This is a genomic window from Mesorhizobium sp. WSM2561, assembly GCF_000513915.1.
GTDB classification, from domain to species: domain Bacteria; phylum Pseudomonadota; class Alphaproteobacteria; order Rhizobiales; family Rhizobiaceae; genus Mesorhizobium; species Mesorhizobium muleiense.
Genome location: NZ_AZUX01000037.1, coordinates 1 through 56,120, shown reverse-complemented (window position 1 = coordinate 56,120; position 56,120 = coordinate 1). Strand labels below are relative to the sequence as shown.

At 63.6% G+C, this 56,120-nt stretch carries 55 protein-coding genes, 1 tRNA gene and 2 pseudogenes (1 of these 58 running past the window's edge); 23 read left to right on the top strand and 35 right to left on the bottom strand.

Annotated elements, in window-relative coordinates:
- Positions 1-298 carry the 3' portion of a precorrin-3B C(17)-methyltransferase gene (locus M727_RS0125475; protein WP_027155007.1) on the top strand. 467 nt of this gene lie to the left of the window's left edge, so the window shows 298 of its 765 coding nt (coding positions 468-765); the start codon falls outside the window, past its left edge; its stop codon occupies positions 296-298.
- On the opposite strand, the gene M727_RS0125470 is transcribed toward M727_RS0125475, so the two are convergent.
- Entirely contained in the window at positions 262-1,044 is a 783-nt protein-coding gene (locus tag M727_RS0125470; RefSeq protein ID WP_027155006.1) for a cobalt-precorrin-6A reductase, read from the bottom strand. The genes M727_RS0125475 and M727_RS0125470 overlap by 37 nt on opposite strands.
- 1 nt (position 1,045) lies before the next feature.
- Here M727_RS0125470 and M727_RS0125465 point away from each other — a divergent pair, with 1 nt between their 5' ends.
- From M727_RS0125465 to M727_RS0125430, 8 genes are all read left to right on the top strand, one after another.
- Positions 1,046-2,287, top strand: a complete 1,242-nt coding sequence (locus M727_RS0125465; protein ID WP_027155005.1) for a bifunctional cobalt-precorrin-7 (C(5))-methyltransferase/cobalt-precorrin-6B (C(15))-methyltransferase — start codon at positions 1,046-1,048, stop codon at positions 2,285-2,287.
- Complete coding sequence (locus M727_RS0125460) at positions 2,284-2,670, top strand: cobalamin biosynthesis protein (RefSeq protein ID WP_027155004.1); 387 nt, start codon at positions 2,284-2,286, stop codon at positions 2,668-2,670. The genes M727_RS0125465 and M727_RS0125460 overlap by 4 nt, the downstream gene beginning before the upstream one ends.
- Complete coding sequence (gene cobM / locus M727_RS0125455; protein ID WP_027155003.1) at positions 2,667-3,431, top strand: precorrin-4 C(11)-methyltransferase; 765 nt, start codon at positions 2,667-2,669, stop codon at positions 3,429-3,431. Before M727_RS0125460 ends, cobM begins: the two co-directional genes overlap by 4 nt.
- Complete coding sequence (cobA, locus tag M727_RS0125450) at positions 3,428-4,246, top strand: uroporphyrinogen-III C-methyltransferase (protein WP_027155002.1); 819 nt, start codon at positions 3,428-3,430, stop codon at positions 4,244-4,246. Before cobM ends, cobA begins: the two co-directional genes overlap by 4 nt.
- Entirely contained in the window at positions 4,243-5,553 is a 1,311-nt protein-coding gene (locus M727_RS0125445; RefSeq protein WP_027155001.1) for a cobyrinate a,c-diamide synthase, read from the top strand. Before cobA ends, M727_RS0125445 begins: the two co-directional genes overlap by 4 nt.
- Before the next feature lie 63 nt (positions 5,554-5,616).
- Complete coding sequence (gene cobS / locus M727_RS0125440) at positions 5,617-6,396, top strand: adenosylcobinamide-GDP ribazoletransferase (RefSeq protein ID WP_036263355.1); 780 nt, start codon at positions 5,617-5,619, stop codon at positions 6,394-6,396.
- A gap of 23 nt (positions 6,397-6,419) precedes the next feature.
- Positions 6,420-7,430 carry a nicotinate-nucleotide--dimethylbenzimidazole phosphoribosyltransferase gene (gene cobT / locus M727_RS0125435; protein ID WP_027154999.1) on the top strand — a complete coding sequence of 337 codons (1,011 nt, stop codon included), beginning with the start codon at positions 6,420-6,422 and terminating at the stop codon, positions 7,428-7,430.
- Positions 7,431-7,520: 90 nt separating this feature from the next.
- Entirely contained in the window at positions 7,521-8,057 is a 537-nt protein-coding gene (locus tag M727_RS0125430; RefSeq protein ID WP_027154998.1) for an MgtC/SapB family protein, read from the top strand.
- Positions 8,058-8,171: 114 nt separating this feature from the next.
- Here M727_RS0125430 and M727_RS0125425 read toward each other — a convergent pair.
- Together M727_RS0125425 and M727_RS0125420 are read right to left on the bottom strand one after the other, a co-directional pair.
- A tRNA-Lys gene (locus M727_RS0125425) sits at positions 8,172-8,247 on the bottom strand.
- 105 nt (positions 8,248-8,352) lie between these two features.
- Positions 8,353-9,264 carry a PhzF family phenazine biosynthesis protein gene (locus tag M727_RS0125420; protein ID WP_027154997.1) on the bottom strand — a complete coding sequence of 304 codons (912 nt, stop codon included), beginning with the start codon at positions 9,262-9,264 and terminating at the stop codon, positions 8,353-8,355.
- A 126-nt stretch (positions 9,265-9,390) separates the two neighbouring features.
- On the opposite strand from M727_RS0125420, the gene M727_RS0125415 reads away from it, so the two are divergent.
- From M727_RS0125415 to M727_RS0125400, 4 genes are all read left to right on the top strand, one after another.
- Positions 9,391-10,683: an efflux RND transporter periplasmic adaptor subunit gene (locus tag M727_RS0125415; RefSeq protein WP_027154996.1), complete on the top strand. Its 1,293-nt coding sequence runs from the start codon at positions 9,391-9,393 to the stop codon at positions 10,681-10,683.
- Positions 10,684-10,687: 4 nt separating this feature from the next.
- Positions 10,688-11,392, top strand: coding sequence for an ABC transporter ATP-binding protein (locus tag M727_RS0125410; protein WP_245269001.1), 705 nt, complete (start codon positions 10,688-10,690; stop codon positions 11,390-11,392).
- A gap of 2 nt (positions 11,393-11,394) precedes the next feature.
- A complete protein-coding gene (locus M727_RS0125405; RefSeq protein WP_027154994.1) occupies positions 11,395-12,612 on the top strand; it encodes an ABC transporter permease in 1,218 nt (405 codons plus the stop codon).
- Between the two features lie 121 nt (positions 12,613-12,733).
- Complete coding sequence (locus M727_RS0125400) at positions 12,734-12,976, top strand: hypothetical protein (protein WP_027154993.1); 243 nt, start codon at positions 12,734-12,736, stop codon at positions 12,974-12,976.
- 99 nt (positions 12,977-13,075) lie between these two features.
- Here M727_RS0125400 and M727_RS0125395 read toward each other — a convergent pair whose 3' ends face one another.
- Positions 13,076-13,792 (bottom strand): hypothetical protein, encoded by a 717-nt coding sequence (locus tag M727_RS0125395; RefSeq protein ID WP_027154992.1) that lies wholly within the window; start codon positions 13,790-13,792, stop codon positions 13,076-13,078.
- Positions 13,793-13,804: 12 nt separating this feature from the next.
- Positions 13,805-14,917: an endonuclease/exonuclease/phosphatase family protein gene (locus M727_RS0125390; protein ID WP_027154991.1), complete on the bottom strand. Its 1,113-nt coding sequence runs from the start codon at positions 14,915-14,917 to the stop codon at positions 13,805-13,807.
- 158 nt (positions 14,918-15,075) lie between these two features.
- On the opposite strand from M727_RS0125390, the gene M727_RS39285 reads away from it, so the two are divergent.
- Both M727_RS39285 and M727_RS0125375 read left to right on the top strand, forming a co-directional pair.
- Entirely contained in the window at positions 15,076-15,642 is a 567-nt protein-coding gene (locus tag M727_RS39285) for a BA14K family protein (RefSeq protein ID WP_027154990.1), read from the top strand.
- 162 nt (positions 15,643-15,804) lie between these two features.
- Positions 15,805-16,089, top strand: a complete 285-nt coding sequence (locus tag M727_RS0125375; RefSeq protein ID WP_023798825.1) for a PilZ domain-containing protein — start codon at positions 15,805-15,807, stop codon at positions 16,087-16,089.
- A gap of 207 nt (positions 16,090-16,296) precedes the next feature.
- Here M727_RS0125375 and ilvC read toward each other — a convergent pair whose 3' ends face one another.
- Both ilvC and M727_RS0125365 read right to left on the bottom strand, forming a co-directional pair.
- Positions 16,297-17,316 (bottom strand): ketol-acid reductoisomerase, encoded by a 1,020-nt coding sequence (gene ilvC, locus M727_RS0125370; protein WP_023798824.1) that lies wholly within the window; start codon positions 17,314-17,316, stop codon positions 16,297-16,299.
- A 138-nt stretch (positions 17,317-17,454) separates the two neighbouring features.
- Positions 17,455-18,123, bottom strand: a complete 669-nt coding sequence (locus M727_RS0125365) for a TetR/AcrR family transcriptional regulator (protein ID WP_027154989.1) — start codon at positions 18,121-18,123, stop codon at positions 17,455-17,457.
- A gap of 178 nt (positions 18,124-18,301) precedes the next feature.
- On the opposite strand from M727_RS0125365, the gene M727_RS0125360 reads away from it, so the two are divergent.
- Positions 18,302-18,730: a DUF1772 domain-containing protein gene (locus tag M727_RS0125360; protein ID WP_027154988.1), complete on the top strand. Its 429-nt coding sequence runs from the start codon at positions 18,302-18,304 to the stop codon at positions 18,728-18,730.
- A gap of 36 nt (positions 18,731-18,766) precedes the next feature.
- On the opposite strand, the gene M727_RS0125355 is transcribed toward M727_RS0125360, so the two are convergent.
- A complete protein-coding gene (locus M727_RS0125355; RefSeq protein ID WP_027154987.1) occupies positions 18,767-19,219 on the bottom strand; it encodes a MarR family winged helix-turn-helix transcriptional regulator in 453 nt (150 codons plus the stop codon).
- Between the two features lie 98 nt (positions 19,220-19,317).
- Between M727_RS0125355 and M727_RS0125350 the strand changes: the two genes are divergently transcribed.
- A complete protein-coding gene (locus M727_RS0125350; protein ID WP_084646885.1) occupies positions 19,318-20,079 on the top strand; it encodes a glutathione S-transferase family protein in 762 nt (253 codons plus the stop codon).
- Here the strand turns inward: M727_RS0125350 and M727_RS0125345 are convergent.
- Entirely contained in the window at positions 20,042-21,280 is a 1,239-nt protein-coding gene (locus M727_RS0125345) for an NAD(P)/FAD-dependent oxidoreductase (protein WP_027154985.1), read from the bottom strand. The two genes, M727_RS0125350 and M727_RS0125345, sit on opposite strands and share 38 nt — an antisense overlap.
- 78 nt (positions 21,281-21,358) lie before the next feature.
- A complete protein-coding gene (locus M727_RS0125340) occupies positions 21,359-21,769 on the bottom strand; it encodes a helix-turn-helix domain-containing protein (RefSeq protein ID WP_027154984.1) in 411 nt (136 codons plus the stop codon).
- 136 nt (positions 21,770-21,905) lie between these two features.
- Here M727_RS0125340 and M727_RS0125335 point away from each other — a divergent pair, with 136 nt between their 5' ends.
- Positions 21,906-22,796: an SDR family oxidoreductase gene (locus M727_RS0125335; RefSeq protein WP_027154983.1), complete on the top strand. Its 891-nt coding sequence runs from the start codon at positions 21,906-21,908 to the stop codon at positions 22,794-22,796.
- 157 nt (positions 22,797-22,953) lie between these two features.
- Here M727_RS0125335 and M727_RS0125330 read toward each other — a convergent pair whose 3' ends face one another.
- Positions 22,954-24,867, bottom strand: a complete 1,914-nt coding sequence (locus tag M727_RS0125330; protein WP_027154982.1) for a potassium transporter Kup — start codon at positions 24,865-24,867, stop codon at positions 22,954-22,956.
- A 103-nt stretch (positions 24,868-24,970) separates the two neighbouring features.
- Positions 24,971-25,711: a pyridoxine 5'-phosphate synthase gene (locus M727_RS0125325; RefSeq protein WP_027154981.1), complete on the bottom strand. Its 741-nt coding sequence runs from the start codon at positions 25,709-25,711 to the stop codon at positions 24,971-24,973.
- 112 nt (positions 25,712-25,823) lie between these two features.
- Between M727_RS0125325 and M727_RS0125320 the strand changes: the two genes are divergently transcribed.
- Positions 25,824-26,228: an STAS/SEC14 domain-containing protein gene (locus M727_RS0125320; protein WP_027154980.1), complete on the top strand. Its 405-nt coding sequence runs from the start codon at positions 25,824-25,826 to the stop codon at positions 26,226-26,228.
- 57 nt (positions 26,229-26,285) lie between these two features.
- Here the strand turns inward: M727_RS0125320 and M727_RS0125315 are convergent, their stop codons facing one another.
- From M727_RS0125315 to M727_RS0125270, 10 genes are all read right to left on the bottom strand, one after another.
- On the bottom strand, positions 26,286-27,413 hold the full coding sequence (locus M727_RS0125315) for an ATP-dependent RecD-like DNA helicase (RefSeq protein ID WP_027154979.1): 1,128 nt from the start codon (positions 27,411-27,413) through the stop codon (positions 26,286-26,288).
- Between the two features lie 134 nt (positions 27,414-27,547).
- The gene (locus tag M727_RS0125310) at positions 27,548-27,928 is read right to left on the bottom strand and encodes a nitrile hydratase accessory protein (protein ID WP_027154978.1); all 381 of its coding nucleotides are present in this window, start codon (positions 27,926-27,928) and stop codon (positions 27,548-27,550) included.
- Positions 27,915-28,574, bottom strand: a complete 660-nt coding sequence (nthB, locus tag M727_RS0125305; protein WP_027154977.1) for a nitrile hydratase subunit beta — start codon at positions 28,572-28,574, stop codon at positions 27,915-27,917. Before nthB ends, M727_RS0125310 begins: the two co-directional genes overlap by 14 nt.
- Entirely contained in the window at positions 28,571-29,176 is a 606-nt protein-coding gene (nthA, locus tag M727_RS0125300) for a nitrile hydratase subunit alpha (RefSeq protein ID WP_027154976.1), read from the bottom strand. Before nthA ends, nthB begins: the two co-directional genes overlap by 4 nt.
- Before the next feature lie 65 nt (positions 29,177-29,241).
- Complete coding sequence (locus tag M727_RS0125295) at positions 29,242-32,403, bottom strand: efflux RND transporter permease subunit (protein WP_027154975.1); 3,162 nt, start codon at positions 32,401-32,403, stop codon at positions 29,242-29,244.
- A complete protein-coding gene (locus M727_RS0125290) occupies positions 32,400-33,629 on the bottom strand; it encodes an efflux RND transporter periplasmic adaptor subunit (RefSeq protein ID WP_027154974.1) in 1,230 nt (409 codons plus the stop codon). The genes M727_RS0125295 and M727_RS0125290 overlap by 4 nt, the downstream gene beginning before the upstream one ends.
- 165 nt (positions 33,630-33,794) lie before the next feature.
- Positions 33,795-34,391: a LysE family translocator gene (locus M727_RS0125285; RefSeq protein ID WP_027154973.1), complete on the bottom strand. Its 597-nt coding sequence runs from the start codon at positions 34,389-34,391 to the stop codon at positions 33,795-33,797.
- A gap of 65 nt (positions 34,392-34,456) precedes the next feature.
- Positions 34,457-35,029, bottom strand: a complete 573-nt coding sequence (gene ilvN, locus M727_RS0125280; RefSeq protein WP_023798804.1) for an acetolactate synthase small subunit — start codon at positions 35,027-35,029, stop codon at positions 34,457-34,459.
- Positions 35,030-35,069: 40 nt separating this feature from the next.
- Positions 35,070-38,147 (bottom strand): CHAT domain-containing tetratricopeptide repeat protein, encoded by a 3,078-nt coding sequence (locus tag M727_RS0125275; protein WP_084646884.1) that lies wholly within the window; start codon positions 38,145-38,147, stop codon positions 35,070-35,072.
- 25 nt (positions 38,148-38,172) lie between these two features.
- Positions 38,173-39,954, bottom strand: a complete 1,782-nt coding sequence (locus M727_RS0125270) for an acetolactate synthase 3 large subunit (protein WP_084646883.1) — start codon at positions 39,952-39,954, stop codon at positions 38,173-38,175.
- Positions 39,955-40,427: 473 nt separating this feature from the next.
- Here M727_RS0125270 and M727_RS0125265 point away from each other — a divergent pair, with 473 nt between their 5' ends.
- Positions 40,428-42,230 carry an NAD(P)/FAD-dependent oxidoreductase gene (locus tag M727_RS0125265; RefSeq protein ID WP_027154970.1) on the top strand — a complete coding sequence of 601 codons (1,803 nt, stop codon included), beginning with the start codon at positions 40,428-40,430 and terminating at the stop codon, positions 42,228-42,230.
- A 19-nt stretch (positions 42,231-42,249) separates the two neighbouring features.
- On the opposite strand, the pseudogene M727_RS37435 reads toward M727_RS0125265, so the two are convergent.
- From M727_RS37435 to M727_RS0125245, 4 genes and pseudogenes are all read right to left on the bottom strand, one after another.
- A pseudogene (locus M727_RS37435) lies at positions 42,250-42,771 on the bottom strand (GNAT family N-acetyltransferase); the annotation flags it as partial.
- Between the two features lie 49 nt (positions 42,772-42,820).
- A pseudogene (locus M727_RS44035) lies at positions 42,821-43,056 on the bottom strand (hypothetical protein); the annotation flags it as partial.
- Between the two features lie 73 nt (positions 43,057-43,129).
- Complete coding sequence (locus M727_RS0125255; RefSeq protein WP_027154969.1) at positions 43,130-43,774, bottom strand: hypothetical protein; 645 nt, start codon at positions 43,772-43,774, stop codon at positions 43,130-43,132.
- Between the two features lie 352 nt (positions 43,775-44,126).
- Positions 44,127-44,693 (bottom strand): XRE family transcriptional regulator, encoded by a 567-nt coding sequence (locus M727_RS0125245; protein WP_027154968.1) that lies wholly within the window; start codon positions 44,691-44,693, stop codon positions 44,127-44,129.
- Positions 44,694-44,862: 169 nt separating this feature from the next.
- Between M727_RS0125245 and M727_RS0125240 the strand changes: the two genes are divergently transcribed.
- Positions 44,863-46,701 carry an ATP-binding protein gene (locus M727_RS0125240; RefSeq protein WP_027154967.1) on the top strand — a complete coding sequence of 613 codons (1,839 nt, stop codon included), beginning with the start codon at positions 44,863-44,865 and terminating at the stop codon, positions 46,699-46,701.
- A gap of 175 nt (positions 46,702-46,876) precedes the next feature.
- On the opposite strand, the gene M727_RS0125235 is transcribed toward M727_RS0125240, so the two are convergent.
- Both M727_RS0125235 and miaA read right to left on the bottom strand, forming a co-directional pair.
- Positions 46,877-47,668 (bottom strand): GGDEF domain-containing protein, encoded by a 792-nt coding sequence (locus M727_RS0125235; RefSeq protein WP_027154966.1) that lies wholly within the window; start codon positions 47,666-47,668, stop codon positions 46,877-46,879.
- A gap of 103 nt (positions 47,669-47,771) precedes the next feature.
- Positions 47,772-48,764, bottom strand: a complete 993-nt coding sequence (miaA, locus tag M727_RS0125230; RefSeq protein WP_027154965.1) for a tRNA (adenosine(37)-N6)-dimethylallyltransferase MiaA — start codon at positions 48,762-48,764, stop codon at positions 47,772-47,774.
- Between miaA and serB the strand changes: the two genes are divergently transcribed.
- Complete coding sequence (gene serB, locus M727_RS0125225) at positions 48,754-49,641, top strand: phosphoserine phosphatase SerB (protein ID WP_027155015.1); 888 nt, start codon at positions 48,754-48,756, stop codon at positions 49,639-49,641. The genes miaA and serB overlap by 11 nt on opposite strands.
- A complete protein-coding gene (locus M727_RS0125220; RefSeq protein WP_027154964.1) occupies positions 49,638-50,201 on the top strand; it encodes a GNAT family N-acetyltransferase in 564 nt (187 codons plus the stop codon). Before serB ends, M727_RS0125220 begins: the two co-directional genes overlap by 4 nt.
- Before the next feature lie 17 nt (positions 50,202-50,218).
- Here M727_RS0125220 and M727_RS43840 read toward each other — a convergent pair whose 3' ends face one another.
- The 7 genes from M727_RS43840 to M727_RS0125185 all read right to left on the bottom strand — a co-directional run bounded on the left by M727_RS43840 (position 50,219) and on the right by M727_RS0125185 (position 56,037).
- Positions 50,219-50,350, bottom strand: a complete 132-nt coding sequence (locus tag M727_RS43840; RefSeq protein WP_280944177.1) for a hypothetical protein — start codon at positions 50,348-50,350, stop codon at positions 50,219-50,221.
- A gap of 77 nt (positions 50,351-50,427) precedes the next feature.
- A complete protein-coding gene (locus M727_RS0125210; protein WP_027154963.1) occupies positions 50,428-51,942 on the bottom strand; it encodes a DegQ family serine endoprotease in 1,515 nt (504 codons plus the stop codon).
- Positions 51,943-52,081: 139 nt separating this feature from the next.
- Positions 52,082-52,270, bottom strand: a complete 189-nt coding sequence (locus M727_RS0125205) for a DUF2065 domain-containing protein (protein WP_027154962.1) — start codon at positions 52,268-52,270, stop codon at positions 52,082-52,084.
- A gap of 6 nt (positions 52,271-52,276) precedes the next feature.
- Complete coding sequence (locus tag M727_RS0125200) at positions 52,277-53,254, bottom strand: protease modulator HflC (RefSeq protein WP_027154961.1); 978 nt, start codon at positions 53,252-53,254, stop codon at positions 52,277-52,279.
- Complete coding sequence (gene hflK / locus M727_RS0125195) at positions 53,254-54,363, bottom strand: FtsH protease activity modulator HflK (protein WP_027154960.1); 1,110 nt, start codon at positions 54,361-54,363, stop codon at positions 53,254-53,256. The genes M727_RS0125200 and hflK overlap by 1 nt, the downstream gene beginning before the upstream one ends.
- Positions 54,364-54,505: 142 nt before the next feature.
- A complete protein-coding gene (locus M727_RS0125190; RefSeq protein ID WP_027154959.1) occupies positions 54,506-55,024 on the bottom strand; it encodes a dihydrofolate reductase in 519 nt (172 codons plus the stop codon).
- Positions 55,024-56,037: a DUF4424 domain-containing protein gene (locus M727_RS0125185; RefSeq protein ID WP_027154958.1), complete on the bottom strand. Its 1,014-nt coding sequence runs from the start codon at positions 56,035-56,037 to the stop codon at positions 55,024-55,026. Before M727_RS0125185 ends, M727_RS0125190 begins: the two co-directional genes overlap by 1 nt.
- Between the last annotated feature and the right edge of the window lie 83 nt (positions 56,038-56,120).

Here is a 56,120-nt window from a genome sequence, read left to right as displayed (position 1 = left end):
CGCCGGCTTCGTCATAGCGCTCTACAATCCGATCAGCAAGGCGCGCCCCTGGCAGCTTGGCCGCGCTTTCGAATGCCTCACGGCGATCCTGCCGGGCACGACGCCGGTGGTCTTCGGCCGCGCTGCCGGCCGTCCCGACGAGCGCATCGAGGTCTTTCTGCTGGCGGACGCCGATGCGGAAAAGGCCGACATGGCAACCTGCATCATCATCGGCTCGCCGGAAACCAGGATCATCAAGCGCGGCGAAAAACCGGCGCTGGTCTACACGCCGCGTTCGGCGGCGGGCACAAGAAAATGACCGACCAGAAAATGATCGACCATCGCGGCAAGGGCTTCGACGGTTTCAGCCGACGCGACATCCGGCAGCGTCGGCCTGCGGATCATCACCACCTCGATGCCGAGCGCCCGCGCTGCGGCGATCTTGCCGTAGGTCGCCTCGCCGCCGCTGTTTTTGGACACGACGACATCGATGGAGTGTTCCCGAAGCAGTGCCTGTTCATCGGCTTCCCGGAACGGCCCGCGCGCCAGGAGATAGCTCGCGTCGGGCACAGCGAGCCTTGGCTCGACCGGGTCGACGCTGCGGATCAGATAGTGATGCTGGGGCGCCGCCTCGAAGGCGGCGACCTCCTGCCGGCCAAGCGCCAGGAAAACGCGGCGCGGCGCCGATCCCAGCGCCGTCACGGCGCCGGCAATGCTGTCGACCAGCGTCCAGCGGTCACCTTCGGCAGGCTCCCAGCCCGGGCGCCTGAGCGCAACGATCGGCACGCCGGACTCATGCGCCGCTGCCGCGGCATTGGCGGAGATTTGCGCCGCATAGGGATGCGTGGCGTCGACCAGCAGCTCGATGCTGGTCTCGCGAAGAAAAGCAGCCAACCCGTCGGCGCCGCCGAAACCGCCTACCCTCGTCGGCACACCTTGCGCGACGGGATTTTCGGTGCGGCCGGCCAGCGACAGCGTGAGCGAGACATCGGCGCGCGCGGCCAGCTTTCCCGCCAGTTGCCGGGCTTCGGTGGTTCCGCCGAGGATCAGAATGCGGTGGGTCATCATGCCTGCTGAGGGTCCGCGCGCCGCCAAGCTCAACTCAAGATGGCTCACAATCGTCGGCATCGGCGAGGACGGTGTAGCGGGTCTCGGCGACGAGGCCAAGCGGCTGATCGCCGAGGCCCAATTCGTCTTCGGCGGCACGCGCCACCTTGCGCTCGTCGCACCGCTCGCCAAAGGCGAAGCCCGTGCCTGGCCGACCCCTTTCGATGCCGAGATGCGCGACGTGCTGGCGTTTTCCGGCAGGCGAGTCTGCGTGCTGGCGTCGGGCGATCCGTTCTTCCATGGCGTCGGCGTCACCCTTGCTCGCAAAATTCCTGCCCAGGAGATGCAGGTGATCCCCGCCGCTTCTGCCCTCTCGTTGGCCGCCGCCCGCCTCGGCTGGGCGCTGCAGGATATCGAGACCATTTCACTGCACGGCCGCCCGCTCGACCTGATCCGGCCGTTGCTGCATCCGGGCACCCGCATCCTTGCGCTGACCTCGGATGGCGATGCACCAGCAACGATTGCGCGCCTGCTGACCGAACTCGGCTTCGGCGTCTCGCAGCTGACGGCACTTGAGGCGCTGGGCGGCCCGAACGAAAGGTTTCGGTCGGCGCGGGCGGACGCGTTCGACCTCGAAAAGATCAATCCGCTCAATGTTCTGGCGGTCGAAGTTGACTCAACTTTGGAAGCACGCATCCTGCCGCTGAGATCGGGCCTTGCCGATCATTTGTTCGAGCACGACGGCCAGATCACCAAACGCGAGGTGCGCGCCATCACCCTGTCGGCCCTCGCCCCCAGGCGCGGCGAATTGCTGTGGGACATCGGCGCCGGCTCCGGCTCGATCGGCATCGAATGGATGCTCGCCCATCCGACGATGCGCGCCATTGCCATCGAGGCCGATCCAACCCGCGCCGCCCGCATCCGCCGCAACGGTTCCGCCTGCGGCGTGCCCGGTCTTGCCGTCGTCGAAGGCTCGGCACCGCAGACGCTCGCCGGATTGGAGACGCCGGACGCGATCTTCATCGGCGGCGGCGGCAGCGATACCGGCGTGCTGGAAACGGCCATCGAGGCTCTGCGTGCTGGCGGCCGGCTAGTCGCCAATGCGGTGACGCTGGAGATGGAGGCGCTGCTTCTCGCCCGTCACGCGTCGCTCGGCGGCGATCTCACCCGCATCGCACTTTCCCGCGGGTCGCCGGTTGGTTCGATGCAGGCCTGGCGGCCGGCCATGCCGGTCACCCAATGGAGCTGGGTCAAGCCATGATGGTCGCGGGCATCGGCAGTCGCAAGGGCGTCAGCGCAAGGGATGTGCTTGCCGCCATAGAAACCGCTCTGGAAGCGCATGGACTGGCGATGACAGCGCTTTCGGCGCTCGCCACCGCTTCTCTGAAGCAGGACGAGCAGGCGATCTTCTCTGCGGGCCGCGAACTCGCTCTTCCCGTGATCGTCGTCGAGGACGCTGCGCTCAGGGCCGCGTCGCCGCGCGCAATCAGCCGTTCCGATCTGTCGCAGGCGCATGCCGGCACGCCGTCGGTTTCCGAAGCCTCGGCGCTTGCTGCCGCCGGCAAAGGCGCAAAACTGCTCGGGCCGCGCACCGTGCTTGGCCCGGTCACCTGCGCCATCGCCATCAGCGGAGATGCGGCGTGACCGTCCACTTCATCGGCGCCGGACCCGGCGCGGCCGACCTCATCACCTTGCGCGGCAGCCGATTGTTGGCAAGCTGCCCGGTCTGCCTCTATGCCGGCTCGATCGTCGCCCCGGAACTGTTGCAGCACTGCGCGCCCGGCACGAAGCTGATCGACACCGCGCCGATGTCGCTCGACGAGATCGAAGCGGAATATGTGGCGGCCCACCAGGCCGGCCACGATGTCTCCCGCCTGCATTCCGGCGACCTGTCGGTGTGGAGCGCCGTCGCCGAGCAGATCCGCCGGCTGGAGAAGCACGGCATCGCCTATACGCTGACGCCGGGCGTGCCCTCCTTCGCGGCTGCCGCGGCAGCGCTTCGCCGCGAGCTGACCATTCCCGAAGTCGCGCAAAGCCTGGTGCTGACCCGCATCTCCGGCCGCGCGTCCAAAATGCCGCCTGGCGAGACGCTGGCCGGCTTCGGCCGCACCGGCGCGACGCTCGCCATCCACCTTGCCATCCACGCCATCGACCGGGTCGTCGCCGAGCTGACGCCGTTCTATGGCGCCGATTGCCCGGTAGCAGTCGTCTTCCGTGCTTCCTGGCCGGACGAGCGCGTGCTGACCGGCACGCTGGCGACGATCGAGGCGCAACTGGCCGCCAACCCGATGGAGCGCACGGCGATCATCTTTGTCGGCCGCTCGCTGGCAGCGGAAGGCTTTGGCGAGAGCTCACTTTACGACGCCCACTACCAGCGGCGTTTTCGCGGACGGGACGGACTGTGAACCACGGCACCGGAAACAGAAGTGGAAACGCCACGATCGAACAGGCTTTGGCCCGGCTCAACTTCAAGCCGCGCCAGCTTGAGCCGGGCCATGTCTGGCTGGCCGGCGCCGGCCCCGGCGATCCCGGCTGCCTGACGCTGGAGGTGCTGGCATCACTTGGGCAGTGCGATGCCCTCGTCTATGACGCGCTGGTCTCTCCCGATATCGTGGCAGTGGCGTCGGGCGCCGAGCTTTTTTACGCCGGCAAGCGCGGCGGCCAGCCGTCGATGAAGCAGGACGACATCACCGCTTTGCTGGTGCGGCTGGCGCGAGAAGGCCGCCGCGTCGTCAGGTTGAAAGGCGGCGATCCCTATATTTTCGGCCGCGGCGGCGAAGAGGCGCTGGCGCTGGCGCGCGAAAACATCCCGTTCCGGGTCCTGTCCGGCCTGACTTCGGGCCTCAGCGCGCTTGCCGGGGCCGGCATCCCGGCCACCATGCGCGGCATCAACAAGGCAGTGATCCTGGCCACCGGCCACGCCGCCGGCACCGATGACGACCTCGACTGGGCGGCAATCGCCCGCACCGGCCAGCCGGTCGTCGTCTATATGGGCATGGCCAATCTGCCGCTGATATCAGCCTCGCTGCTTGACGGCGGCCTGCCGCCTTCCACGCCTGCTGCAGTGATCGTCGCCGCGACGACGCCGCAGGAGCGCATCGTCGTCGCCACCCTCGCCACCATCGCCGAGGAGGCGGCCGCCGCCGGGTTGAGCGCGCCGGCGCTGATCGTCGTCGGCGGCATCGTCGCCATGCGCGCGGCATTGGCGGGCGAGCCATGACCCGCGCGATCATCATCGGCGCGCCGCGCTCAGGCTCGGGCAAGACCAGCGTCACCATCGGTATATTGCGCGCGCTCGCCCGGCGCGGCCTCAAGGTGCGCGGCGCCAAATCCGGCCCCGATTATATCGACCCAGGTTTCCACACCGCCGCGACAGGCCTTTCCGGCCTCAATCTCGACAGCTGGGCGATGCCGCCTGCTTTGCTCAACGCGCTGGCAGGCGACGCAACTGAAGATGCCGATTTCATCTTCCTCGAAAGCGCCATGGGCCTGTTCGACGGGATTCCGGCTGCTCCGGGCCGCACCGGCTCGGCGGCCGATCTCGCACGGCTCTACGGCCTGCCGGTGCTGCTGGTGCTCGACGTTTCCGGACAGTCGACCACGGCGGCAGCCGTCGCCAAGGGGTTTGCCAGCTATGACCCTGATGTACGCATGGCCGGCGTCGTGCTCAACCGGCTGGGAAGCGAACGTCACCGCCGTCTCTGCAGCGACGCGATCGAGGCGATCGGCCTGCCGGTGGTCGGCGCGATCCTGCGCGATCCCTCGCTCAACCTGCCGGAGCGCCATCTCGGTCTCGTCCAGGCCGGCGAATACGAGAATTTGATGGCGCATCTCGACCGGCTGGCCGACATGGTCGAACGCTCGCTCGACCTCGACGCCATCATGGCGCTGGCGGCACCATTCGCGCCCACTCCCGGCAGTTTCGACGACGCGCTGCCACCGCCCGGACAACGCATCGCACTGGCAGAGGATGCCGCCTTCACCTTCCTCTATCCGCATGTCGCCGCGCATTGGCGCAAGGCCGGCGCGGAAATCGTCGCCTTCTCGCCGCTTGCCGACGAAGCGCCCGGCGAAAATTGCGATGTCTGCTGGCTGCCCGGCGGCTATCCCGAGCTTCACGCCGGCCGCCTTGCGGCGGCTGCGAATTTCAGGGCCGGCATCGAGGCGTTTTCGGCAACACGGCCGGTGCATGGCGAGTGCGGCGGCTTCATGGTGCTCGGCGAGGCGCTGGAGGACGCATCGGGCGAGACGCACGCGATGCTCGGCCTGCTCGGCCACTCGACCAGTTTTGCCAAGCGAAAGATGAATCTCGGTTATCGCGAGGCGCGGTTGCGCGCCAATTGTCCGCTGGGATCCCAAGGCGCGCTGATCCGCGGCCACGAATTCCACTACGCGCAGATGATTGCCACCGGCAGTGACCAACCGTTGGCCGACCTGGCTGACGGCCAAGGCAATCCGCTCGGCGCCTCGGGTTACCGGCGCGGCCATGTCAGCGGCACGTTCTTCCATGCCATTGCGAGAGGTTAGAGCATGATCCCGAACCGGAGGTCCGCGTCAGCTAAAAGTGGGAACCGGTTTTCGGAATAGATCATGCTCAAACTCGAGAACATGCCCCCTTCGCTTCGCCAGGCCCTCGACGACATCGCGCTCTGTGTCGTCTTCTTCACACGACTGCCGCTGCCGGTCGTCGATTTCCGGGACCGCAGCCTTGCTGCCGCGATCTGGGCGGCGCCGGCCGCCGGCCTTGCCGTCGCGCTGATCGGCGCTCTGGTTTACGCAGTCGGGACCTGGCTGGGCCTGGCCGCCGGACCGGCAGCGGCACTTGCCCTTGCCGCGACCTTGCTCGCCACCGGCTGCATGCATGAAGACGGGCTTTCGGATGTCGCCGACGGCTTTGGCGGCGGCAAAACGCGCGAGAAAAAACTGGAGATCATGCGCGACAGCCGCATCGGCGCCTACGGCGCCTGCGCGCTCGCCCTGTCGCTGCTTATCCGCTGGAGCGTGCTTTCGGAATTCGCCGGCCCGGCCCAGATGTTCTGGGCTCTGATTGCCGCGCATGCCGCCTCGCGCGGCTTGTTCGGCGCTTTCATGCATCTTTTGCCGGCGGCGCGCAGCGACGGCCTCTCGGTCGATGCAGGCCCCGTGTCGGCCGAAACCGCCATTGCCGGCGCCGCGCTCGGCACCGTCGCGCTGCTGGCGCTAGGGTTCGGTGGCGCGGTCGCCGCGCTTATCCTGCTCGGCCTGTTGTTTGCCGCCTTCCGCGAGCTGTGCCGCAGCCAGATCGGCGGCCAGACCGGCGACACGGTCGGCGCGCTGCAGCAGCTTGGCGAAATCGCAATCCTGCTCGTCGCTTCCGCTTCCCTTTCCTGACTCTGTTTCGGAGATTTTTTCCCATGCCTTTCAAATCGCTTGATGAATTGCGAGCGGCCTGCCTCGATCTGCCTGCCGGCAGCGAAGCCGCGGCAAATGCTGTCGCCCGCCGCCAGGACACGCTGACCAAACCGCAAGGCAGCCTCGGCCGGTTGGAAACCATAGCGGCTTGGCTTGCCCGCTGGCAGGGCCGCGACATGCCGCAGCTCGACCGCGTAAAAGTCCTGGTTTTTGCCGGCAACCACGGTGTCACCGCACAGGGCGTATCGGCCTTCCCGTCGGAGGTCACCGTGCAGATGGTGGCGAATTTCGCCGGCGGCGGCGCCGCCATCAACCAGCTCGCCCGCATCGCCGGCGCCGAACTCGACGTTATTCCGCTCGACCTCGACCGTCCGACCGGCGATTTCACGCAAGTGCCGGCAATGGATGACGAGGCCTTCCTCGCTGCCGTCTCGGCCGGCTATGCCGCAGTGACCAAAGATCTCGACCTCGTCTGTTTCGGCGAGATGGGTATCGGCAACACCACGCCGGCGGCAGCCATTTCGGCCGCCCTTTTCGGCGGCGGCGCAGAAAAATGGACCGGGCGCGGCACCGGCGTCGACGATGCCGGCCTGGTGCGCAAGATCACCGCCATCGAGGCCGGCCTCAAGCGCCACGCCGAGGCCCTTGCCGACCCGCTGATGGTCGCGGCAGCCCTTGGCGGGCGCGAACTCGCCGCCATCCTTGGCGCGACGCTGGCGGCGCGCCATTCAGGCGTGCCGGTGCTGCTCGACGGCTTCGTCTGCACCGCCGCCGCCGCACCGCTGGCGAGATTGCACCCCGCCGGCCTCGCCCACACGCTTGCCGCCCATGTCTCGGCCGAATCCGGCCATCGCCGGCTGCTCGAAGCGCTCGGCCTGCCGCCGCTGCTCGACCTCGGCATGCGGCTCGGCGAAGGCTCCGGCGCCTGCCTCGCCGTCAACATCGTCCGCTCGGCGCTCGAATGCCATGCCCGCATGGCAAGCTTTGCCGAGGCTGGTGTTTCAAAGAAGTAAAACAAGTCTCGACCGATGCTCGATGGATCACGGCAGCATCGGGAACCTGGCCGGCCCGAGCACGTTGTGGCCGGTCAGCCCGGGTTACGCATGCAACAGCTTTTCCAGGAATTCGGCCATCCGACATACGTCCCGTTTCCCGTTATTGCGGCGAGGCTTCTCTTGGCGACGATCTTCGGTGCGGCGATCGGGTTCGAACGCGAATGGCGAAATCGGCCTGCCGGGCTTCGCACCCATACCCTGGTCTGCGTGGCAGCGGCTACCTTCGGTATTCTGACGATTGAAATCATTCACGCGCCGATGTTTCAGCAGGATTCCGTAAGGGTCGATCCGATTCGTGTTGTCGAAGCGGTTACCGCTGGCGTCGCGTTCCTTGCTGCCGGATCGATTTTGTTTTCGAAAGGCGAGATCCACGGCCTGACGACCGGTGCAGGCATGTGGCTGTCTGGGGCAATTGGCGTCGCCTGCGGGCTCGGTCTGTGGCAAGTGGCGGCACTCGGCACGCTATTGGTGCTTGTCGTGGCAGGCCTTCTCTACAGTTTTGCCGCCAAGTCCGGTATTGGCGAGAACACCGGACCAGGAAAGCCCAAGTCGGAGGAAGACGTGTCCAAGCCGCCCAAAGGCTGAGGCTGCAACTGGAACCGAACGCGAATTGGAAACCAACCGTCAGGATTGGGAATCCGCCATGTTCGCGGCACTCTTTCCAGGCAGCGAAAAAGCGAGTAATATCAACGGATTAAATGGTGGGTGCGACAGGGATCGAACCTGTGACCCGCTGATTAAGAGTCAGCTGCTCTACCAACTGAGCTACGCACCCACTCGCCGGTAAAACCAGCGTCGGCGGGCATATAGCCGCCGCCATCCGCCATGTCCAGCCCCTGCCGGATTCATTTCCCGACAAATCGGCTCGAGCCGATCGCGATCAGACGAACAGCTTGCCTTCCGCCACCTTGACGGCATGGCCGCCGATGCGGGCGGCGGCCAGTTTGCCGCCTTCGACATTCAGTTCGAGGCGGATGCGCGAAGGCCGCCCCATCTCCAGCCCTTGTTCGATCCAACGCTGGGAAACACCCTCTCTCGGACCGTCGAAATGCATGATCGCGCCGGCGAAGGCGGCGGCCGCCGAACCGGTCGCCGGATCTTCATAGGATGGATTGCCCGGCACGATCATGCGGACATGAAAGGCGCTGTCGTGGTTCACCGTCTCGCGGCAATAGACATACGGGCTGGCGAGGGCCCAATCGCTCTTGCGGGGCGCCAGTTCCGACCACGCCTGGTTGTCCAGCCTTATCCGGGCCGCCGCCTCCAGATCGGCGACCGGAATGGTCACGTAGGGCACGCCGGCCGACCAGAACGAGACGCGGTGGTTTTCGAAGCCGATTTCGTGCGGCCCCAGGCCAAGTGCCGCCCCGATCGCCTCCGGGTCGGCGGACAATTCCAGCTGCTCCGGCAGTTTGGCCAGGTCGAACTCGGCAAAGCTGGCGCCAGCGTGCTTGCTGACGGCGCAGCGCACCGGGCCGATGTTTTCTTCCAGGACGAAGATGCCGGCGGTGTCGCCATCGCCAGCCATTTCGGCAAGTGCAATCGCAGCGCCCACCGTCGGATGGCCGGCGAACGGCATCTCATGGTCGGGCGTGAAGATGCGGATGCGGGCGCGGTGCTTGGGATTGTCGGGCGGTAGCACGAAAACGGTTTCCGACAGGTTGAACTCGCCCGCGATAGCCTGCATCGCGGCTGTGTCCAGTCCCTTGCTGTCAAGCACGACGGCCAGCGGATTGCCGCCCAGCCGCTCGGTGGTGAACACGTCGTAAAGTAAGTAATTCCGGGTCAGCATTGTAGAAAGCCTTCTGCCTCAATCCCAACAGGGGCCCAAACATGGGCGAAATTTAATTTGATATTTGAACCATTCGGCCTGATCAGTGCACCGGTTGGGACATCACTGGTATTATAGGGGTCCGGCGTGGACCAGATTGTCAATCTGCCAAAGACGGAATCGACTTCCGACATAAAGACGGCACTCGGGCTCGACCGCCTGGGTCTGAAGAAGAAACGGCGTCGCGGCTGGCTTTATGGCCTGCTTGTGCTGGTCGTCGTCGCCGCAAGCCTGGCGGGGTACCAATGGTATGCCGCGTCTCCCGCCAAGATCGACTATACCACTGTGCCGGCCGCTGTCGCCGACCTCACGGTCGAAGTATCGGCGACCGGCACGCTGCAGCCGCTCACCCAGGTCGACATTTCGAGCGAACTGTCCGGCGTCGTCCGCTCGGTCGCGGTCAACGAGAACCAGCAGGTGAAGAAGGGCGATGTGCTGGCGGCGCTCGATACGGCCAAGCTGGAGGTGCAGATCGAGCGCGCCGAGGCTTCCGCCAAGGCGGCGGCTGCCAATGTTGAGACCGCCACCGTAACCCTCACCGAAAACGAAAGGGCGGTTGCGCGCGCGGCGGCGCTCACCAAGCGCGGCATGGCGACTGACCAGTCGCTTGAAGCGGCGACAGCGACGCGCGACCGCTCAAAGGCAGCGCTCGACAGCGCCAAAGCCAATCTGGCCATCGCCAATGCCGATCTCAAGGCGCAGCAGACGGACTTCGCCAAAAGCACCATCTATGCGCCCATCGACGGCATCGTTCTGACGCGCTCGGTCGATCCCGGCCAGACGGTTGCCTCCTCGCTGCAAGCGCCGGTGCTGTTCGTCATCGCCGCCGACCTGAGGAACATGGCGTTGAAGGCAGCGGTCGACGAGGCCGACATCGGCGCGGTGAAGCCCGGCCAGCATGCCCGCTTCACCGTCGACGCCTTTCCCGAGCGGCCGTTCGATGCCGAGATCCGCGACATCTCCTATGCTTCGGTCACCACCGACGGCGTCGTCACCTACGACGCGCGGTTCGAGGTCGACAACAACGAGCTTCTGTTGCGGCCCGGCATGACTGCCACCGTTTCGGTCGTCACCAGAGAGGCCAAGGGCGTGCTCACCGTGCCGTCGACAGCTTTCCGTTACCGGCCGGCGGCATCTGCTGCCCGAGCGTGGAGCCTGAGCGACCTGTTCACGGGCCGTATGGGCCGTCCACGCGGCAACCGCCAGCGCCAGGCGACGGCGCAGCCCACCGACGGGTCGCGCACGCTCTACGTGCTGGAGAATGGCCGGCCTCGGCCGGTCAACGTCAAGGTCGGCTCCACCGATGGCGAGCTGACCGAGATCACCTCCGGTCTCGCAGAAGGTGCGCAAGTCATCACCGCAGCGCAGCAGCGGAGCTGAAATCATGTCAGGCTCGCTGCTCATCACCTTCGACACGGTCTGGAAGAGCTATGGCCAGGGCGAGGCCACGGTGCATGCGCTGGCTGGCGTCGATCTTGCCATCCGCAGCGGTGAATTCGTCGCCATCATGGGTCCGTCCGGCTCGGGCAAATCGACGGCGATGAACATCATCGGCTGCCTCGACACACCGACGGCCGGAACCTACAGCTTCATGGGCATCGATGCTGGCCGCCTCGACCGCAACCGCCGCGCCATGCTGCGCAATCTCTATGTCGGCTTCGTCTTCCAGGGCTACAATCTCCTGCCGCGCACCACCGCGGTGGAGAATGTCGAACTGCCGCTGATCTATCGCGGCGTCGCCGCCCGCGAGCGTCATGACCTCGCAATGAAAGCGCTGGCCGAGGTCGGCCTTGTCGGCCGCGAGCACCACACGCCGGCCGAGCTCTCCGGCGGCCAGCAGCAGCGCGTGGCGATCGCGCGCGCCATCGTCACCAGGCCGACGCTGCTCGTCGCCGACGAGCCGACCGGCAATCTCGACACCGCACGCACGCACGAGATCATGGAGATCCTGACGCGGCTGAACACCGAGCTTGGCCTGACCATCGCCATGGTCACCCACGAGGCCGATGTCGCTGCTTATGCCGAGCGCACGATCCGCTTCCTCGACGGCCACGTCGCCTCCGATGCCATGAACCTTGAGGTGGTGTAACCATGATCTGGGAAACCGTCCGCCTCTCGCTGCTTTCGGTGCGCCGGAACGTGCTGCGCTCGTTTCTGACGCTGCTCGGCATCGTCATCGGCGTTGCCGCCGTCATCGCCATGCTCACCATCGGCTCGGGCACCACCGAAAAGGTAAAGGCCGACATTTCCAAGCTCGGCAGCAATTTGCTGGTTGTCCGCCCCGGCCGCCCGGCCGGGCCCGGCGGACCGGGAGGGCTCGACCAGGCCACACGTCCGCTCGGCAGCAAGGAACTTGCCGCGCTCGTCGCACATTTGAGCGGCGCCCGCGCCATCTCGCCCGCCTCGCAAAAGCAGGTCCGCGTCATCTTCGGCACCGAAAGCCTGACGTCAGGTGTCACCGGCACCGACAGCGCCTATCTCGATGCGCGCGACTGGAAGCTGGTCTCGGGCCGCCCGTTCAGCGATTCGGAAATCCGCTCGGGCACCGGCGTCTGCCTGATCGGCGAAACCGTGCGCCAGCAGTTCTTCGGCGCCGGCGATCCCGAAGGCGAGTTCATTCGCGTCAACCGCACCTCGTGCAAGATCATCGGCCTGCTCGAGCCGAAGGGCTATACCGGCTTCGGCCAGGACCAGGACAATGTCGTGCTGATGCCGCTCGCCGCCTACCAGCGCCGCATCGCCGGCAACCGCGACATCGACTCGATCTACGTCGCCGCCGACGACCGGACGCCGACCACCGAGCTGCTGCCGCGCGTCGAGGACATCTTGCGCGATGCACGCCGCATCCCGCCGGACCGCGACGACGACTTCTCGATACGCGACATGACCCAGATCGCCGACGCCATGGCGAGCGCCACCACGACGATGACCGGCATGCTGGGCGCGGTCGCCGGCGTCAGTCTGTTGGTCGGCGGCATCGGCATCATGAACATCATGCTGGTGTCGGTCACCGAACGCACCCGCGAGATCGGCATAAGGCTGGCCATCGGCGCGCATGAAAAGCACATCCTCATCCAGTTCCTGGTCGAGGCGACCGTGCTGTCGCTGCTCGGCGGCATCATCGGCATCCTGATCGGCCTGGCGCTGGCCGGCCTCGCCTCGCTGACGCTGGCCATCCCGTTTGCGCCAAGCCCGGCGGTGATCCTGCTCGCCGTCGGCTTCTCGGCGCTGATCGGCATGGTGTTCGGTTTCTTCCCGGCGCTGCGCGGCGCACGGCTCGATCCGATCGACGCGCTGAGGCATGAATAGCACGACGCAGCGTGCGCCGCCTTCAGATGTCCCCAAAATTTTGACGCGGCCGTCGCCCTGCCCCTGTCGCGGAACAGCCCGCGGTGCTAGCAATCGCCTTGGGGATATGGGGGATAGTGGGATGAGCAAGAAAGAGCGAGTGGCTTTGGTGACGGTGATAATCGAGGCCGCATTGGCGGGCTTTTGGTGGTATTTGGCCAGCTATGGCATGGCCAACCCCGATCATGTCACCGCCGATTTCCAGCAGGTTGTCGGTCAGACGATGGGAGCGACGATGAGTGCGCTGCTGGGTATCGGCGTCATGCTGTTTTTCGTCGCCGCCCGCAACGACCGCAAAACCATCGAAAACAAGATGCGTCATTAGAGCGACGTGCGTCCACTTGGACGCACAAAGTACGCTCTAACACTTTGAATCTGCGCATCGTGCTTTCCGAAAATCGATTCCGATTTTCGGCCCGATGCGTTAGTCCTTGCCGGCAAAATGCCACTCGATCAGTGGCTTCATGTGCGGTATCAGCCCGTCCGGCAGGTCATCGGCACTGCGGATGATGACAGGCCCGTCGATCTCCGGCTCTGCCTCGGTGGCGACAAAGGCGCTGATGCGCTGCGCGATCTCGTCGGCGGATGCCGCTTCGCGATAGCGGCGAAAGATCACCGTGCCGGTTGCCGTCGACAGGGCGTAGTAACGCTTGCCGCGCATCGCGCCGGCAAGGTCGAGGCCGGTTTCTTCCCGCACCTCGCGAATCATGTTGAAGTCGACATCGACAAGGCCGTCGCGGAAATCGGTTGGCTCGAACGAGCCGGCGGCGAAATAGACGCGCCCGGCATTGACGGTGTGCGACGCCATGCGGATCGCCACCAGCGCATTGTCGCCGGCGACCAGCATGGCATGGGCATAGGCGTGCTCGGCCCCCGCCACCTGGCGATTGCCGCGCCAAAGCATGAAGGTCGAGTAGCGCACCGCATGGCAGCGGCCGACGAGGCTGCTGTCGCGATAGCGGAGCGCCGAAAGCAGCACCACGGTGCCGTCGAACAGCGCCGGGTTGGCTGCGGTCTCGCGCCGCCAATTCTCGGCGATCGCTTGCGCATTATCGCGTTCGAACGGATGCGGGCCGGGGTCGAGCCTGACGTCGACGGCGTCGACCGGAAGGATGATGTTGCGCGGCAGGTCGAAGCTCAACGAAAACGATCCTCAGGTCATTTCAAGGGTGATCGCCACAGGACAGTGGTCCGACGCCTTCGGCCGGTCCCAGCCGCAACGCGGAAACCGGTCCACCTCCTGGCCTGCCGGAAAGATCGTGCGCCAGGGCTGGCCGTTGCGGATGATGTCGGGAACGGCGGTCGCGTTCCTGGCTGCCAGTGCCTTCGACAACAGGATGTAGTCGAGCTGGCACAGATGCCGCTCTTGCGGCCCGCGCGTATGGTACAAGGTCCAACGGTCCATCTCCGGGCGCCGCTCGACCGCATTCTCGCAAAAGCCGTCGGCGGTGAGCACGTTGAGGCAGGACTGGCTCTCGTCGATCACCTCGAAGCGGTAACCGTCAAAGGCGTCGCCGGAGATCTTCACGCGCTGCCGATAGTCGTTCATGTCGCCGCAGATCGCCCAGTATTTGTCGGCGGCGTGATCCCCACCGAAACGCTCCTCGATGATCCGGCGCACCGCTTGCGCCTCGGCGATGCGCAGCGGCATCGTCGCCTGGCGCCCGTCGAGACCGTTGCGGGGCGCGCCCATCGACTTGAAATGCACCAGATAGAGCGTCAGCGGCGCGCCACCGACGGTCAGGTCGATTTCCAGGCAGTCGCGCCGGAAGATGCGCTGGTTGGCCTGATGCCCGAACGCTGCCAGTTCCGGCGTATGCAGGCCGAACTGCTCGAACGTGACATAGGCGTGGCTTGTCATGCGAACGAATTCGATCGGCTGGCCCTGCGCGGTCTCGTTGCGCATCATCACGGCGACGTCGATGCCGCGCGAACCATTGCCGGCGGTGGTGTATTTCTGGCGGTAGCCATGCCCGACCATCCTGAACAGATAGCCGTGTTCGAAAGCCTTCAGCGCCTCGATATTGTCGACCTCCTGCATGCAGATGATGTCGGCGCGGGTGGCCGCGATGGCCAATGCCGTCAGCTGCCGCGTATCGTCGGATTGCGCGATCGCCCGCGCCTGCTCCAGCATCTTGTATTCGGCCTCGCTCTGGATGTCGAAGAGCGCCAGCGTGCGATCTTCGTTGAGCTGGTTGCGATATCCGGAAAAATCGAACCTGTTCATCAGGTTTTCGACATTGAAGGTGGCGAGGCGCAGCGACATGGCGGTGACCTTTGCCCACAAGCGCGGCCGAAAACAAGGGCCCGCCCTGCCCGCCATGGTTGACGAAACCTTTCCGTTCATCCTCCGTTCAGGCGCGAAGCTGCATGAATGATATTCTTCATCGCCGGGCGTGGGGCCTGAATCTCTTGGAGAGTGCAATGAACCCGCTCTTTTCTTTTTCTGTCAGATCCGGGCTGCTGGCTCTGGGTCTGATAGCCGGCCTGTCGGCCCCCGCGTTCGCCGGACCGATTGCCAAACCCGTGCTGCCGATGCCGGCCACCGCCGTCGCCCCCGAGATTGTGCCGGTCCGCGAAAGCTGGGCCGGCGGCAACGACAGGCGGAGCGAATGGCGCTGGCGCAATCGGCATGGCGCCCGGGAGTGGCGCGGTGGCAATGATCGGAGATGGCGCGGTCGCGACGAAGCCTGGAGATGGCGTGACCACGACGACCGGCGCTGGCGCCACCGTCGTCATCACCGCCGTCACTTCAATGATTCCGCGATCTATTTCGGCTTGGGTCTCGGGCTGCCCGCCTACAACTATTATAGCGGGCCGAGCTATTATGAGCCGCGCTACTACCCGCCTCGGCGTCAGTATCGCACGGAGCGACTTTCCAGCGCCCATGTCCGCTGGTGCTACGACCGCTATCGGTCCTATCGCGCCTGGGACAACACGTTCCAGCCCTATGGCGGTCCGCGCCAGCAGTGCTGGTCGCCCTACAGCTGAGTGGACCCCAGATGAACTCCAACGGCGCCGCGCCGCGCGGCGCCGTTTTCATCTGACCCACCCTTCTTCTGAAGTCCTTTGCGTCCTTTTCTGCGCGACGATAACGCTATGTTTATCAGGCGGGCCTAATTATCCTGCCGATCGCACCAGGGATTATGCGCGATGGCTGAAGACGAAAACAGGGACAAACGCAGGCAGCGCGTCTTCAAGGGCGCGACGATCCTGACCGGCATCACCAGGTCCGAGGTCACGTGCACGGTGCGCAACATGCATGACGGCGGCGCCGAATTGATGGTCTCGATCGACGCTCGCGTGCCCGACGAGTTCCTGCTCTATGTGCCGACCGACGGCATCGCCTACAAGGCAGTGGTCCGCTGGCGCCGCGAGGACCGCATCGGCGTGATGTTCACCGGCACCGAGCCAAAGCCCCCCTGGCACTACGGCTAAATCCCCTGAACCGCATTCTCCAACCAGCCAACCACACGGCCTTCATGTAAAAAGCCGGCGGAGCGCTCCGCCGGCTTTTCCTGTGCAACGATAAAATTGCGGATTTCGGTCGGTTCTTGGCCTTGTCGACCAGCTTGTTCTTCGAAATCTCCCGCGCGCCCGCAGGGCGAAGCCCGAGGACGCGCAAGCAAACGACGTGGATTTCGATCAGTTCTTGGCCTTGTCGACCAATTTGTTCTTCGAAATCCACGGCATCATCGCGCGCAGCTTGGCGCCGACTTCTTCGATCTGGTGGCTGTCGTTGTTGCGGCGGATGCCCTTGAAGCGCGACATGCCGGCGCGGTACTCCTGCATCCATTCCGAGGTGAACTTGCCGGTCTGAATATCCTTCAGCACGCGCTTCATCTCGGCCTTGGTCTCGGCGGTGATGATGCGCGGGCCCGAAACATATTCGCCCCATTCGGCGGTGTTCGAGATCGAGTAGTTCATGTTGGCGATGCCGCCTTCATAGATCAGGTCGACGATCAGCTTGACCTCGTGCAGGCACTCGAAATAGGCCATTTCCGGTGCGTAGCCGGCTTCCACCAGCGTCTCGAAGCCAGCGCGGATAAGCTCGACCAGACCGCCGCACAGCACCACCTGCTCGCCAAACAGGTCGGTCTCGCATTCCTCGCGGAAATTGGTCTCGATGATGCCCGAACGGCCGCCGCCGACGCCGCAGGCATAGGACAGAGCGAGATCAAGTGCATTGCCCGAAGCGTCCTGGTTGACCGCGACCAGGCACGGCACGCCGCCGCCCTTCTGGTATTCGCCGCGCACCGTGTGGCCGGGCCCCTTCGGCGCGATCATGACGACGTCGACCGAGGCCTTCGGCTCGATCAGGCCAAAGTGCACGTTGAGGCCGTGGGCAAAGGCGATCGCCGCGCCATCGCGGATGTTCGGCGCGATTTCGGACTTGTAGATGTCGGCCTGCAGCTCGTCCGGCGTCGCCATCATCATCAGGTCGGCCCATTTGGCGGCGTCCGCCACGCTCATCACCTTGAGCCCGTCGGCCTCGACTTTTTGGGCGGTCGCCGAGCCGGCCTTGAGGCCGATGGCGATTTCCCCAACGCCGGAATCCTTGAGATTGAGCGCATGCGCCCGGCCCTGGCTGCCATAGCCGATGATGGCGACCTTCTTGCCCTTGATCAGGTTGAGATCGGCGTCGCGATCGTAATAGACACGCATTTTTCTTCCTTCCCGTTTTTTGAATTCAGAGCATGATGCCGAAAAATGTGAAGCGGTTTTCGGTCGACATCATGCTCTATCTCTTTGATTAGAGCCGGATTCAGATTTCGGGTCGACTTGACCTGAAATCATCCGGCTCTAGAGGCCTTGCGGCCCGGTTTTTGCTCCGTGAAGAGCGAGAAACTGCTGCGTCGCCCGGACGGCATCGCCGCCAATCGCCGCATCAGTCAATTTTAGCCGGTCGCCGAGCAGCAGGCGGATCTGCACGTCGCGGGCGACCAGCCCGAAAAAGGTGCGGAATGCCGCTTCGGCATCCGAGAACTCGAGAAGCCCGGCCTGCCGACCGGCCTCCAGCACCGGCTTCAGGCGCCGGGCCAGCGCGAAACGCCCGTTCTCCAGCACGATGGCGCCAAGATCGTCGTTCCCGTCATTGCGCCGGATTGCGCCAGCACGGCCAATGGCGACGCGGTTCAGCGCGATCGATGTGTCGCTCGAAATCACCTTGAGCCAGTCCGAAGCGAAACGTGCGAGGCTCACCGTCAGCGAAGCAAGGGTAAGCCCCTTGCCGTCGACCGGCACCACCCGCACCTTGGAGGCCTGCCATTGAACAATTGCCGTCAACAGCCCGTCGCGATCGCCGAACCATTTGTAGAGCGTTTCCTTGGAACAGCTTGCCCGCCGCGCCACCGCGGTCATGGTCAACTGATCGCCCTCCTCGACCAGCAGGCGAAGCGCGGCGTCGAGCACGGCTTTCTGCCGCTCCGTCAGCGCTTCGCTGGTGTCGATGTCGACGCTTGCCTGCAACAAACTCTTTTCCTGCTCGATAACGGCGGCGGCCAGGGCCGTACCGTACGTTACGGTTCGGCGCGTCTATGACGTATTGCCGGACCCGGTGCAAGCCCTATCTCCGCTTTCTGACACCTTCCAGACCGGAACGGCCACCGCTCGAACGGCCACCGCTCGAACGGATGTCGCGGAGAGAAAAATGCTCGTCGGCCTGCTTGCATTGAGTGTTGCCGCCGCTTTCGCGGGCGCCGCTATCTATATCAGCGTTGCCGAGCAGCCGGCGCGGCTTCGCCTCGACGACCGTGCACTGCTGCAGGAATGGCAGCCTTCCTACAAGCGCGGCGCCGCCATGCAGGCGTCGATCGCCGTCGTCGCCTGTGTTCTTGGTGTCGTTGCCTGGTGGCAGACCGGCAGTCTCGGCTATCTCATCGGGGCGGTGCTGATCATCCTGCCATGGCCATGGACGCTGATCGCAATGATGCCGACAAACCGGTTGCTGGAGGCGATGGACGCAGCCGCCACCAATCCGCAGGCGCGGGCGTTGATTGTCAAATGGGGCAATTTGCATCTGGTTCGCGTCATGCTTGGCGTGCTGGCGGCACTGGCATTCCTCTGGGGCAGTGCTTGACGGCTGCAATCGACCTTCAGCGCCATCGGGACCACATCACTCCGGCATCGCCGGATGACGCAGCCGCCCGAGCAGAGCCGACAAGGTTTCCAGGTCATCATTGGAGAGCCTGGCGCCGACCAGCTCGGCGATCGATCGTCCGTAGACGGCCCACATGCGGCGGCGCGCCTCGCGGCCCTTCCGCGTAATGCGAACATTCTGTCCGCGACCGTCATCGGCAACCCTGAGCTTCTCGACCAGTCCGTCCGCTTCGAGCCGCGCCAGCAGCCGCGAGACGTTGTACTGCGCAAACAGCGTGCGCTCGATCAGCTGGAACGGCCGCAAGCCGCCCTCGCCGGCTTCGGCAAGCTCATGCAGCACATCGTACCAGGCAAGCGGTGGCAAGCCAGCGTTCTTCAGCGCGTCTTCGGCTCTTTCCAGCAGCTGGCGCGAAACGCGCATCAGGCGCGCCCAGGCCTTGATGGCCGCTGGCGAAGGATTCTCCGTCATGATGCAGCATAGGCGATAGATGCGTTTGCATCAAGCTTGCCAGTGAATGCAAATGCATCTATATATATGCAACTGCATTTATATCGGAAGGCACTGCCATGAAGCATGAAACCTGCGAGATCGCCGACATCCTGGAGACGGGCGGCCTGGTGACCGACAAGCTCGTTCTCGTCAGCCACCACCTTTGTCCCTATGTGCAGCGCGCGGCGATCTCGCTCTGCGAAAAGGACGTGCCGTTCGAACGCCTCACCATCGATCTCGCCGACAAACCGGCCTGGTTCAAGGCGATATCGCCGCTCGGCAAGGTGCCGCTGCTGCGCGTGCCGCAGAATGGCGAGGAAGCCGTGATCTTCGAATCGGCGGTCATCCTCGAATTTCTCGAGGAAACGCTGGCCAACCCACTCCATCCTGCCGACCCGTTGGCTCGCGCCCGGCATCGCGCCTGGATAGAGTTCGGCTCGGCCATCCTCAACGCCATTGGTCGGTTCTATTCCGCTCCGACCGAGGCCGCCTTCCTTGCCGAAAGCGAAGCTCTGTCGGCAATGTTCGATCGCCTCGAAATAGAACTGGCGGCTGGCCGGGCTGGGCCATGGTTTGCCGGCGAGCGCTTTTCACTGGTCGATGCTGTCTACGGCCCAGTCTTCCGCTATTTCGACGCCTTCGATCGGATCGGCGCGTTCGGTATCCTGAGCGGAAAGCCGCGTGTTGGGGCCTGGCGAAAGCGATTGCACGAACGCAAGTCGGTGAAGGACGCTGTCATCCCGGACTATCCACAGCGCCTTCATGCATTCCTGCAAGCGAAGGGTTCGCACCTTTCGAAACTCATCCGCCGCAGCGAGGCGGCCACTGCGCTTCCTTGATACCGATCCGCCTGAACGGATCGATCATGGTTCCAGCCACCATCGAGGCAAGGATGTTTGGCACCGGCGGGATTTTTGCCACCGACGCCACCAGCCTGTCGCGGACGAACGGCATCACGGTCGAATCCGACTGGTAGAACGGCGTCAGCATCAGCGACAGCGCCTGAAACACCCGGACATGCCATCGCCGCGCCTGGACATAGACCTCCAGCGCAGTATCGACACGATCCGTTCCTATGAGCGCATAGTTGAGCGCCGCCGCGTCAAGCAGCGCCATGTTCGCCCCTTGCCCGAGCTGCGGGCTGGTCGAATGCGCCGCGTCGCCGATGATCGCCCATCGCCGTCCGGCCGGCACCTTGAGCGTGTGATGGCCGTAACGCGCCAGCGAAAGCTGATCGAAACTGTCGATCTGGCGTGTGAACGCCTCGCATTCGGGCCAAAGCCGAACCAGCCTCGCCTTCCAGGCGTCGAGGCCTGTCGCCCTGACCTGCTCTGCATCCGCCGGCTTCAGGCTCCAGAAGAATGCCGCCATCTTCTCGGCGCCCGGTTCCGGCCTGCCGATCGGCAGCACGCCGATCATCACGCTCGCTCTGTCGTAGCGCTGCAGCAGCGCGTGCTCGTCGAAACCGTCGCCGCGCCAGCCGAGTGACGCCCAGAACGCGCCATAGGCGAGCGGCCGCGGTTCACCCGGGCTCTCTACGCGCTGCCGCAATCTGGAGCGCGAACCGCTGGCATCGACGACCAGATCGAACGGCCCTATCCTGCGCCCGTTGCCGCAGATCAGCATTGCCCGTTCGCCGGTTTCCAGCGTCTCGAGCTCGACGCCGGTTTCGATGGTGATCGCCTCGCGCCGGACGGCGCCGAAAAGCACGCCGAACAAGGCCGCGCGGTGCACCGCCAGCCCGAAACGACCGCGGCGCTGCGCATCATAGCGGACGTCGAGCACGGTGCGGCCGGTTTTCGCATCGGCGCCATGCAGCCGGTCAATGCGGCTGCCAAGCGCCAGGATGTCATCGAGCAGGCCGAGATCGGCAAGCACCGTCAGCCCGGTCGGCTGCAGGATCAGCCCGGACCCGACCGGCTTTGGCTCGTCGAAGCGCTCGAAGATCGTGACCCGATGCCCGGCACGCTTCAGATAGAGCGCCGCGGCCAGCCCGGCCGGCCCGGCGCCGGCAATCGCGATGTCCAGAGAAATGCCCATTGCCCGCCGAATCGTCTCGCCCAGGCCGGACAGTCCTTCAGCGGTATCGGCAAAGCCGTCGCTCCTGGTATCGATGAGTCAGGTCTCGGCAGCGTCGAAAGCGTTCCGCGCGGCGCGCACCGCGCCATGATTGAGCTCGGCCCATTGGAGCAACTGATGCAGCGGCCCGAACATCGAGCGTCCGAGATCGGTCAGACTGTATTCGACGCTCGGCGGCTTGGTCGGGAAGACCTCGCGATGGACATAACCGTCGCGCTGCAGATCGTGCAGCGTCTGGGTGAGCATGCGCTGTGAAATGTCGGGCACCAGCCGCCGCAATTCGCCGAACCGGTACGGCTTTTCGGCCAGCGCCATCATCAGCAGCGAACTCCATTTGTTGCTGATGCCCTGGATCACATCGCGCACCGGACAGTCGGCAATGTTGCCCCCGCCGCTGCGCGCTTTGTAAATCTCGAGCTTCGACTTCAGACTGACGACCTTGCTGTCCATCGCTGGTTCCCTGCGCCTGCCTACCTCCCGCAAAACTGCCTTCTTTACGAGGGTCGGTCAATTCCTATTTTAGTGCTGGTCTCTTTTTGAGACTTATACAAGCACCCGCCGCTCCGGCGCAACGACAGGACTTCCCATGACCGATACCCTTCTCGTCACCGGCGCCTCCGGCCAGCTTGGCCGCGGCGTCGTCGATCATCTGCTGGACACGCTCAAGGTTCCGCCCGCACGCATCATCGCCGCCACCCGCAATCCGGAAAACCTCGCCGAGCTGGCAGCGCGCGGCGTCATCATCAGGCAAGCCGATTTCGATGACACCGCGTCGCTTGTCGAAGCATTCAAGGGCGCCGACAGGATCCTGATCGTCTCGACGGGCGAGATCGACCTTGGGGGCAAGCGCCTCAAGCAGCACGAAAATGCCGTCGCAGCCGCGCGGCAGGCCGGCGTTTCGCATCTGCTCTACACCTCGATGCCCAATCCTGAGCCGGGATCGCCAGTGCTGTTTGCGGGCGATCACTACGGTACCGAGCAGGCGATCAAGGCGAGCGGCATCCCCTACACGATTTTTCGCAACGGCTGGTATCAGGAGAACCTGTTCATGTCGCTGCCGCACGCCATTGCCTCGGGACACTGGTATACATCCGCAGCTGACGGCCGCATCGCCCATGGCGCTCGCGACGACATGGCCGCGGCGATCGCTGCCGGCCTTGCCTCGGGCGCCACCGAAAGCACGACATACACGTTGACCGGTCCGCAGGCCCATACCGTCGCCGAGATCGCGGCCCTGGTGACCGACGTCACCGGCAAGCCGATCGAGGTCGTCCAGCTTTCGGACGAGGCGTTGACCGAGGGCCTGAAGGCTGCCGGCGTTCCCGAGGGCTTTGCCCCAATCGTCACGTCCTTCGACACCAACACGCGCTCCGGCCGCATCGGCATGGTGACCGACGCGATCGAGACGCTTTCAGGCAGGAAGCCGCAATCGCTGAAGCAGTTTCTTGAAGCGAACAAGGCAGCGCTGGCCGGCTGAAGTCGGCCGTGGTCAGGGCATGTCGAGATTCAGGTCAGGCCGAGTCGAGAATGGTGGGTTCCGAGAACCGGAGCGGAGCGTACTTTCGGGTACGTGAGCACCGGAAGCGCAGGAACCCGCCGTTCGCAGGCCGGCCTCACCTGAATATCGGCATGCCCTAAATCGCCACCTGCGTTCCGATCTCGACCACACGTCCAGTCGGGATCTGGAAATACTCCGTCGCATCGGCTGCCGTGCGCGCCAGGCCGATGAACAGCTTGTCCTGCCACACCGGCATGCCGGAATTGGGTGACGCCTTGAGCGAGCGCCGCGACAGGAAGAAGGACGTCGTCATGATGTCGAACTTCCAGCCCTGCTTGCGGCAGATCGCCAGCGCACGCGGGATGTTGGGCTGTTCCATGTAGCCGAAGGTCAGTGTCACCCGCATGAACAGATCGTTGATCGTTTCCATCTTGACCCGGTCACTGTCAGGCACAACGGGCTGCTGCGCCGTCACCACCGAGAGGATGACGTTCTGTTCGTGCAGCACCTTGTAGTGCTTCAGGCTGTGCATCAGCGCGGTCGGCGCGCTGACGGGATCGCTGGTCAGGAACACGGCCGTGCCGGACACCAGCTGCGGCTTCTTCTTCAACAAATTGGCGGCAAGGAAATCGAGCGGAATCTCGTTCCTGCGCGTCTTGTCGAACAGATAGCGACTGCCGCGTATCCAGGTCCCCATGATCAGCCCCATGATGCAGGCCACGGCGATTGAAACCCATCCCCCTTCCACGAATTTCACGATATTCGCCAGGAAGAAGCCGGTGTCTATCGTGCCAAACAGCAGCGCCAGCGCCGCAGCGAGCGCGGTCTGCCATTTCCATTGCCACCGCATCACCACGAACAGCAAGATCGTCGTCATCAGCATCTCGCCTGTCACCGAAATTCCATAGGCGGAAGCCAGCGAACTCGAACTGCCAAAGCCGACGACCAGCAGCATCACGCCGAGCGCGAGAATGAGGTTCACGCGCGGCATGTAAATCTGGCCAAGCTGCATCTCGGAAGTATGCTGAACTTCGATTCTGGGCAGAAGATTGAGCTGCACCGCTTGCCGGGTCAGCGAAAACGCCCCGGAGATAACGGCTTGACTGGCGATGACAGTCGCTGCTGTTGCGAGCCCGACCATCGGTATCAGTGCCCACTCCGGCAGCATCTGGAAGAACGGATTGTCGGGCACGCCCCCATGAGCAAGAACGAATGCGCCTTGCCCAAAATAGCTGAGCAGCAGGCAGGGAAAGACGATCCAGAACCAGGCCAGCACGATTGGGCGGCGACCAAAATGGCCGAGATCAACGTAAAGCGCTTCGGCACCGGTAACCGCCAGAAAAACCGCGCCGACGGTGAGAAACGCACCCGCTTTGGCCTCGGCAAGGTAGGCGACTGCATAGTAGGGGTTGATTGCCAAAAGCACCGATGGATCATCGCTAATGTGCACCAATCCGGCGATGCCGATCGCCAGGAACCAGAGCGCCGTCACCGGCCCGAAAACCGAGGCCACCCTGCCGGTCCCGAAACGCTGCACGGCAAACAGGACGGCAAGAATCACCAATGTAATGGGAACCACATATGGATCGAACGCCGGGGTCACGACGCTCAGCCCTTCCACCGCTGAAAGCACCGAAATGGCCGGCGTTATGATCGCGTCGCCGAAAAACAGTGCGGCTCCGCACAGACCGATGACAAGAATGATGCCGGAGCCAGCCGGATAGGCTTTCCGGGCCAGCGCCATAAGCGACAGGGTACCGCCCTCACCCTTGTTATCCGCCCGAAGCACGAAGGCGACATACTTTATGGTCACGATAATCGTCAGTGCCCAGACGATCAGCGACAGAATGCCCAGAACGGCACTGCGCGGATCGGTGCCCGACGAAGCATGCAGTGCTTCGCGAAGCGCATAAATAGGGCTGGTGCCGATATCGCCATAGACCACGCCGAGAGCGCCCAGCATCAGGACCTTGGTGCTGTGCTTTTCGACCTCAGGATGGCTGGATTGTTCGACTGGTTCTGCCTCACTACCACTGTTGGTAAGGGCCATGGACGACACTCCGATAAGCGCGCGGTGCTCTACGCTTGCTGCAATGCAATATCAAGTGCCCCAACGTGATGGCTGCCATGTCCGCAAAGCGAGGCTTCCATCTCTACCACCCACAGGCCTTAAGAAATCTTTTGACCGTGCCGGCCATGCCATACTCCAACGCATCGGCTGTCAACCCGTGTCCGATCGACACTTCAGCCAATGCCGGGATGCGTTTTGCCAATGCCGGCAGGTTGTTCACCACCAGATCGTGGCCGGCATTGACCTGAAGCCCGGCGGCAAGTGCTGCATCCGCGGTTTTTCCCAATCTTTCCAGCTCATTCGCCGCTTTTGCCGAATCCGAATGAAAGCTGCCATACGGCCCCGTGTAGAGCTCGATCCGGTCGGCGCCGGTGTAGCGCGCGGCGTTCATGCCTGACGGATCCGGGTCGGAAAACAACGACACGCGAAAGCCCCCTTTTTTCAGCCGTTTGACGATCGGTGTCAGGAACGCCGCCTCGGCGGCAAAGTTCCAGCCATGGTCGGAGGTGGCCTGGGCAGGGTCGTCGGGCACCAGCGTCACCTGCTCCGGCTGGTGCTTTTCCACAAGCGCCAGGAAATCCTCGCTCGGGTAGCCCTCGATGTTGAACTCTGCCTTGGGGAATTCGTCGTCGATCAGCGCCCTGATCTCCGGCAGGTCGGAATGCCTGGTGTGCCGCTCGTCGGGCCGCGGATGCACGGTCAGGCCATGCGCGCCCGCGGCCAGCGCCAGGCGCCCGAGCCCAATCAGGCTTGGCCACGGCAGGTCGCGCCGGTTGCGCAGCATGGCGATGGCATTGAGATTGACGGAGAGTTTTGCAGGCATGGCTTCTCGAGTCCGAACATAATCGCGGCCATCTATACCGCCTTTGGCGGGAACAGACAGGGGGTTTGCGGTGTTCCAGAGGGACGTATAATATCCAGCAAGAGGAAGACCCGTGAATTATCTTGAAGACGTGCCGGCGGTTCGCCGCATCGACACCGACCGCGACGACCTGTTCGCCATCGACGTCGTCGGCCATGTCACGGCGGCCGATGCGGAAAACCTGTTCGGATTGCTGGAGGCGGCCTATGCGCTGCACCCGAAAATCGACGTGCTGGTGCGCCTGATCGGCCATGAAGGCGTCGATTGGGCCGATGTGTCGGACGAAACGCTTGAACAGGGCACGGCCCATGCCGCGGAGCATGTCGGCCGCTGCGCTGCGCTCGGCGAGCCGAACTGGGTACCCAACGCACAGAGCGTGCTGCCTGCTTCCTCGCCTGTCGAGCTCAGGCATTTCGAGGCAAAGGACGAAGCATCCGCCTGGGAATGGCTCGCCGCCAGACCGCTGGCCCCACGCTGACGCAGGTCGACCCCGTGCCAGTCCCAGATTCCTGGTCCATGGGGCAACTCGACCGGCCTATCTGACAATCGTCAGCCGTTCCGACGCGCGCGTGATTGCCGTGTAGAGCCAGCGCTGGCGGGTTTCCTTGAACGCCCAGCTTTCGTCGAAAAGCACGATCTCGTTCCACTGCGAGCCTTGCGCCTTGTGCACGGTCAGCGCGTAGCCATAGTCGAAATCGTCGAAGCGTTTTTTCTGCTGCCAGGGAATGTCGGCGTCCGGGTCCTCGAACGCCGCTTTGAGCAGCTTGATCTTGGCGACGCCGCGGTCCGGATCGTCCTCCTCCGGGGAGACCAGCAGATTGATGCCGGGTTTCACCGTCTCGCGCGACGAGGTCATCACCTTCCACAGCGAGCCGTTGAGCAGTCCCTTGGCTGGGTCGTTGCGCAGGCAGACGAGCTTGTCGCCGGCCTGTGGATAGTCGGCATTGAACCCCTTCAGCTCGCGCAACCGCTGATTATAGCGACGCCGCGTCCTGTTGGTGCCGACCAGCACCTGGTCCGCCTTCAGCACCAGTTCCTGGGTGACATCCTCCTTGCCGATCACCTGCGCCGCGCCATAGTCGCCGCGCATGAACTCGCGGCCCTCGCGCACGTCGAGCGCCAGCCGGATGATCGGGTTGTCGCGTGCCTGCCGGTGGATCTCGGTGAGCAGAATATCCGGCTCATGCTCGGTGAAGAAGCCGCCGCCCGAGATCGGCGGCAACTGGCCGGGATCGCCGAGAACCAGGATCGGCGTGCCGAAACTCAAGAGGTCGCGGCCAAGCTGCTCGTCTACCATCGAACATTCGTCGATGACGACGAGCTTGGCCCGCGAGATCGGGCTTTGCCGGTTGAGCGAAAAGGTCGGCGACATCGAAGTCTTGCCGGTCACCTCGTCCGCCACCGATTCCTCGCCCTTCGGCCGGTAGATCAGCGAATGGATGGTGCGGGCATTGACCGCGCCCTTGGAACGCAGCACCTGCGCCGCCTTGCCGGTGAAGGCGGCGAACTGCACCTGGCCGTCGACATGCTCGGCGAAATAGCGCGCCAGCGTCGTCTTGCCGGTGCCGGCATAGCCGAACAGCCGGAACAGCTGCGGCTTTCCGGTCTTGAGCCAGGTGGCGACCGCCTTCAGCGCATCGTCCTGTTGAGGGGAGAATTCCATCAGCGCGAGAGACCGGATTCGCGAGGGAAAGACAAGGCGCAACGATCATCGGCGGCGGGCCGCACCGCCTCCAATGACGCAATTTATCAGGCAGAGATCAGAACGTAAAGAGAACGAGCATGGTTCGAAACGGTCTAGCCGGTCGGGCCGCCACGACCTTCGGTCGGGCTGGGGTCGTTCTCAAGCAGGATCGGCTTGCCATGCGGCGTTGCATGCGCGGCGCGTTCCCAGGCGGCAGCGAGCGCATCGATGTCGCCCTTGCCGGCAACCCCTTTCGCCGACAGCAAATTTTCCAGCGCCGCCAGCCAGTGCTCGTAATAATCGTGGCCATCGCTTGCGGCACCAGGCTGCTTGACCTCGGCGGACAAGGCGTCCGCCCATTCGCTCCAGGAGAACAGGCCGCTGTCGTGCAGCGCGACCGTCATGGCGAAGGCTTCCGCCTGCCACGGCTCGGCGAATACCGGCGCATCCGCCGGCAGCGTGGCGGTGGCTGACTTCGCCTCACGCCGGCTCAAGATAGCTCTCCCAGGCATCGATCGACACGGTCAGCATCGGGTCGGCGCCCTCGCCCCAGATCTCGGCGCCGTCAAAAACCACCGTATAGACCCATTGCGGGTTTTCGCCTTGGCCATGTGCATTGGTGTCAGGGAAGACAAAACCAGCGCGCACCGCCTCGACGGCGCCTTGCTTGCCGCGTGCGTAGCGTGGCAACCTTGTGTGGCCGGCCGGATGGAAATTCTTCGTGCGCACCAGATCGCCTGCCTTGAACCGGGCCGGCGTGGCGATCGGCCGGTCGCATGGGCCGCCCTTGGCCAACACTGCCGGCACGTTTTCGGCCTTCAGCACCCGCTTTGGCGTCGCGGCAGGGTCGACCGCCTTGCCCGCGGCCAGATCGCGGTCGCTGACGAAGCCGTGCCGCTTCAGCAAGGTTTCGAGCGCCTTGATCCAGATCTCATAATAGCTGGAGCCATAATAGTCGGCGGGATGCAGCAATTCCCGCGCATGCCGGCTCTCATCGATGGTCCAGACGCCCATGGCGCCGGCGCACAAGGTCACGCCAAGCGCCCGCCTTTCCCAGGCGGCATGGAAACAGGGCTCGTCCTTTTCGGGTGCGACCGGCCCGAACCCCATCTGCCCGCCGAGATCCTGCGGCCCATTCATGCCGGCTCCCGCGCCAGTCGGGTGCCGATCATCGCGTCGCGCGTCACCAGATCCGCCAGCCGCTCCTCGCTCCAGCCGTCGGTGCCCTTCGGCCGCATCGGCACGACCAGGTAACGCAATTCGGCGGTGGAATCCCACACCCGGATCTTTGTCGTTGCCGGCAAGGTCAGCCCGAATTCATCGAGCGCGCCGCGCGGATCGATGACCGCGCGCGAACGATAGGACGGCGCCTTGTACCAGACCGGCGGCAGGCCGAGCACCGACCACGGGTAGCAGGAGCACAGCGTGCAGACGACGAGATTGTGCGTGTCCGCAGTGTTGAACACGGCCTGCATGTGCTCGCCCTGCCGGCCGGTGTAGCCGAGCGAGCCGATCGCCGCCGTCGCGTCGCGTTTCAGCAAAACGGCAAAGTCCGGCTCGACCCACGCCTTCGCCACCACCTTGGCGCCGTTGCGCGGACCGATCTTTGTCTCATAGGTGTCGACGATCACGTCGATCGCGGCCGGATCGATCAGCCCTTTCTGGGTGAGGATCGTCTCCAGTGCGCGCACCCGGGCGGCAAAAGGATCAAGCTCGTTGTCGTGATTATGATCGTGGGACATGGCCGTAAATTACGGCTGCAAGCGTTCCACCGCAAGCGCCGCGGTTTGGGCCAGCCCGTCGGCTTCTATTCGGCCGCCGCCTTGTGCGGCTCGCCCTGCAACGCTTCTCCGTTCTCGAACAGCGACGGCTGGTCGACGGCCTCAACAGGTGGCTGCTCATGCCGGCGCTTCGGCCACAGCCCGACAAGCCAGCCCGAAAAATGCTCCATGTAGACATAGATGACCGGCGTGACGAACAGCGTCAGCGCTTGCGAAGCGACGAGGCCGCCGACCACCGCCACGCCGAGCGGCTGGCGCAGTTCGGCGCTGGCGCCGGCGCCGAGCGCGATCGGGATCGTGCCCATCAGTGCCGCCAGCGTCGTCATCATGATCGGCCGGAAGCGCCTTAGGCAGGCCCTGTAAATTGACTCGAGCGGCGACATCCCCTCGCGCCTGAGTTCGAGCGCGACGTCGATCATCATGATGCCGTTCTTCTTGACGATGCCGATCAGCATCAGGATACCGATGACCGCAATCACCGACAGGTCCATCCCCGCAAGCCGCAGTGCAACAAGCGCGCCGAGCACCGCCGACGGCAGTCCGGTCAGGATGGTGAGCGGATGGATAAAACTCTCGTAGAGGATGCCGAGGACGATATAGATGGTCAGGATCGCGCCGGCGATCAGCAGGCCCTGGTTGGCAAGCGAATCCTGAAACGTTTTCGCCGTGCCCGAAAAATTGGTCGAGATCGTCGCCGGCATGCCGATCTTTTCCTTCAGCGCATCGATGCGGCTCACGCTGTCGCCGAGGGCGACGCCCTGCGGCAGGTTGTAGGAGATGGTCACTGCCGGAAGCTGGCCGAGCTGATTGACGGTCAAGGCGCCGGCGGTCCGATCGACGCGGGCAAAGGCGCCCAGCGGCACCAGGCTGCCGCTGGCCGTCCTTACCTTGATCGCCAGCATCCTTTCTGGCGACCACTCGATCCTCGGGTCGAGCTCCATGATCACCTCGTAGCTATCGGCCGAACCGAAGATGGTCGAGACCTGCTCGGTGCCGAAACCGCCATAGAGGCTGGAGCGCAACGTATCGGTGTCGACGCCGAGCGTCGCCGCCTTGTCGCGGTCGACCACCAGCGACGCCTGCAGGGCGTTGTTCTGCAAGTCATTGGTGACGTCGGTGAAGGCGCTACGGTCGGCGGCCATCGCGTCGGTGAGCTTCTGCGCCCAGCTGTCCGCCGCGCCGATGTCGAGACCCTGCACGACGAGTTGATAGGCGCTGGCCGAAGCGCGCGCGCCGAGCCGCAGGTTCTGCACCGGCTGCATGAAGGTTTCGATGCCGGCGACATTGGCCAGCTGCCGCCGCAGATCCGAGAGCACCTTGTCGATATCGGGGCGCTGGTCCTTGTCCTTCAACTGCACAAAGAGCTGGCCTTGGTTCAGCGCATTGTTGCCGCTGCCCACCGACCACCCGACATGCGAGACATAGGGTGAATGGGTAAAGACATCAGCCACTTGCCCCTGCAGCTTCACCATGGCGTCGAACGAGATGTCCTGGCGCGCGGTGGTCGTCACCGAGATCTGGCCGATATCCTCCTGCGGAAAGAAGCCCTTCGGCGAGGTCTGGATCAGCCAGGCCGACAGTGCGGCCGTCCCAATGAAGACGAGAAAAACCAGGAAACTGTGCCGCAGGCAAAAGGTCAGCAGCCGGTCATAACCCCGCATGAAGAAATTATGCCTGTGACCTTCGCCCCGCGCCGCTTCGCGCTCGGCCTTCACAGACAAAAGCCGCGAGCACAGCATCGGCGTCAGCGTCAGCGACACGAACATCGAGGCCAGGATGGCGACCGTCACCACCACCGCGAATTCGTTGAAGATGCGCCCGATCACTCCGCCCATCAAAAGCACGGGGATGAACACAGCGACCAGCGAGATCGAGATCGAAATAATGGTGAAGCCGATTTCGCGCGCGCCCTTCAGCGCCGCCTCGAAGGCCGAGAGCCCCTCCTCCTCCATGTGGCGAAAAATGTTCTCCAGCATGACGATCGCGTCGTCGACGACAAGGCCGACAGCCAGGGTCAGGCCCATAAGCGAGATGTTGTCGATGGAAAAGCCGAACAGGAACATGGCGCCGAGTGTGGCGATCAGCGAGATCGGCACCGCTACCGCTGGGATGATCGTCGCCGTTACCCGGCGCAGGAACAGGAAGATCACCATCACTACCAGCGCGATGGTGAGCAGCAGCGTGAACTGCACGTCGTCGACCGCTTCGCGGATCGACGTCGAGCGGTCGTTGAGCAACCGGATGCTGGCCGCCGCCGGCATCTGATCCTGGAAGGACGGCAGCATCGCCTTGACCCGGTCGACGACGTCGACGGTGTTGGCATCGGGCTGGCGCTGCACCGCCATGATGATCGCGCGGGTGCCGTCGTACCAGCTTGCCGTCGTCGTGGTCTCGACGGAATCGATGACGCGGGTGACCTCGCCGAGCCGCACCGGACGGCCGTTCCTGGTGGCAATGATGATGTTGGAAAATCCCGCCGCGTTGTTCAGTTGCGTATTGGCGGTGATGGTCAGCTGCTGCTTGTCGTTCTGCAGCACGCCGAGCGGCGTGTTGCTGTTGGCCGAGGCGATCGCCGTCTGCAGCTGGTCGATCGAAATACCGTGTGCGGCGAGCGCCGTCGGATCGATCTGGACGCGCACCGCGTATTTCTGCTGGCCGAAGATCGAGACCTGCGCCACGCCTTCGATCGTCGACAGCGACGGCGAGATCACATTCTCGGCAAAGGCATCGAGATCTGTCAGCGGAACGGTGTCGCTGACCAGCGACATCAGCAGGATCGGCGCATCGGCCGGATTGACCTTGCGGTAGCTCGGCGGGCTGGTCATCTCGGGCGGCAGTTGCCGCTGCGTTCGCGCGATCGCCGCCTGCACGTCGGCGGCGGCCGCATCGATATCGCGGTTAAGCACGAACTGGATGGCGATCGAGGTCGAGCCGAGCGCGTTGGTGGTCGAGATCGAATCGATGCCGGCGATGGTGGTGAACTGCTTGATCAGCGGCGTTGCCACCGAGGTCGCCATGGTTTCCGGCGAGGCGCCGGGCAGCGAGGCCGAGACGTTGACCACCGGAAACTCGGCGCTCGGCAGAGCGGCCACCGGCAGGAACTTGTAAGCGAACAGCCCGCCCAGCACGAGCGCAAACGACATGAGCAGGGTGGCGACAGGCCTGCGGATGCAGAATTCGGAGATCATGGCCGCGTCCCGCCCGCCTTGCCGGCCTCGGCAACCCTGGGAGACGCCAGATCACCGGCCTCGCCTTCGCGGACCGGCGCGCCGTCCTTCAGCTTTGCCTGGCCTTCGACGACGACATTTTCGCCGCTTTTCAGCCCCTCGCCGATAGCGCTGTTGTCGCCTTCGGTCAGTGCGACCTGGACGGGCCGCACCTCCACGGTGTTGTCGGGCTTGATCACATAGACGAACGGCCCCTTCTGGCTAGGCTGCACCGCAACCGTGGGAACCGACGTCATTTGCGGCATGATGCCGGCATCGAGCACGACATTGACATATTGGCCCGGCCACAGCGAAAGATCGGGGTTGGGCACGCTGGCCCGCGTTGCGATCGTGCCGGAGGCGGTGTCGACGCTGGAATCGACGAAATCGAGGGTCCCCTTGCCGATCGGGGTCGGGTCGCCGTCCCTGGTCAGCGTGACTGCGGCTTGCCTTGGCGCCGCCAGCGCCTTGTGCAAAAGGGCAAGATCGCTTTCCGGAAGATTGAAGTCCACCCGCAACGGGTGCATCTGGGTGATGGTCACCAGCGGGGCCGACGTGCTGCTGCCGCTGTTGGTGGTGACGAGATCGCCGATCGCGACGCTAATCGCACCCAGCCTGCCGGAAATCGGCGCCGTGATCGTGGCAAAGCTGAGTTGGACCTCGTCCGCATCGATCGTTGCTCTGTCGGCATCGACCGTGGCCGCGGCGGACTTCTGCGCGGCGATCGCCTGGTCATAGGTCTGCTGCGTGCCGGCCTGCCTGGCGACAAGAGCCTTGGCACGCTCAAGATCGGCCGTCGCACTGGCAAGCAGCGCCTGGTCCTTGGCGAGCGTCGCCTGGTCACGGGCCAATTGCGCCTTCAGCGCGCGGTCGTCCAGCGAGAACAGAAGGTCGCCGGCCTTCACCATCTGCCCGTCCTTGACGGCGATCGATGTGATCTGGCTCGAGATCCGCGCATTCACGCTGACCACGGCGGGCGAGGATACAAAGCCGATGGCGTAGCGCCGGATCGGGAAATCGGCCGTCGAAGCGGTGGCGGCAACCACCGCGGTCGCACGTGCGGCATTCGCGGCGGCCGCCGGTTTGTCAGGCGCCTGACCCGCTGACAGCATCTGCCGGACCTTGTCCGTTGCCGCGGGCGAAAGATAGTGCCCAGCCGTGACAAGGCAGGCGACCGCAAGCATCGCAAACACGATCTTTCCACGCATCGTCAAAGACCTTCCATCGACACGCCGTGGTTCGGTGGTCATGTCTGGGTATAACTCGCAGCCTCGTGCCGCGGTTTCACCAATAGATAGAGGGCGCCGAGGGCAAAAAAGGGCCAAAACCCGGGATTACGAAGATTTAATGTGCAGTGCACAATAAAACGGCAGCTACCGCAGCATCGGCCACAGTGTCGCTGCCAGCAGCACGCCCATGGCGACGTTGAACCATTTCAGCCGCACCGGGTCCGACAGAAAACCGCGCAGCGCCGTGCCGAAACCTGCCCACACCGAAACGCTCGGCAGGTTGACGACGGTGAAGGCTATCGAAACCAGCGCCACCGACAGAAACGGATGCTCCGGAACGGCATAGACGGCCATGGCGGTGATCGCCATCACCCACGCCTTGGGATTGACCCACTGGAACGCTGCCGCATCGATGAAGCGCATCGGTCGCGCCTTGGCCTCGCCCTTGCTGCTGAGCGAACGCGACATGGCGATCTTCCAGGCGAGATAGAGCAGATAGACGCCGCCAGCGATCTTCAATGCAGTGTCGAGAACCGGAAACGCAATCAGCACCGCGCCAAGACCGAAGCCGACGGCAAGCAACAGCACGAGGAAGCCGATGCTGATGCCCAACATGTGCGGAATGGTTTTGGCAAAACCGAAATTCACGCCGGAGGCCAGAAGCATGAAGTTGTTCGGCCCCGGCGTGATCGAAGTCACGAAGGCATAGACCAGCAGGGCAAGAAATGCATCGAAAGACATTGGCTCCCTTCCAGTCGACCCAACACGTTCCGGCATGAGGCTGACGATCAGGATCGCCAGCCTGCTTACATCCCTTGCGGGCCGCGATTCATCGCCGCCACGCCGGTGCGGCAGATCTCGACCAGGCCGAGCGGCTTCATGATGGCGATGAACTGGTCGATCTTGGACCCCTTGCCGGTGATCTCGAAAATGAAATGCTCGGTGTTGGCGTCGATGACGCTGGCGCGGAAGGCATCGGCCAGCCTCAGCGCCTCGACGCGGCCCTCGCCGGTGCCGGCCACTTTCACCAGCGCGAGTTCCCGCTCCAGCGGCCGTTCCTGGCCGAGCTCGTGCGAGCGCACGGTGAGGTCGACGACACGGTGCACCGGCACGATGCGCTCGAGTTGGTGCTTGATCTGCTCCAGCACATGTGGCGTGCCGCGCGTCACGATGGTGATGCGTGACAGATGCTTCTCGTGCTCGGTTTCGGACACGGTCAGGCTCTCGATATTGTAGCCGCGTCCGGAAAACAGGCCGATGACCCGGGCAAGCACGCCCGGCTCATTGTCGACCAGCACGGAAAGCGTGTGGATCTCCGGTCTTTCCGTCTCCTTGGCGATGAAGTAGGCAGAACCGGTGGGTTGAAGGTGCTGTGGCATCATCTTGTCCTGTATCTGGCCGGTCCGTCGCCGGTGTTTGTCAATGTTCGAAGAGAATGTAGGCGCTGGTCAGCGCTGCCGGGAAACCGCCGATCTTGCCGGCCCAGGCCTCACGTTTGGTTTTGATGAAGGCATCGGCATAACTGATGCCAGCATCGAAGAGGTTTCCGTAGAAGCGCGCCATGAACTGCATCGTCGCTGCGTCGTCGACTCTTTCGACGGTCAACAGCGTGCGCCGCGCGCCGGCCACGGACAGTGCAAGCGGCAAGCCGCGCACAGTCGAGGTGACGCCGATGTCGCCGAGGGCGGTATCGCACGCCGACACCACGACGAGCTGCGAGGACCGCAGGTTCCAACTCAGCAGTTCTCGGGCATACACTATGTTATCGCCATCGCCTTCCTTCGGCTCGTCCGACAGCTTGGCATCGGAAAGCACAAAGCCGGCATTCATGAGCTGCTCCGACAGCCCCTCGCCGTGCGTGAAGAAACCGTGTGTCGAGAAGTGCAGGATCGCCTTGCCACCGGCAGCCGCCTCGGTACCATCATTGCCTTTGGCTTGCTGTACCGCCATCCCCCGCGCGCCGGCGAGCGCCGCGATCCTTTCAACCTCTGCGCGCGAGCCGGGCAGGTAGGCTCTGCCAGCCGCGTCGCCGTAGAAAAGACCGCCCGCAAGCAGCGCTGCATCGTTGGTTGAAGGCCGGTCTCCCTTCGCCCGGAATTCATACGCCTGCCGGCTGGTGGCGATATGCACGTCGACCAGTTCGCCCAACCGCTTGTGGCCAGCCGGCCGCAGCTCGGCGAAATCGAACTGATAGAGGAAATCGGCGGGAATGACGTAGAGTGCCTTGGCGTCCTCCGCCGCGGCGCCAAGGGCCTTGCCGAGCCTGGCAAAGAAGTTTCTGCCGGGGCCGGCCTTGCCGTCCCGCATGTCGACCGCATCGACTTCGACGACCTCGGTGGGTCCGGTTGCACGGGAGATCGTGGCGAATATCCGATATCTGTCCGGGGCGCCGCCCCTGTCTGCTCGCCACTCGCCGATTATCGCCAGATCGACGATGACGTCGCCTGCCGCCGGCCTGGCGAGCGGCCTGGCCTCTTCGACCGAACTGCGGATCCATGGTGCAGCCGGCTGCTGGCCGCGCTTTTCCAGAGCGGCATTCAATGCCTTGCGCGAATCTTCCATCGCTTGCTGCTGCGGCATCAGCGTGTCGGTATAGTATGTGGCCGTCACGATCTCGCGGAAGCGGCCGAAATCGCTGAAATAGGTCCTGATCGAATCACGAAGCGCCTGGTCGTCAGTGGTCTCGGCCTCGGCGCGCAATTGCCGCTCGGTGCCTCGCGTCAGCGTCTTCCAATTGTCGAGCACAGCCGCGAACAGGTCCGCCGCGTCGGCATTGCGTGTCGCGAGATCGGCGAGCGAACCCAGCATCTCGTCGACGAGGATACGCACGGCCTGCCCGGCGCGCAGACTTCCCGAAGCCGAAACGCTCGAGCGCGCCCAGTCGAACATGACGGCGTCGAGCTTGCGATAGCTTTCCAGGGCAGCCCTGGCATTCGTTTTCTCTTGCAGCCGCGCCTGCGCAAGCGCCGCCTCGAAGGTCATGGGATGCGCTTCGCCCAGGCTCTCGCGCGCTGTTGTCACAGCGTGTTCGCGATAGGCTTCGGCATCCTTGGTCAACGCCATCTCCTCGGCCTTGTCGGCGTAGAGATCGAAGAAGGCCAGCGACTGCTCGATATCGGCCCCCTCAGTGAAACGCGTCGTGTCGCGCGCCTGGATCTGCTCCCTGCTCAAATTGCGTTCGCCAAGACGAAATTGCGCATAGGCCTGCCAGCGTTCGGTCTGTCTGCGGTAGCCGGCATCGAACCCCGGCGCGGCAACGATGCGCGCGATAGCGGCGAGTGCTGCCTCGGCATCCTTCCAGCGCTCAGCCTCGAACAGGTCGTGCGCCATGTTCATGGCGGAAATCACCGTGTCGTTGGCGCCGCCGCCGAAAGCCTTGAAGCGCTTGTCATAGGCATATTTGTCGAATTCCAGCGCGGCGGTTGGCAGCTTGAGCGAGCGCAGCACCGCGGCGCGGTTGTTCATGATGCGCCAAAGGTCGGCATTGTCCTCGCCGAGCGACTTCAGGCCGGTCTCGTAGATGAACTGGTAGGCAGCTTCCGCCGATGCGAGCTGGCCGGAAGCGTGCAGCGTCTGCGCCAGCCCGTCATAGGCCGACAGGCCTTCGGCGCTGCCCATGCCGAAATGATCGGCCAGGATGTTGAGCGCGCGGTAGCCAAAATGGATGGCGTCCTCGTAATTCTTCTCGTCGCGCAGGAAGGCGGCGACGTTGAACTGCAGGAATCCCTTGCCTGGCCCGGTATCCGTCTCCATCAGCTTGGAATCGAGGCCGCGCTGGAAGACGCGCTGCGCCGCCTCAAAGCCGGCGAAACGGTTGAAATGTTCGCCGGCCTGCCCGATCGTCTTGAAGAACTGGTCGGCATCGCCATTCAATTCCATCGCGTTGAGCGCCGAGATCAGGCGTTTCTCGGCGATGTCAGCGCGCTTGGCGGTGAGTTGCGAATAGGCAGCGTCGACGCGCGCGTTGAGCGTTTGCTCCGAATCCGGTCCTGAGCGCCGCGCGATCGCGTCGACATGGAGGTCGAGCAGCTTGTCCTGTTGGTCAGGTCGCCCGGTGCGACCCGCCGCGTCGGCCAGAAGCAGCGCGAATTCATCCGCGCGGCTCTGGTCGAGGTCGCGGATGACGCTGTCCGCCCGCCCGATCAGCGTGTCGTAAAGATCCTGCCAGCGCCCGGCATACATATCAGCCTGCGCCAACAGGTAGGCCGCGTAGGCGGCTGCTTTCGGGTCGCGCTTCGCGAAATCCCCGTCGATCAGCGCGAGCGCCTTCTGGCGCGCATCGGCAAAATCCGACTTGCGGATAGCCGTCTCGACCGCCTGGATTTCCGGCGGCCGCGGCGTAGCCTGGCCGGACGTTTGCCCGCCGATCGCCGGGGCCTGCTCGGCCAGGACGGCTGTGCCGAGCGTGAGGACGAGCACCCCCGCCAGGCCGAGACCCACCATCCGTGCGCGCGGCGAACGGATTGCGGCAAACCCCGGGCGCGCCATTTTGCTCATGCCGCGCTCCTTGTCATCCTCAGGCCTACACCAGTTCCCTGCCCTTGGCGTCGATGGCGTTGGCCACCGCCTCGTCGGTCGCCTCGTCCGGCAGCAGCATCTCGTTATGCGCCTTGCCCGACGGGATCATCGGGAAGCAGTTGGCAAGTGTGGCGACCCGGCAGTCGAAGATCACCGGCTTTTTCACCGAAATCATCTCTTTGATGGCGTCGTCCAGCTCGTCCGGCTTCTCGCAGCGGATGCCGTGGCCGCCATAGGCTTCGGCAAGCTTGACGAAATCCGGCATCGCCTCGGTGTAGGAATGCGACAGCCGGTTGCCGTGCAGAAGCTGCTGCCACTGCCGCACCATGCCCATGTACTGATTGTTGAGGATGAAGATCTTGATCGGCGCCTCGTGCTGCACCGCGGCGCTCATCTCCTGCATCGTCATCTGCACCGAGGCGTCGCCGGCAATGTCGATGACCAGCGCATCCGGGTGCGCAATCTGGACGCCGAGCGCCGCCGGCAGGCCGTAGCCCATCGTGCCGAGCCCGCCGGAGGTCATCCAGCGGTTCGGCTTCTCGAAATGATAGTGCTGCGCCGCCCACATCTGGTGCTGGCCGACCTCGGTGGTGATGTAGGTGTCCATATCCTTGGTCAGCGCATAGAGCCGCTGCACGGCATATTGCGGCATGATGACGTCGTGGTTCATCTTGTAGGCGAGCGAATCCCGCGCCCGCCATTTCGCGATCTGCTCCCACCAAGGGTGCAGCGCCTTCTTGTCGGCCCTGGCGGTCGCCCGCCACAGCCGCACCAGATCCTCCAGCACCCGGCCGACATCGCCGATAATGGGCACATCGGTGTGGACGTTCTTGTTGATCGACGACGGATCGATGTCGATATGGATTTTTTTCGAGTTCGGCGAGAACGCGGTGAGCCGGCCGGTGATGCGGTCGTCGAAGCGCGCGCCGATGCAGACCATGACGTCGCAATCATGCATCGCCATGTTGGCTTCATAGGTGCCGTGCATGCCGAGCATGCCCATCCAGTTCCTGCCCGATGCCGGATAGGCGCCAAGGCCCATCAGCGTCGAGGTTATCGGGAAGCCGGTCAGGTCGACCAGTTCGCGCAGCAAATGGCTGGCTTCCGGGCCGGAATTGATGACACCGCCGCCGGTATAGAGGATCGGCCTTTTCGCGGCGGCCATCAGCTCGACCGCCGCCTTGATCTTTTCCAGGTCACCCTGGACCTTAGGCTGATAGCTGGTGCGCGGCGCCGTCTGCGGCGGCACATAGATGCCCTTGGCGAACTGCACGTCCTTCGGGATATCGACGACGACCGGGCCGGGGCGACCTGTCGTCGCGACGTGAAAGGCCTCATGGATAATCGCCGCGAGATCGTTGACGTCCTTCACCAGCCAATTGTGCTTCGTGCAGGGCCGCGTGATGCCGATCGTGTCGCACTCCTGGAACGCATCCGAGCCGATCAGCGAGGTCGGCACCTGACCGGTCAGGCAGACCAGCGGGATCGAATCCATCAACGCATCCTGCAGAGGCGTGACCGCGTTGGTGGCGCCCGGCCCCGATGTCACCAGCATGACGCCAGCCTTGCCGGTCGAGCGCGCATAGCCCTCCGCCGCATGACCGGCGCCCTGCTCGTGACGGACGAGGATGTGCTCGACCTCGTCCTGTTGGAAGATTTCATCATAGATCGGGAGAACCGCGCCGCCCGGATAGCCGAAAACATGCTTGACGCCATTGTCCTTCAGCGCCTGCACCACCATTTCGGCACCGGTCATTTCGCGCCGTTCGTTCTGTCCACTGCTCATCGGTCTGGTCCCGTATTGTCCGCCATCGGGCGATTGCTGGTCGTTTAGTCGTGTTTCGGGCAATAAAAAAGGCCCCCGAGGGAGCCTGTGTCTGCGCATGGGGGGTTTTCGCCCGGCGGTTACACCGCCTTGCCCACACGCTTTCCTACTACGAGAATGAGTGCCGTTTTCATGGTGGCGGACAATAGAATTGGTTTTGCGCCGCTGTCAACGGCGAATATGCACGATGCCGGGCGGTTCGAGCCACTTGACCGTATCAGGCAGGCCCGGTTGCGCCCATCGCGTCGAACCACCGTTCCGATACGACCGCCGGCAGGGCCAGTGCCCACGATCTTCGCGATAAGCCATTGAAACCACACCAAACTATTTGACGACGTGACGCGGCACGCAGTTTGCCGCGATACTCCGGTCGACCGGGCTGGGAGGGTCCGGCAAAGCCGCGATGACGACCAGCACTTCACGGGAGGAATTTGATGCTCGACAAGGCCCCAGCCAAGAAACTAGCCGACGTGCTCGACCAATTCAGCGCAGCGCTCGCCGCCGGCGACATCGACGGAGCGGTCGGGTGCTTTCAGGAAGACTGCTACTGGCGCGATCTGGTGACCTTCACCTGGAACATCAAGACCATGGAGGGTCGCGACCAGGTGCGCGATATGCTGATGAGCCAGTTGGCGAAGATAAAGCCATCGAACTGGGCGCTTGCGAAAGGCGAAGACGCCACGGAGAGCGACGGGCTGCTCGAAGGCTGGATCAGTTTCGAAACGGAGGTTGCGCGCGGCTTCGGCCATATCAGGCTGAAGAACGGCAAGATCTGGACGCTGCTCACCACCATGGTCGAGCTGAAGGACCATGAGGAACCCGCCGGCTTCGCCCGGCCGATGGGTGCCAAGCACGGTCACGGCAAAAACCGGCCAACCTGGAAGGAGGAGCGCGAGAAGGAAGCCGCCGAACTCGGCTTTGTCAATCAGCCCAACACGCTGATCATCGGCGGCGGCCAGGGCGGCATCGCGCTCGGTGCCCGGCTGAGGCTGCTCGGCGTGCCGACCATTATCGTCGAGAAGAACGAGCGTGCCGGCGATTCATGGCGCAAGCGTTACAAGTCGCTCTGCCTGCACGATCCGGTCTGGTACGACCATCTGCCCTATATCGACTTTCCTCGGAACTGGCCGGTCTTCTCGCCCAAGGACAAGATCGGCGACTGGCTGGAAATGTACACCAAGGTCATGGAGCTGAACTATTGGTCCTCCACGCAGGCCAAGAGCGCCACCTATGACGATCAGAAGAAGGAATGGACGGTCGTCGTCCGTCGCGACGGCAAGGACATCACGCTGAAGCCGAAGCAGCTGGTGCTGGCCACCGGCATGTCGGGCCGGCCCAACATCCCGCAGTTCAAAGGCATGGAGAATTTCAAGGGCGATCAGCACCATTCCTCGAAACATCCCGGTCCAGACAGCTACGCTGGCAAGAAAGTCGTCGTCATCGGGTCGAACAATTCCGCGCATGATATCTGCGCCGCACTCTGGGAAGCCGGCGTCGACGTCACCATGGTGCAGCGATCGACCACGCACATCGTCAGATCCGACACGCTGATGGATATCGGGCTCGGAGCCCTCTATTCGGAGCAGGCCGTGCAAAACGGCATGACCACGGCCAAGGCCGATCTCATCTTCGCCTCGCTGCCCTACAAGATCCTGCACGAATTCCAGATCCCGCTCTACGAGAAGATGAAGGAGCGTGATGCCGCCTTCTACGAGGGCCTAGAAAGAGCTGGCTTCATGCTCGACTGGGGCGACGACGGTTCGGGCCTGTTCATGAAATATCTCAGGCGCGGTTCCGGCTACTATATCGATATCGGCGCCTCCCAGCTGATCATCGACGGCGCCATCAAGCTGAAGAGCGGCGTCGACGTGACCGAGATCAAGGAACATTCGGTCCTGCTCAACGACGGCACCGAGCTGCCGGCCGATGTCGTCGTCTATGCCACCGGCTACGGTTCGATGAACGGCTGGGCGGCAGAGCTGATCTCGAAAGAGGTCGCCGACAAAGTCGGGAAATGCTGGGGGCTCGGCTCGAACACCACCAAGGATCCCGGTCCCTGGGAGGGCGAGCAGCGCAACATGTGGAAGCCGACGCAACAGGAAGCGCTCTGGTTCCACGGCGGCAATCTGCACCAGTCACGCCACTATTCGCAGTTCCTGTCGCTGCAGTTGAAAGCGCGGCACGAGGGCATCGCGACGCCGGTCTACGGGCTGCAGCAGGTCCATCACACAGGATAGACGATCGAGGCTGTCGCCGGGACTCGCCGATGCGCTTCCAGTAGATAAGCGTACCGGTAAGTCCGCCATGCGGCTTCATTGCATAGTCCGGTATCTCACCGGCAAGCGTGAAGCCCAACCTCTCCTAGAGACCGGAAGCGCCCTCCTCTGTCGCTGTATCCAGGACCAGCAGTGTACGGCCCTTCTCGACGGCGAGGCTTTCCGCCGCCCGCATCAGGCGGGTGGCCACGCCTTTGCCGCGATGGTCGACGCGGGTCATCAGCTTGGCGATCTCGGCCCGGTGCGGCTGGTTGGGGGGACAGTTGAGCAGCAAGGTAACGGTGCCGACCAGAGCCTCGCCGTCCCAGGCGCCGAGCACAGCTCTTTCGCCTCTTGCAGCCGCAATAAGCGACTTCCTCCAGAAGGCGCCTGCCGCGCCCGGCGCCAGCGGATGCATGAAACTGACTGATCCGCCGGCCGCGACCGTCTCGATCAGCATATCGACCAGCATTGCTTGGGTTCCCGCAGCCTGGGTCAGATCCTTGATTTCGATGGAGATCATGCGTGCGATGTCCTTTGACTGCGATGGAGCGATCGGCGTGTTCCAGCCGTCAATCCAGACGACCGACTCGGCGTCGCTTTCGTGCTGCCTTGATCGCGGCAATGCGATCGGTGTCCTTTGGCTGCAGATGCAGCCCGCGTTCCAGGATTTCGAGCGTATATTCCTCATAGGTCAGGCCCAGCCGCTCGGCCTTTTCCATCCGCATCAGCATCACGTCGCGGCTCGGCGCCTTCCACGCCTTGGCATGCGCAGCCTGCCAGCAAGGAAGATGTAAGGGTCGCCCTTCGGTATCCGGCTCGAGTCAGAGCCAAGGCGAGCATGGCCATGGCGGCTATGGGGAGGATGGACGGTGAAGTACCTAAATTTCGCCCTCAAGTCTGGCAAGCCCCTCGGAAAAGGTCTTCAGCACAGGTTTGGAATCTTCAACCGCCGAGATGAATCTAGTGGCAAGGTTCTTGGACGCGATTGGATCAACTGTCGCGGGTTTGAGCGCCTTCTCGCCCATGCGAACGAGCAAATCCGCTTTCTGCACAAGCACTTTCAGAACTTCATACGTGCCAGACATGCTGGTGCCAAAGTTTTTGGATGCGGCAAGAAGAACCTCCAATTCCATGCCAGTCTTCAGATTCGCGCGGAATGCTCTAATCTTAGCAAAATCGTCACTACTCAGCGGCGGTGGAGAAGAACCCAGGTATTTTCTCCGGAAATAATCAGACACGTTTTCCAATTCAACATAAATATTATTGAAATAGGCGCCTACCCAAACTGCATTCTTTGCGGCACGTCTTGCATCCCGGAGAGTGAGTTCCTTTTGCCGATCGTCAGATCGGTGCATAGCGTTCACCGTGAATGCCGCCGCTCCAACGGCAAGAACACCAGTGATCAACGTCTGGTAGGTAGCAACCCAGTTAGGAGGCATCCCGACGTCGACCCAAGCAATCCCACAGATGAAACCGATCGCGACGCCAACAATCGCGAGAAACCACCCATCAGAACGTTCCATTTTTCCCAGCTCCCTCGCCGAAAGATACTAGCGCACCACACATCCTTCGCAACATCAGGTGCTGCATGCTGACCTATGGATCTGTCTGTTCCGGCATCGATGCGGCATCGGAGGCCTGGGAGCCGCTTGGCTGGCGTCCGAATTTCTTCGCCGAGATCGAGGCGTCTCCCTCGGCAGTGCTGTGATCCCACGATCTGCCGCTCGCTCCCATCTTTTCCCTTCTCCCCTTGGCTTGGCTTCGCGCCGCGATGGCTGGCATCGCGTCTGTCGGCACTTTGCCCCATGGGGGCCCTTGTAGTCGTCGAGCGGCGGTCCCCCATTGTCGGAGCGTTTGGGACGGCCTGCCATGCGTTCAGCCTCTCACCAACGCGATCAGATAGTCGGCGACATCCGGTCCAGGAGCGTGGAAGGTGCAATCCGAAGGCGCGCCAAGCGCCAGGCAGTCCCCCGGTTCGAGACTGTGGACGATATCGCCCTCGGTGAATTCCAGCCGTCCGGAAATCAGCCAGATCTGCTGTTTGATGAAGGTATAGGATGCTGCCGGAAAACTCACCTTGGACCCCGCCGGCAATTGGACCCGGATCAGTTCGAGCTGCATGTCCGAGACCGGCGAAAGATGCCGCCGGACATAGCCCGTGGCGGGATCGCGCCAGAGCGGCTGATCGCTTTCGCGAAGCAGCCCCCCGCCTTGCAGCTCGGCCCGCGCGATGAGGGTGGAAAGCGTCATGCCGAAGGCCGCGGCGATGCGCACGAGAAGTGCTGCGGTCGGGCTCGTCTTGCCGCGCTCTATCGTGCTGAGCATGGCTTTCGACACGTCGGAGCGGTCCGCGAGCTCCGCCAGCGACCAGTCCCTCAAGGCTCTTTCGGAGCGTATTCTTCTGCCGATGGTCGAGGAGATATCGTTCGATATATCAGTCATTCATCCGGTATATCGAAATTTCGGAGTCAAGCAAGGGGCCGATCGGACCAATTTTTGCTAATGGCTTAATCGTCCCTACACCATCCGACCTCACCCCCCCTTAACCGCGTCGGCGTAAGGTCGATCGCCTTGGGGAAAATGGAAAAGGGAAATGGGGAACAGCCTGTCCATGTTCGTCGACCGCGACGCCTCCGTTGGAGAGCCGACACTGCAGGAGCGCCGCAAGGCGGAGCAGAGCGACAAGCGCGTTCTGGGCAATGTCGTCCAGTGCGACGGCGCGCGCGCCACCATCAGCGCCCATGCCGCCGATATCCTAGGCACGGTCACCGGCCATTGGAGCGTCGGCAAGATGATCTCCATCAACCTTGGCAACACGCGAACCGTCGGACTGGTCTACGCGGTCGGCAAGTCGGATCGCGCCTGGCACGATGAGGGCCAGAACCCGATCGAGGTCAGTATCGAGCTCATCGGCGAGGTGCGCGACGGCGCCGAGCCCGGCGCCAAACCAATTTTCGACCGCGGGATCACCACCTATCCGCATATCGGCGCCATCGCCCACCGCATCCGCAGCCGCGACCTGCAGGCGGTCTATGACCTCGCCGGGCGTCACTCGATCACCATCGGCACGCTGTCACAGGATGAGGCGATCGACGCCAACATCGCTATCGACGACACGCTGGCGCGCCATTTCGCCATTGTCGGCACCACCGGCGTCGGCAAATCCACCGCCGTCTCGCTGCTTTTGCGCAAGTCGATCGCCGCTCGACCCGACCTGCGCGTTCTCATCCTCGATCCGCACAACGAGTTCGCCGCGTCCTTGCCAGAGCATTGCGTCAGGGTCAATTCGGCGACCCTGGACCTGCCCTTCTGGATGTTCAGGCTCGAGGAGTTTGCTGAAGTGCTGTTTCGCGGTCGAGAGACCGTGCCGGAAGAGGTGGACGCCTTGCGCGATCTCATTCCCGCGGCCAAAAATCTTTATCGCAACCCGAATTCGGGCACTTATGTCAGGCGCGGCAGCGATGCGCTGACCGCGGACACACCGGTGCCCTATCGCATTGTCGATCTCATCAAGCAGATCGACGAGCGCATGGGACTGCTGGAAAGCAAGAACGACCGTCCCACCCTCAAATCGCTGAAGACGCGCATCGAATCGGCAGCCTCGGATCCGCGCTACCGCTTCATGTTCAACTCGCGGCTGATCGAGGACACCATCCACGAGACGATCGGCAATATTTTCCGCGTGCCGCATCACGGGCGCCCGGTGACCTGCTTCGAGATGGCAGGCATGCCTTCGGAAGTGGTCAATTCCGTCTGCTCGGTGCTGGCGCGTCTGGCCTTCGACCTGGCGCTGTGGAGCGAAGGCCGGCTGCGGCTGCTCTTGCTGTGCGAGGAAGCGCATCGCTACATGCCGGCTGATCCACGCCTTGGTTTCGCGCCGACCCGGCACGCGCTGTCGCGCATCGCCAAGGAAGGCCGCAAATATGGATGCTATCTCGGCATCGTCACCCAGCGCCCGGGCGAACTCGATCCCACCATCCTGTCGCAGTGCTCGACCTTTTTTGCCATGCGGCTCGCCAACGAGCAGGACCAGGCGATCATCCGCTCGGCGATCGCCGATTCCTCGGCCTCGACTCTGGCATTCCTGTCTTCGATGGGACAGCGCGAAGCCATCGCCTTTGGTGAAGGCGTGGCGACGACCATGCGAATGAAATTCGAAAAACTGTCCGATGGCCTGATCCCGGGCACAGCCAAGCGCGAGGAAGCCTTGCCGTCCGAGCTTGGCCATGACGTCGATCTGGTGGCGATCGTCGAAAGGCTTCGCAACGTTCCAAAACCGCAGCAGGCGATGGCCTTCGCCGAAGTCGTCGATTCGAGCCGGCAGGCCGGCGATCCCGACTACCGCAAGCCGCCCGCCCCGACTGTCGCACGCACCCAGCCGGACGACGATTTCGACATGCGATATGGCCTGAAACCCGCAACCTTCGGCCTGCGCTCGCAGAACGATTGAGCCGGGCGGCTTTAGCCTGTGAGGCTAAGGCAAATCCCGGAAGGGAATTCATCAGGCCGGATCGAATGACGTGGCTTTCGAGAACCCGGCGCGGAGTGGACATTTGAGTCCATGAGCACCGGAAGTCGAGAAAGCTGCGTCAGTCGGCCGGCCTCATGAATTCTTCTCCGGGATTTCAGGCGCAGACGCGGTTGCGGCCTTGCCTCTTGGCTTCGTAGAGCTGGCGGTCGGCGCGGCGATAGAACTCTTCGGCGGTTTCCTTGCGATCCCAGATCGCAAGGCCGACGCTGGTGGTGATCTTCAGCCGGACATTGCCCGATAGTATCGACATGTTGGCGATCGCCTTGCGGATGCGCTCGGCGAACCTGGATAGAAGTTCGGCGTCCATGTTGGGGGTGACCACTGCGAACTCCTCGCCACCCAGGCGCGCTACCACGTCGTGATAACGCGTCATGTCCTTGAGACAATTGGCGACCGCCCGCAACACCTGGTCACCGACATCATGGCCGTGGGTGTCGTTGACCTGCTTGAAATGGTCGAGATCAAGGATCATCAGCCCGACCGGCTTGTCAATGCGACGGAATTCCTCGAGATATTCCTTCAGTGCGTCGTCGAAATAACGCCGGTTCTGCATGCCGGTCAGGCCGTCGGTCAGCGCCGCATGCTCCAGCGTTTCTGAACGGGCGCTGAGCGAAACCGTCATGGCGCGCAGCTTGCCTTCTTCCGTCGCCTGCTTGCGGATCAGCGGGTAGATGAAGAAAATCCCGAAGAACAGGGCAGTCGCCAAAAGGACGCCGGTCCCAAACAACAGCTTGTTGAGATAAGTGGTCTTCTCAATCGCGGCAGGCGTAGTGATCTCCGCCGCGAGCGCCTGCAGAAGCCCATAGGCGTGAAGCGTCACCAGGCCGGCGGCCAGGATCACGAAGATGAAGACGAAAAAGGCTGATTCCGCCTTGTGAAAACGCATCTGCTCCCCGTTGCAAAACCCCAAAGACGTTATGGCATCGACGGCCTTACGGAGGGTTAATTAGGACAACTTCAACGGGAGGTCTTCCCTTAAAGTCAACTTTTCAGGTTGCACTCGAAAAGGCGTCCAAGATCGTGGATTCCACACGATCACCAAGGCGCAATCTCAGCCATTCCGGACCCAACTGATGCCTGAACCAGGTCGTCTGGCGCTTGGCATACTGTCGCGTCGCGATCTTCGCGCGCTCGATCGCTTCGGGAAAACTCAGCTCGCCGGCCATTGCGGCCTGGAGTTCGCGAACGCCGATCGCTTTCATCGCCGGCAAGTCGGGATCGAGGCCAAGGTCGGTGATCTGCCTGACCTCGTCGAGGGCGCCCTTCTCCAGCATGCGGTCGAACCGCGCCTCGATCCGCTCCACCAGCTCCGCTCGGTCCGGCTCGATCACAAGGAAGCGCGTGCTGGCTCTGTCGATCAGTGGACGGCCGCGCGCCGCCTGCCATTCCAGGATGGAACGGCCCGATGCGTCGAGCACCTCCAGCGCCCGCACGATGCGCTGGCCGTCGGTCGGCTTCAGCATCATGCCGGCCGCGGAATCCTCGCGCAGCAGGATGCGGTGCAGCTTGGCTGCGCCCTGCTCCTGGAGCTCGTAGCGCCAGCGATCACGGATCGGCTGCGGAATGTCAGGCATTTCCGAAATGCCTTCCGCAAGCGCGCGGAAGTAGAGCCCGGTACCGCCGACGAAAATCACCGGCCGTTCGAAGAACGTGCCGACCGGCCGTTGGAAGAGCGCACCGCCGTCGATGAGCTTCATCACGTCGCGCAGCCAGGCGCCGGTGGAATAGGCGTTGGAGGGATGGACATGTCCGTAGAGGAAATGCGGGACGCGAGCGAGTTCGGCAGCAGTCGGCCGCGCCGTCAGCACGTCGAGCACCGAATAGACCTGCATCGAATCGGTGTTGGCGATGACGCCGCCGTTGCGCTCGGCGAGGGCGAGCGCAAGGGCGGACTTGCCGCTGGCGGTCGGCCCGGCTATCAGGATCGCGTTCTTAACGCGGCCCTCGCCCGCCTGCCCGCCGGAATCTTTTATGCCGCTGATCGCCACGCTTGTATCCCATCCGGCCGGCCGCGCATTGTCGCCGGCGCTTGCGAATATGGCGTCACGGTCGGTCGGCGCAAGCACTGTTCGCTGGCTGGCCGAAGGCATCGCTTGCGAATTCGCCCTGCCCGAGACGGCCGAAGCCGCTGAAACGACCGTCAGCCTGCGCGCCGTGCTTGCACCCGAACCGGTTGACGTGATCGTTCAGCGGCCCCAGGGCAGGCGGAAGAAAATCCTTATCGCCGATATGGATTCAACCGTTATCGACCAGGAGTGCATCGACGAGCTCGCCGACGAGATCGGCGTCAAGGATTACGTCGCCGCCATCACGGCGCGATCGATGAATGGCGAGATCGCTTTCGAGCCGGCCTTGCGCGAGCGGGTTGCGCTGCTGAAAGGTCTCGACACTGCCGTGGTCGACCGCATCATCGCCAATCGCCTGACGCTGGCTTCCGGTGGCCGCGCGCTTGTCCAGACCATGCGGGCCAACGGCGCTTGGACTGCACTCGTGTCGGGTGGCTTCAACGTCTTCACCGCACGCATCGCCGCCATGCTCGGCTTTCAGGAGAACCGCGCCAACCGCCTGATCGAGCAGGATGGCCGCTTCACCGGGCTGGTCGCCGAGCCGATCCTGGGGCGTGCCGCCAAGGCCGATGCGCTGCTCGAGATTTCGGCGCGCCTCGGGCTGACGACCGCCGACGCCATTGCTGTCGGCGATGGCGCCAACGACCTCGACATGATCCGCCTTGCCGGCACCGGTGTGGCGCTTCATGCCAAGCAGGTCGTGGCGGCGGAGGCAAAATTCCGCATCGACCATGGCGACCTGACCGCGCTTCTCTATCTGCAGGGCTACCGGCGGGAGGAGTTTGTGGAGTGACGCCGATCCGCACCGAACGCCTGATCCTGCGCAACTGGGAGGATCGCGACCGCGATCTCTTCTACCGCATCAACTCCGACGAGCGCGTCATGGAGTTCTTTCCGTTTCGCCGCGACCGCGCGCAGGCCGACGCCAAGATGGACGAGTTCCGCGCCTGGATTGCCGAGGATGGCTACGGTTTCGCTGCCGCCGAGATAATTGAAACGCGCCAATGCATCGGCTTCGTCGGCCTCCTCGACACCGATCATTTGCCGTTCCTGCCGGCCGGCACCGTCGAGATCGGCTGGCGGCTGGCGCCCGAATTCTGGGGCCATGGCTATGTCACCGAGGCAGCCGAAGCCTGGCTCGCCTATGGCTTCGAAAGGATTGGCCTCGAGGAAATCGTATCCTTCGCCGTGAAGGGCAATAGCCGGTCCACCGCCGTCATGGAACGGCTGGGCATGACCGCCGACCCGGCCAGGGATTTCGACCACCCCGGCATTCCGGACAGCCACGCCAGGCTCAAGCGGCATGTGTTCTACAGGCTGACAGCCAAGGATTGGCGAACAAACCGGCGCTGATCAGCGCCGGCCCCTGATCAGCGCTTGTCAAACGGAAGCTCGTCGCCGGGCTGCGGCGGTTTTGCGCCGACCCGATCGAGCACTTGCGCGAAATCGTCGCCCGATGCATCACCCGCCCGTCGACGCAGGAAATCGGCCGCTTTCTCCATGGAGCTCCAACCTTTTGCGACACGGCCGACGCGATCCACTGGTTCAGCGACACACCATCAGCACGCGCCTCCGGGACTCAGTCCATCCGGATCGTCACAAACCGCAATTCGCCGCTCTTCGACGCCAGCATCAGCAGCGCATTTTTGCGTCCCTGCTCCTTCAACGCAGCAATCCGGTCCATGACATCCTTGGGCGTGGCGACCGATTCCTGCGCGATCTCGGTGATCACCTCGCCGGCCTGGATGCCGCGTTCGGCAGCGGCTGAATCCTTGGCGACTTCAGTGATGACGACGCCGGAGACTTCGGCGGCAATGCCGAATTTCGTCCGCGTCTCGTCGTTGAGGTCGCCAACGGTCATGCCAAGCACGGACGCCGTCGAAACGGCAGGCGCCTCGTCGCCGGTGTCCTTGTCGGTATTGCCGTTCTCGCCGCTGGCAAGCTTTTCGCCATCTTCGAGCCGGCCAAGCGTCACCTTCACGGTCTGCTCGACACCCTTGCGCACGATGACCACGTCGACAGCCTTGCCGACCGTGCTCTCCGCGACGACGCGCGGCAGGTCGCGCATTTCATTGACGTCCCTGCCGTCGAACTTGATGATGACGTCGCCCGCCAGGATGGTGCCGTTGTCGACAGGCCCGCCCTTGATGACGCCGGCGACCAGCGCGCCCTTGGCGGTCGCCATGCCGAGGCTCTCGGCAATGTCGTCCGTCACCGGCTGGATGCGCACACCGAGCCAGCCGCGCCGCGTCTCGCCGAACTGGCGGAGCTGGTCGACCACGCCCAACGCCAGCTGCGAGGGGATGGAAAAGCCGATGCCGATCGAGCCGCCGGACGGCGATATGATCGCCGTGTTGATGCCGATCACCTCGCCGGCGCTGTTGAACAGCGGCCCGCCGGAATTGCCGCGGTTGATCGCGGCATCGGTCTGGATGAAATCGTCATAGGGGCCGGAATTGATGTCGCGGTTGCGGGCCGAGACGATGCCGACCGTCACGGTGCCGCCGAGGCCGAACGGATTGCCGATCGCCATCACCCAGTCACCGACGCGCATCTTGCTGGAATCGCCAAATTTCACCGCCGTCAGCTTGTGCCCTTTCGGATCGACCTTCAGCACCGCCACGTCGGTCTTGGTGTCGGTGCCGACCAGCGTCGCCTTCAGCGTCACGCCGTCGGAGAAATTCACCTCGATGTCGTCGGCATCGGCGATCACGTGGTTATTCGTCACCACGATGCCCTGCTCGGCGTCGACCACGAAGCCTGAGCCCAGCGACTGCACCTTTTGCGAGGGGTTGCCCTGTTCGCCGGGACGGTTCTTGAAGAAATCGTCGAAGAAGTCCTGGAAGGGCGAGCCCTCTGGAAGCTGCGGCATCGGCACCGCGCCCGGGCCTTCCGTGCCCTTCACCCTCTGCGAGGTCGATATATTGACCACGGCGCCGAGCAGGCCCTGCGCCAGATCGGCGACCGAAGCCGGGCCGTCGTCGGCGGCCGCGGGCGTCACCAGCGACGGGACGGTAACGACGCCGATAAGAACTGCTGCAGCACCCGCGGTCAACGTCCGCCTCGCCGCGCGCAAAAAGCTGTTGGATGTCATCGAGAAGTCTCCCGGTGTCTCTGAGAAGAAAAAGCGCTCGCCGAAGACGCTGCGTCGAGCCATGTTGGCAAGAAATACGGCACGTTTGCGGCTATGGCTATCGGCAGAGGATAAATCCTCCGTTATCCCGAAATCATCGTCATCCACCACGCACCAGCCAGACCAGGCCGACACCAACGGCGATTGCAATCAGCCCGGCGACCCGCAGCGTATTCTCCGGCATCGACAGAACTTCGCCGGCAAGTTTCTTGGCGAGACCGGGAAAGCCGCCATAGACCAGGCCCTCGACGACGAGAACCAGGCCTATTGCCGCCAGAAAGTCCTGCACCGGCCGTTACTGGCCGGTGCCTGGCTGCGCTGTCGGTGCAGCGGGTGCACGGGGCACAGCTGCTGGCCCAGGCGCTGCCGGTGCAGCCGGCGCTGCCGGCATGTCCGCGCCGGCGGGATTGCGGAAGAAACGGAAGAAGTCCGAATTCGGCGACAGCACCATCGTCGTCCCGGTACTGTTCAGCGCCGTGCCGTAGGCATTCATCGACCGGTAAAAGTCGAAGAAGGCTGGATCGCGCTGGTAGGCGTTCGCGAAGGTGGCGCTGCGTTGAGCTTCACCTTCACCGCGCAGGATTTCAGACTCTCTCCGTGCCTCGGCGACGATCTCCACCACTTCGCGGTCGGCGCGCGCCCTGATGCGCTGCGCCGCCTCGTTGCCGCGCGCCCGCAGCCGCTCGGCTTCGGCCAGACGCTCAGCCTTCATGCGGTCATATGTCTGTTGCGAGACTTCCGCCGTCAAATCGGTCCGGCGAATGCGGACATCCTCGATCTGCAGGCCGAGCGACGTGGCGTCGGGCCTCAGCTGATCGCGCACTTCGCGCATCATCACGGCTCGCTCTTCCGAGAGCGCCGCCTCGAAGTCGCGCAGACCGTAGACACGGCGCAAGGCGGCGTCGAGACGCGTCCTCAAGCGTGCCTCGGCCAGCTCGATCTGGCCGGACACCGCGGAGCGAAACACGCGCGGATCCGAGATCCGATAGGCGATGAAGGCGTCGACCTCATAAAACTTGCCGCCCGAAACCTGGACGCGGATGTTGTCGAGGTCGAAGCGCAGCACCCTGTTTTCGATCAACTGCACGCTGTCGGCATCGAAGAAGGCGAACGGCGCCTTGAAATAGATGCCCGGCTGGCTCTTGACGTCGACGATCTCGCCGAACCTGAGCACCAGTGCCTGCTGGCGCGCATTGACAACGAAGACCGACGAATAGAGCAGGAACAGGACGACCGCGGCGATGACGGCGATGATGGGAAGACGGTTGGCCATCACTGGTTTCCTCCCAGCACCGGCGCCGGCGCCGGCGCCTTCTGCTGCAATGCCGGCAGCGGCAGATAGGGAACGACCCCTGGTCCGCTGCCTTGCTCGATAATGACCTTGCTGGAATCCTTCAGAACCCTCTCCATCGTTTCCAGATAAAGCCGCTGGCGCGTCACATCCGGCGCCTTGGCGTATTCGTCATAGACCGAGATGAAGCGCTGCGCCTCGCCTTCGGCCTCCTGCACGACCCGGTTCTTGTAGCCGGCCGCTTCCTCGCGGATCTGTGCGGCCTCGCCGCGCGCCTGGCCGAGCTTCTGGTTGGAATACTGGTTGGCCTGCTCGACGAACTTGTCCTCGTCCTGTTCGGCGCGCTGCACCTCATCAAAGGCGTCGGCCACTTCGCGCGGCGGTGCGGCATCCTCGATCGAGATCGCGTTGACGTTCAGGCCGGCCTTGTAGCCGTCCAGCGTCGTCTGGATGATTTCGCGCACGGACGCTGCAATGCCCTCGCGATCATCGCGGAAGATGTCCTGCGCCGGCCGCCGACCGACCGCTTCGCGCATGGCGCTTTCGGCGACCTGGCGCAGCATGCCGTCGGGATCGGACACGTCGAACAGATAGGCCCTCGGATCGGAGACCTGATAGGCCACCGAGAACTGGACGTTGACGATGTTCTGGTCGCCCGAAAGCATCAGCCCTGAACCGTTGCCGGAGGCCGTGCCGCCGCCGATGTTGACGAGTTGTTCGGCAATGACTGCCGTCTCGACCGTCTCGATGGGCCACCAATGAAAATGCAGGCCTGGCTGCGAGAACTCCGCCTTTGGCACGCCGAATCTGAGTTCGACCGCAACCTCGTCGGGCTGCACGGTATAGACCGCCTTGAACGCCCACAGCGCTATAAGCGCTGCCGCGATCAATCCGAACACGGCTGGGCTGGCGCCAGTGCCACCCGGCAAAGCACGCCGCAACCTGTCCTGGCCGCGCCGGATGATGTCTTCGAGATCGGGAGGCGAGCCCTGCGGACCGCTAGGCCCCTTTGGTCCCTGCCCCCAGGGTCCTGGATTGTTGCCGCCGCCCCATGGGCCGCCGCCTCCGCCGCTTTTGTCATTCCAGGGCATAAATGTCCTTTCGCTCCCTCATGCGCCGGCCTGACGACGCAAAATCCGGTGTTGTTCTTCTATAGGGATGCGACGGCGCGCTTTCAACGCGATCGGTCGTCGTCACCGTCCATTTTGGACCGTCGCGACCCTTTACCGTCTCTCAATGCACGTCGCAGCGTCGCTCGTAAACCGAATAGCGTGTCGCATGACTATCCTTTTCACCGGCCGGAACGTCCTGCGAGCGGCCGATGCGCCACAAATCCGGGTCGATCGGCGGGAAATGCGCGTCGCCATCGACCGCGGCAAGGACATGGGTGACATGCAAGCGGTCGGCCAGGGGCAGCGCCTGGGCATAGATCTCGCCGCCGCCAATGATGCAGATTTCGTCGGCGCCGGCCATGCAGCGCCCGCGCGCCTTGGCCAGGCGGATCGCCTCGTCGAGCGAATGCACGGTTTCGACGCCCTCGGCGCGCCAGGCCGTATCGCGGGTCACCACGATATTGAGCCTGCCAGGCAGAGGCCGGCCGATGCCTTCATAGGTCTTGCGGCCCATGATGACAGGTTTGCCCATCGTGTCGGCCTTGAACCGCTTGAGATCGCTGGAAAGCCGCCACGGCAAACCGCCATCGCGCCCGATCACACCGTTTTCGGCGATGGCGACATAGATCGCGACGTCCATCAGCCGCCGCTCCCGCCATCGCCCGAAGGTGCCAGCAGCAATATGTCGATGTCGTGCTCAGGGTAGAAATTCTCTGCCTTCATCTCGAAACGCGTCGGCCCGACTTTCCTGACGTTTTCGCCACAGAACGAGACCAGGTTCTTCGGATCGCCCTTGTCGACGGTCAGCTTGAACTTGCCGATCGAGCCAGTCGCCCAGTTGCCGCCAGTGGTCAGGACATAGGCGATGCGGTTTTCGAAATACCTCGGAATGCCGTCGGGATTGCTCTTCGCCGCCTTGCGAATCGCATTCTCGAACGCGCCGTCCATGCAGTAGCGGGTCTTGTAAGCGGCGTATTGGCCCTGGAATTGGCCGTCATAGAAGAAGCTGACCGAGGAGGTGGCGCCGACGCTGGGCTTGTAGCGATGGGCGACGCGGACTGCCTTGTTGGCTGGAAAAGTCGAGCGCCACCAATAGGTCGAGCGCAATTGCCAGAACGGCACATAGACGGTTTTCATGCCCGACCCGTCGTCGGCGGTATCCTCGATGATGAGGCCGCGGTCGATCCAGTCGTCGGCAACCGCTTGCGGCAGCTTCGCCAATGCCGCCCTGGCCGCATCGCCGAACGGGTAGAACGGCACGTTCTGCGACTTGAGATCGGCACTGATGTCGATGCCGAGCGCAAACGCCTTCTGCTCGAGCTGCGGCTTTGCCACCACGCCGTCGATCGTCACCTCGAAGCCGAGGAAATTGTCGCTCTGGCCGTTGGGAATTGCCGGCATCTCGTTCGGATCGCCTTCGATGTCAGGCATCGGAAAGGCGACGATCGCGTCGACATCCTTGTCGGTGATGTTGCGGAAGACATAGTCGACCGTCACCTTTTCCGGCGAGATGTAGAGGTCCTCGCTCTCCATGGCGACCGCGTCGCTGCGCGACAGGATCAGGCCGCCTGTCCCCAATTCGGCGATCGAATCATTGGCGAACACGGGCGTGGCCGAAAGCGCCAGCGCGGCGGTCAGGACATAACGGATCATGGAAGCTCCCTGGGCGAGATGCCGCTATGACTCTATCGCATCGGCCCGAAAATCGGAATCGATTTTCGGAAAGCACGATGCGA

Excerpts from the sequence above, each read along its gene's own strand:
- M727_RS0125470 (WP_027155006.1), bottom strand. The coding sequence starts at position 1,044 with ATGACCCACCGCATTCTGATCCTCGGCGGAACCACCGAAGCCCGGCAA.
- M727_RS0125465 (WP_027155005.1), top strand. The coding sequence starts at position 1,046 with ATGCCTGCTGAGGGTCCGCGCGCCGCCAAGCTCAACTCAAGATGGCTC.
- M727_RS0125460 (WP_027155004.1), top strand. The coding sequence starts at position 2,284 with ATGATGGTCGCGGGCATCGGCAGTCGCAAGGGCGTCAGCGCAAGGGAT.
- M727_RS0125445 (WP_027155001.1), top strand. The coding sequence starts at position 4,243 with ATGACCCGCGCGATCATCATCGGCGCGCCGCGCTCAGGCTCGGGCAAG.
- cobS (WP_036263355.1), top strand. The coding sequence starts at position 5,617 with ATGCTCAAACTCGAGAACATGCCCCCTTCGCTTCGCCAGGCCCTCGAC.
- cobT (WP_027154999.1), top strand. The coding sequence starts at position 6,420 with ATGCCTTTCAAATCGCTTGATGAATTGCGAGCGGCCTGCCTCGATCTG.
- M727_RS0125430 (WP_027154998.1), top strand. The coding sequence starts at position 7,521 with ATGCAACAGCTTTTCCAGGAATTCGGCCATCCGACATACGTCCCGTTT.
- M727_RS0125420 (WP_027154997.1), bottom strand. The coding sequence starts at position 9,264 with ATGCTGACCCGGAATTACTTACTTTACGACGTGTTCACCACCGAGCGG.
- M727_RS0125410 (WP_245269001.1), top strand. The coding sequence starts at position 10,688 with ATGTCAGGCTCGCTGCTCATCACCTTCGACACGGTCTGGAAGAGCTAT.
- M727_RS0125405 (WP_027154994.1), top strand. The coding sequence starts at position 11,395 with ATGATCTGGGAAACCGTCCGCCTCTCGCTGCTTTCGGTGCGCCGGAAC.
- M727_RS0125400 (WP_027154993.1), top strand. The coding sequence starts at position 12,734 with ATGAGCAAGAAAGAGCGAGTGGCTTTGGTGACGGTGATAATCGAGGCC.
- M727_RS0125390 (WP_027154991.1), bottom strand. The coding sequence starts at position 14,917 with ATGTCGCTGCGCCTCGCCACCTTCAATGTCGAAAACCTGATGAACAGG.
- M727_RS39285 (WP_027154990.1), top strand. The coding sequence starts at position 15,076 with ATGAACCCGCTCTTTTCTTTTTCTGTCAGATCCGGGCTGCTGGCTCTG.
- M727_RS0125375 (WP_023798825.1), top strand. The coding sequence starts at position 15,805 with ATGGCTGAAGACGAAAACAGGGACAAACGCAGGCAGCGCGTCTTCAAG.
- ilvC (WP_023798824.1), bottom strand. The coding sequence starts at position 17,316 with ATGCGTGTCTATTACGATCGCGACGCCGATCTCAACCTGATCAAGGGC.
- M727_RS0125360 (WP_027154988.1), top strand. The coding sequence starts at position 18,302 with ATGCTCGTCGGCCTGCTTGCATTGAGTGTTGCCGCCGCTTTCGCGGGC.
- M727_RS0125355 (WP_027154987.1), bottom strand. The coding sequence starts at position 19,219 with ATGACGGAGAATCCTTCGCCAGCGGCCATCAAGGCCTGGGCGCGCCTG.
- M727_RS0125350 (WP_084646885.1), top strand. The coding sequence starts at position 19,318 with ATGAAGCATGAAACCTGCGAGATCGCCGACATCCTGGAGACGGGCGGC.
- M727_RS0125345 (WP_027154985.1), bottom strand. The coding sequence starts at position 21,280 with ATGGGCATTTCTCTGGACATCGCGATTGCCGGCGCCGGGCCGGCCGGG.
- M727_RS0125340 (WP_027154984.1), bottom strand. The coding sequence starts at position 21,769 with ATGGACAGCAAGGTCGTCAGTCTGAAGTCGAAGCTCGAGATTTACAAA.
- M727_RS0125335 (WP_027154983.1), top strand. The coding sequence starts at position 21,906 with ATGACCGATACCCTTCTCGTCACCGGCGCCTCCGGCCAGCTTGGCCGC.
- M727_RS0125330 (WP_027154982.1), bottom strand. The coding sequence starts at position 24,867 with ATGGCCCTTACCAACAGTGGTAGTGAGGCAGAACCAGTCGAACAATCC.
- M727_RS0125325 (WP_027154981.1), bottom strand. The coding sequence starts at position 25,711 with ATGCCTGCAAAACTCTCCGTCAATCTCAATGCCATCGCCATGCTGCGC.
- M727_RS0125315 (WP_027154979.1), bottom strand. The coding sequence starts at position 27,413 with ATGGAATTCTCCCCTCAACAGGACGATGCGCTGAAGGCGGTCGCCACC.
- nthB (WP_027154977.1), bottom strand. The coding sequence starts at position 28,574 with ATGAATGGGCCGCAGGATCTCGGCGGGCAGATGGGGTTCGGGCCGGTC.
- nthA (WP_027154976.1), bottom strand. The coding sequence starts at position 29,176 with ATGTCCCACGATCATAATCACGACAACGAGCTTGATCCTTTTGCCGCC.
- M727_RS0125295 (WP_027154975.1), bottom strand. The coding sequence starts at position 32,403 with ATGATCTCCGAATTCTGCATCCGCAGGCCTGTCGCCACCCTGCTCATG.
- M727_RS0125290 (WP_027154974.1), bottom strand. The coding sequence starts at position 33,629 with ATGCGTGGAAAGATCGTGTTTGCGATGCTTGCGGTCGCCTGCCTTGTC.
- M727_RS0125285 (WP_027154973.1), bottom strand. The coding sequence starts at position 34,391 with ATGTCTTTCGATGCATTTCTTGCCCTGCTGGTCTATGCCTTCGTGACT.
- ilvN (WP_023798804.1), bottom strand. The coding sequence starts at position 35,029 with ATGCCACAGCACCTTCAACCCACCGGTTCTGCCTACTTCATCGCCAAG.
- M727_RS0125275 (WP_084646884.1), bottom strand. The coding sequence starts at position 38,147 with ATGAGCAAAATGGCGCGCCCGGGGTTTGCCGCAATCCGTTCGCCGCGC.
- M727_RS0125270 (WP_084646883.1), bottom strand. The coding sequence starts at position 39,954 with ATGAGCAGTGGACAGAACGAACGGCGCGAAATGACCGGTGCCGAAATG.
- M727_RS0125265 (WP_027154970.1), top strand. The coding sequence starts at position 40,428 with ATGCTCGACAAGGCCCCAGCCAAGAAACTAGCCGACGTGCTCGACCAA.
- M727_RS0125255 (WP_027154969.1), bottom strand. The coding sequence starts at position 43,774 with ATGGAACGTTCTGATGGGTGGTTTCTCGCGATTGTTGGCGTCGCGATC.
- M727_RS0125245 (WP_027154968.1), bottom strand. The coding sequence starts at position 44,693 with ATGACTGATATATCGAACGATATCTCCTCGACCATCGGCAGAAGAATA.
- M727_RS0125240 (WP_027154967.1), top strand. The coding sequence starts at position 44,863 with ATGTTCGTCGACCGCGACGCCTCCGTTGGAGAGCCGACACTGCAGGAG.
- M727_RS0125235 (WP_027154966.1), bottom strand. The coding sequence starts at position 47,668 with ATGCGTTTTCACAAGGCGGAATCAGCCTTTTTCGTCTTCATCTTCGTG.
- serB (WP_027155015.1), top strand. The coding sequence starts at position 48,754 with ATGCCGCTGATCGCCACGCTTGTATCCCATCCGGCCGGCCGCGCATTG.
- M727_RS43840 (WP_280944177.1), bottom strand. The coding sequence starts at position 50,350 with ATGGAGAAAGCGGCCGATTTCCTGCGTCGACGGGCGGGTGATGCATCG.
- M727_RS0125210 (WP_027154963.1), bottom strand. The coding sequence starts at position 51,942 with ATGACATCCAACAGCTTTTTGCGCGCGGCGAGGCGGACGTTGACCGCG.
- M727_RS0125200 (WP_027154961.1), bottom strand. The coding sequence starts at position 53,254 with ATGGCCAACCGTCTTCCCATCATCGCCGTCATCGCCGCGGTCGTCCTG.
- hflK (WP_027154960.1), bottom strand. The coding sequence starts at position 54,363 with ATGCCCTGGAATGACAAAAGCGGCGGAGGCGGCGGCCCATGGGGCGGC.
- M727_RS0125190 (WP_027154959.1), bottom strand. The coding sequence starts at position 55,024 with ATGGACGTCGCGATCTATGTCGCCATCGCCGAAAACGGTGTGATCGGG.
- M727_RS0125185 (WP_027154958.1), bottom strand. The coding sequence starts at position 56,037 with ATGATCCGTTATGTCCTGACCGCCGCGCTGGCGCTTTCGGCCACGCCC.